The organism is uncultured Paraglaciecola sp. (assembly GCF_913020055.1).
Lineage (GTDB): Bacteria > Pseudomonadota > Gammaproteobacteria > Enterobacterales > Alteromonadaceae > Paraglaciecola.
Window position 1 is genome coordinate 1 of sequence record NZ_CAJWCF010000024.1, and the last position, 46,297, is coordinate 46,297.

At 40.3% G+C, this 46,297-nt stretch carries 49 protein-coding genes; 31 read left to right on the forward strand and 18 right to left on the reverse strand.

Features of this window, described 5'->3' with window-relative positions; genetic code table 11:
* From QZ488_RS07100 to QZ488_RS07150, 11 genes are all read left to right on the forward strand, one after another.
* The coding region (locus QZ488_RS07100) for a TIGR02281 family clan AA aspartic protease (RefSeq protein ID WP_293747139.1) at positions 1–471 on the forward strand (471 nt) is incomplete at its 5' end.
* 44 nt (positions 472–515) lie between these two features.
* The gene (gene nadC / locus QZ488_RS07105; protein ID WP_293747140.1) at positions 516–1,376 is read left to right on the forward strand and encodes a carboxylating nicotinate-nucleotide diphosphorylase; all 861 of its coding nucleotides are present in this window, start codon (positions 516–518) and stop codon (positions 1,374–1,376) included.
* A 224-nt stretch (positions 1,377–1,600) separates the two neighbouring features.
* Positions 1,601–2,029, forward strand: a complete 429-nt coding sequence (locus tag QZ488_RS07110; RefSeq protein ID WP_293747141.1) for a prepilin-type N-terminal cleavage/methylation domain-containing protein — start codon at positions 1,601–1,603, stop codon at positions 2,027–2,029.
* Between the two features lie 76 nt (positions 2,030–2,105).
* On the forward strand, positions 2,106–3,314 hold the full coding sequence (locus QZ488_RS07115) for a type II secretion system F family protein (RefSeq protein WP_293747142.1): 1,209 nt from the start codon (positions 2,106–2,108) through the stop codon (positions 3,312–3,314).
* A 103-nt stretch (positions 3,315–3,417) separates the two neighbouring features.
* Positions 3,418–4,311 (forward strand): A24 family peptidase, encoded by an 894-nt coding sequence (locus QZ488_RS07120; protein ID WP_293747143.1) that lies wholly within the window; start codon positions 3,418–3,420, stop codon positions 4,309–4,311.
* A gap of 28 nt (positions 4,312–4,339) precedes the next feature.
* On the forward strand, positions 4,340–4,960 hold the full coding sequence (coaE, locus tag QZ488_RS07125) for a dephospho-CoA kinase (RefSeq protein ID WP_293747144.1): 621 nt from the start codon (positions 4,340–4,342) through the stop codon (positions 4,958–4,960).
* Positions 4,961–5,065: 105 nt separating this feature from the next.
* A complete protein-coding gene (gene zapD / locus QZ488_RS07130) occupies positions 5,066–5,818 on the forward strand; it encodes a cell division protein ZapD (RefSeq protein WP_293747145.1) in 753 nt (250 codons plus the stop codon).
* Positions 5,819–5,854: 36 nt separating this feature from the next.
* Positions 5,855–6,097, forward strand: a complete 243-nt coding sequence (gene yacG, locus QZ488_RS07135; protein ID WP_293747146.1) for a DNA gyrase inhibitor YacG — start codon at positions 5,855–5,857, stop codon at positions 6,095–6,097.
* Between the two features lie 152 nt (positions 6,098–6,249).
* The gene (locus QZ488_RS07140) at positions 6,250–6,990 is read left to right on the forward strand and encodes a glutathione peroxidase (RefSeq protein ID WP_293747147.1); all 741 of its coding nucleotides are present in this window, start codon (positions 6,250–6,252) and stop codon (positions 6,988–6,990) included.
* Positions 6,991–7,107: 117 nt separating this feature from the next.
* The gene (locus tag QZ488_RS07145) at positions 7,108–8,133 is read left to right on the forward strand and encodes an alpha/beta fold hydrolase (RefSeq protein ID WP_293747148.1); all 1,026 of its coding nucleotides are present in this window, start codon (positions 7,108–7,110) and stop codon (positions 8,131–8,133) included.
* A gap of 11 nt (positions 8,134–8,144) precedes the next feature.
* Positions 8,145–8,684: a DUF1697 domain-containing protein gene (locus QZ488_RS07150; protein ID WP_293747149.1), complete on the forward strand. Its 540-nt coding sequence runs from the start codon at positions 8,145–8,147 to the stop codon at positions 8,682–8,684.
* Positions 8,685–8,730: 46 nt separating this feature from the next.
* Here QZ488_RS07150 and rsgA read toward each other — a convergent pair whose 3' ends face one another.
* Complete coding sequence (rsgA, locus tag QZ488_RS07155) at positions 8,731–9,783, reverse strand: ribosome small subunit-dependent GTPase A (RefSeq protein ID WP_293747150.1); 1,053 nt, start codon at positions 9,781–9,783, stop codon at positions 8,731–8,733.
* A 367-nt stretch (positions 9,784–10,150) separates the two neighbouring features.
* Between rsgA and QZ488_RS07160 the strand changes: the two genes are divergently transcribed.
* Positions 10,151–11,248: a glutathione S-transferase family protein gene (locus QZ488_RS07160; RefSeq protein ID WP_293747151.1), complete on the forward strand. Its 1,098-nt coding sequence runs from the start codon at positions 10,151–10,153 to the stop codon at positions 11,246–11,248.
* Between the two features lie 18 nt (positions 11,249–11,266).
* A complete protein-coding gene (gene trxC, locus QZ488_RS07165) occupies positions 11,267–11,698 on the forward strand; it encodes a thioredoxin TrxC (RefSeq protein ID WP_293747152.1) in 432 nt (143 codons plus the stop codon).
* A 54-nt stretch (positions 11,699–11,752) separates the two neighbouring features.
* On the opposite strand, the gene QZ488_RS07170 is transcribed toward trxC, so the two are convergent.
* From QZ488_RS07170 to QZ488_RS07190, 5 genes are all read right to left on the reverse strand, one after another.
* Positions 11,753–12,919 (reverse strand): acyltransferase family protein, encoded by a 1,167-nt coding sequence (locus QZ488_RS07170; protein ID WP_293747153.1) that lies wholly within the window; start codon positions 12,917–12,919, stop codon positions 11,753–11,755.
* 76 nt (positions 12,920–12,995) lie between these two features.
* Positions 12,996–13,667, reverse strand: coding sequence for a hypothetical protein (locus tag QZ488_RS07175; RefSeq protein ID WP_293747154.1), 672 nt, complete (start codon positions 13,665–13,667; stop codon positions 12,996–12,998).
* Entirely contained in the window at positions 13,667–14,572 is a 906-nt protein-coding gene (locus QZ488_RS07180) for an ABC transporter ATP-binding protein (protein WP_293747155.1), read from the reverse strand. Before QZ488_RS07180 ends, QZ488_RS07175 begins: the two co-directional genes overlap by 1 nt.
* Positions 14,569–14,913 carry a GntR family transcriptional regulator gene (locus QZ488_RS07185; protein WP_293747156.1) on the reverse strand — a complete coding sequence of 115 codons (345 nt, stop codon included), beginning with the start codon at positions 14,911–14,913 and terminating at the stop codon, positions 14,569–14,571. Before QZ488_RS07185 ends, QZ488_RS07180 begins: the two co-directional genes overlap by 4 nt.
* 259 nt (positions 14,914–15,172) lie before the next feature.
* Positions 15,173–15,529, reverse strand: coding sequence for a RidA family protein (locus QZ488_RS07190; RefSeq protein WP_293747157.1), 357 nt, complete (start codon positions 15,527–15,529; stop codon positions 15,173–15,175).
* A gap of 196 nt (positions 15,530–15,725) precedes the next feature.
* Here QZ488_RS07190 and QZ488_RS07195 point away from each other — a divergent pair, with 196 nt between their 5' ends.
* Positions 15,726–16,490 (forward strand): SDR family oxidoreductase, encoded by a 765-nt coding sequence (locus QZ488_RS07195; RefSeq protein ID WP_293747158.1) that lies wholly within the window; start codon positions 15,726–15,728, stop codon positions 16,488–16,490.
* Positions 16,491–16,538: 48 nt separating this feature from the next.
* Here QZ488_RS07195 and QZ488_RS07200 read toward each other — a convergent pair whose 3' ends face one another.
* The 4 genes from QZ488_RS07200 to QZ488_RS07215 form a co-directional block, all read right to left on the reverse strand.
* Positions 16,539–17,249, reverse strand: a complete 711-nt coding sequence (locus QZ488_RS07200; RefSeq protein WP_293747159.1) for a hypothetical protein — start codon at positions 17,247–17,249, stop codon at positions 16,539–16,541.
* Between the two features lie 398 nt (positions 17,250–17,647).
* Positions 17,648–18,337 carry a DUF480 domain-containing protein gene (locus QZ488_RS07205; protein WP_293747160.1) on the reverse strand — a complete coding sequence of 230 codons (690 nt, stop codon included), beginning with the start codon at positions 18,335–18,337 and terminating at the stop codon, positions 17,648–17,650.
* 25 nt (positions 18,338–18,362) lie between these two features.
* Positions 18,363–19,682 (reverse strand): AarF/ABC1/UbiB kinase family protein, encoded by a 1,320-nt coding sequence (locus QZ488_RS07210; protein WP_293747161.1) that lies wholly within the window; start codon positions 19,680–19,682, stop codon positions 18,363–18,365.
* Between the two features lie 97 nt (positions 19,683–19,779).
* Entirely contained in the window at positions 19,780–20,265 is a 486-nt protein-coding gene (locus QZ488_RS07215; RefSeq protein ID WP_293747162.1) for a MarR family winged helix-turn-helix transcriptional regulator, read from the reverse strand.
* A gap of 471 nt (positions 20,266–20,736) precedes the next feature.
* On the opposite strand from QZ488_RS07215, the gene proB reads away from it, so the two are divergent.
* Together proB and QZ488_RS07225 are read left to right on the forward strand one after the other, a co-directional pair.
* Entirely contained in the window at positions 20,737–21,843 is a 1,107-nt protein-coding gene (proB, locus tag QZ488_RS07220) for a glutamate 5-kinase (protein WP_293747163.1), read from the forward strand.
* The gene (locus QZ488_RS07225) at positions 21,840–23,078 is read left to right on the forward strand and encodes a glutamate-5-semialdehyde dehydrogenase (protein ID WP_293747164.1); all 1,239 of its coding nucleotides are present in this window, start codon (positions 21,840–21,842) and stop codon (positions 23,076–23,078) included. The genes proB and QZ488_RS07225 overlap by 4 nt, the downstream gene beginning before the upstream one ends.
* 62 nt (positions 23,079–23,140) lie before the next feature.
* On the opposite strand, the gene QZ488_RS07230 is transcribed toward QZ488_RS07225, so the two are convergent.
* On the reverse strand, positions 23,141–24,499 hold the full coding sequence (locus QZ488_RS07230) for a M28 family metallopeptidase (protein WP_293747187.1): 1,359 nt from the start codon (positions 24,497–24,499) through the stop codon (positions 23,141–23,143).
* 129 nt (positions 24,500–24,628) lie between these two features.
* Between QZ488_RS07230 and QZ488_RS07235 the strand changes: the two genes are divergently transcribed.
* The 4 genes from QZ488_RS07235 to QZ488_RS07250 all read left to right on the forward strand — a co-directional run bounded on the left by QZ488_RS07235 (position 24,629) and on the right by QZ488_RS07250 (position 27,725).
* Positions 24,629–25,525, forward strand: coding sequence for a histone deacetylase (locus tag QZ488_RS07235; RefSeq protein WP_293747165.1), 897 nt, complete (start codon positions 24,629–24,631; stop codon positions 25,523–25,525).
* Positions 25,526–25,641: 116 nt separating this feature from the next.
* A complete protein-coding gene (locus QZ488_RS07240; RefSeq protein ID WP_293747166.1) occupies positions 25,642–26,487 on the forward strand; it encodes a YHYH protein in 846 nt (281 codons plus the stop codon).
* Positions 26,474–27,097: a toxin-antitoxin system YwqK family antitoxin gene (locus QZ488_RS07245; protein WP_293747167.1), complete on the forward strand. Its 624-nt coding sequence runs from the start codon at positions 26,474–26,476 to the stop codon at positions 27,095–27,097. The genes QZ488_RS07240 and QZ488_RS07245 overlap by 14 nt, the downstream gene beginning before the upstream one ends.
* Before the next feature lie 7 nt (positions 27,098–27,104).
* Entirely contained in the window at positions 27,105–27,725 is a 621-nt protein-coding gene (locus QZ488_RS07250) for an SCO family protein (protein ID WP_293747168.1), read from the forward strand.
* 52 nt (positions 27,726–27,777) lie between these two features.
* On the opposite strand, the gene QZ488_RS07255 is transcribed toward QZ488_RS07250, so the two are convergent.
* Entirely contained in the window at positions 27,778–27,999 is a 222-nt protein-coding gene (locus QZ488_RS07255) for a penicillin-binding protein (protein WP_293747169.1), read from the reverse strand.
* 110 nt (positions 28,000–28,109) lie between these two features.
* On the opposite strand from QZ488_RS07255, the gene QZ488_RS07260 reads away from it, so the two are divergent.
* A complete protein-coding gene (locus QZ488_RS07260) occupies positions 28,110–29,015 on the forward strand; it encodes a WYL domain-containing protein (protein WP_293747170.1) in 906 nt (301 codons plus the stop codon).
* A gap of 13 nt (positions 29,016–29,028) precedes the next feature.
* On the opposite strand, the gene QZ488_RS07265 is transcribed toward QZ488_RS07260, so the two are convergent.
* Positions 29,029–29,580: an AAA family ATPase gene (locus QZ488_RS07265; RefSeq protein WP_293747171.1), complete on the reverse strand. Its 552-nt coding sequence runs from the start codon at positions 29,578–29,580 to the stop codon at positions 29,029–29,031.
* Positions 29,581–29,813: 233 nt separating this feature from the next.
* Here QZ488_RS07265 and serA point away from each other — a divergent pair, with 233 nt between their 5' ends.
* Positions 29,814–31,043, forward strand: a complete 1,230-nt coding sequence (gene serA, locus QZ488_RS07270) for a phosphoglycerate dehydrogenase (protein WP_293747172.1) — start codon at positions 29,814–29,816, stop codon at positions 31,041–31,043.
* Positions 31,044–31,143: 100 nt separating this feature from the next.
* Here serA and QZ488_RS07275 read toward each other — a convergent pair whose 3' ends face one another.
* The 3 genes from QZ488_RS07275 to QZ488_RS07285 form a co-directional block, all read right to left on the reverse strand.
* The gene (locus QZ488_RS07275; RefSeq protein WP_293747173.1) at positions 31,144–32,586 is read right to left on the reverse strand and encodes a HAMP domain-containing sensor histidine kinase; all 1,443 of its coding nucleotides are present in this window, start codon (positions 32,584–32,586) and stop codon (positions 31,144–31,146) included.
* Positions 32,587–32,665: 79 nt separating this feature from the next.
* A complete protein-coding gene (locus tag QZ488_RS07280; RefSeq protein ID WP_293747174.1) occupies positions 32,666–33,394 on the reverse strand; it encodes a 16S rRNA (uracil(1498)-N(3))-methyltransferase in 729 nt (242 codons plus the stop codon).
* Between the two features lie 222 nt (positions 33,395–33,616).
* The gene (locus QZ488_RS07285; RefSeq protein WP_293747175.1) at positions 33,617–33,787 is read right to left on the reverse strand and encodes a hypothetical protein; all 171 of its coding nucleotides are present in this window, start codon (positions 33,785–33,787) and stop codon (positions 33,617–33,619) included.
* 295 nt (positions 33,788–34,082) lie between these two features.
* Here QZ488_RS07285 and QZ488_RS07290 point away from each other — a divergent pair, with 295 nt between their 5' ends.
* On the forward strand, positions 34,083–34,907 hold the full coding sequence (locus QZ488_RS07290) for a mechanosensitive ion channel domain-containing protein (protein ID WP_293747176.1): 825 nt from the start codon (positions 34,083–34,085) through the stop codon (positions 34,905–34,907).
* A 71-nt stretch (positions 34,908–34,978) separates the two neighbouring features.
* Here QZ488_RS07290 and QZ488_RS07295 read toward each other — a convergent pair whose 3' ends face one another.
* Complete coding sequence (locus QZ488_RS07295; RefSeq protein ID WP_293747177.1) at positions 34,979–35,779, reverse strand: M48 family metallopeptidase; 801 nt, start codon at positions 35,777–35,779, stop codon at positions 34,979–34,981.
* Between the two features lie 123 nt (positions 35,780–35,902).
* Between QZ488_RS07295 and QZ488_RS07300 the strand changes: the two genes are divergently transcribed.
* The gene (locus QZ488_RS07300; RefSeq protein WP_293747178.1) at positions 35,903–36,379 is read left to right on the forward strand and encodes a hypothetical protein; all 477 of its coding nucleotides are present in this window, start codon (positions 35,903–35,905) and stop codon (positions 36,377–36,379) included.
* A gap of 52 nt (positions 36,380–36,431) precedes the next feature.
* On the opposite strand, the gene metK is transcribed toward QZ488_RS07300, so the two are convergent.
* Positions 36,432–37,577, reverse strand: a complete 1,146-nt coding sequence (metK, locus tag QZ488_RS07305; protein WP_293747179.1) for a methionine adenosyltransferase — start codon at positions 37,575–37,577, stop codon at positions 36,432–36,434.
* 268 nt (positions 37,578–37,845) lie between these two features.
* On the opposite strand from metK, the gene tkt reads away from it, so the two are divergent.
* The 7 genes from tkt to QZ488_RS07340 all read left to right on the forward strand — a co-directional run bounded on the left by tkt (position 37,846) and on the right by QZ488_RS07340 (position 45,998).
* The gene (gene tkt / locus QZ488_RS07310) at positions 37,846–39,843 is read left to right on the forward strand and encodes a transketolase (protein ID WP_293747180.1); all 1,998 of its coding nucleotides are present in this window, start codon (positions 37,846–37,848) and stop codon (positions 39,841–39,843) included.
* 71 nt (positions 39,844–39,914) lie between these two features.
* The gene (epd, locus tag QZ488_RS07315) at positions 39,915–40,943 is read left to right on the forward strand and encodes an erythrose-4-phosphate dehydrogenase (protein WP_293747181.1); all 1,029 of its coding nucleotides are present in this window, start codon (positions 39,915–39,917) and stop codon (positions 40,941–40,943) included.
* Positions 40,944–40,973: 30 nt separating this feature from the next.
* The gene (locus QZ488_RS07320) at positions 40,974–42,137 is read left to right on the forward strand and encodes a phosphoglycerate kinase (RefSeq protein WP_293747182.1); all 1,164 of its coding nucleotides are present in this window, start codon (positions 40,974–40,976) and stop codon (positions 42,135–42,137) included.
* 122 nt (positions 42,138–42,259) lie between these two features.
* Positions 42,260–43,159 carry a fructose bisphosphate aldolase gene (locus QZ488_RS07325; protein ID WP_293747183.1) on the forward strand — a complete coding sequence of 300 codons (900 nt, stop codon included), beginning with the start codon at positions 42,260–42,262 and terminating at the stop codon, positions 43,157–43,159.
* 118 nt (positions 43,160–43,277) lie between these two features.
* Complete coding sequence (locus QZ488_RS07330) at positions 43,278–43,616, forward strand: hypothetical protein (protein WP_293747184.1); 339 nt, start codon at positions 43,278–43,280, stop codon at positions 43,614–43,616.
* A gap of 180 nt (positions 43,617–43,796) precedes the next feature.
* Positions 43,797–45,314, forward strand: a complete 1,518-nt coding sequence (locus tag QZ488_RS07335; protein WP_293747185.1) for an ATP-binding protein — start codon at positions 43,797–43,799, stop codon at positions 45,312–45,314.
* A 6-nt stretch (positions 45,315–45,320) separates the two neighbouring features.
* Entirely contained in the window at positions 45,321–45,998 is a 678-nt protein-coding gene (locus tag QZ488_RS07340; protein WP_293747186.1) for a response regulator, read from the forward strand.
* Positions 45,999–46,297: the final 299 nt, after the last annotated feature.

A 46,297-nucleotide genomic window follows, 5' to 3' on the forward strand; every position in this document is an offset into this window, starting at 1 on the left:
ATTGTCGCTTGGGTCATTGGGTTGGGCTTGTTAACCCTATTGTTTGATGATCAGCTTGCTAAGCAGTTTAATCCTAATGCCGAGCCTATCTCGTCATCTAGTCAAGGTGTACAAGAGGTGCGGCTCAAACAAAATCGCGCTGGACATTATGTCAGTGGTGGGGCTATTAATGGTCAACCCGTAATATTTTTATTAGATACTGGGGCTACTCACGTATCTGTGCCTATGCATTTAGCCGAGCAACTTAACTTGCAAAAGGGCAGTCTGTCTTGGGTGCAAACCGCCAATGGCCGTGTACAAGTAGCGCAGACTAACATTCAACGATTGTCTATTGGTGATATTCAATTAGATAATGTCAGAGCTAACTTAAATCCCGGTTTTAGAGATAATGAAATACTGCTGGGAATGAGTGCATTAAAACAATTAGAATTTAGCCAAAAAGGCGATTGGTTAATTTTACGTAACCTATAAGCCACTAAACCTTCTTATGTTAAGAGAGTCGTATTAGAGAACCTATGCAAGATATAGATATTAAATCAGCCGTTGAAATTGCGTTGTCAGAAGATTTAAACGGACAACATCCAGACATTGGCGACATTACCGCTAATTTGATCCCCGTTACCCAAAGTATTACAGCCGATATTATCACCCGTGAAGATTGTGTGTTAGCTGGCGCGGCTTGGGTCACAGAAACGTTTAGGCAACTTAACAAGGATATTAAGTTGAATTGGTATGTGAAAGATGGCGACCAGTTAAAAGCTAACCAATCAATAGTTAGAGTGAGCGGTAATGCTAGGCATATACTAACGGGTGAACGCACAGCGTTAAATTTTTTACAAACACTTTCAGGCACGGCAACAGTCGTTGCAAAATGTGTAAAAGAGTTAGCGGGTACCAATACACAATTATTAGACACCCGTAAAACGATACCTGGTATGCGCCTCGCGCAAAAGTATGCTGTGACCTGTGGTGGTGGTAAAAATCACCGTATGGGGGTATTCGATGCTTACCTGATAAAAGAAAACCATATTCTAGCTTGTGGTTCGATACAGGCCGCGGTAACTAAAGCAAAGGAACAACACGCAGATTTACTCGTGGAAGTAGAAGTTGAAAATATTCAAGAATTACATCAAGCAATTGAAGCTAAGGCCGACATTGTGATGTTAGACAATTTTAACTTAGACATGCTGAAGCAGGCGGTCATTGTCAACAAAGGTCAGTGCAAGCTAGAAGTTTCGGGCAATATTACTATTGATAGGTTAAAAAAATTATCTGCATTAGGAGTGGACTTTATTTCCTCCGGAGCGCTTACTAAGCATGTTCAAGCGATAGATTTGTCCTTAAGAGTAATTGAAACTCGTTCTTCGAAGCTTTGATTGTTGTGCTTATATAATAGCTTGTAAAAGAATGTTTGGAAAAAGAATGACAGGTCTGTTTTGAAGGTGAATTTTTATGGCTCAGACTTAGGTATGTATCTGCATACTTGTCAGATGCTCAACTCGTTCTATACTGAACAGGAATTCAAAAACAACGCCCTAACTCGGCAACCGGCAAAACTTTTAAAACTTAATTTTACACAAAATGTGTTGGAGATAAAACCATGAACATGACTCAAATGAATAATGCAAAAAAACAAGGCGGCTTCACTTTAATCGAATTGATGATTGTTGTGGCTATTATCGGTATTTTGGCAGCGATTGCTTTACCAGCCTACCAGTCTTATACAGAAAAAGCGCGTTTTACTGAAGTAACTAACGCCACTTCAGCAGCAAAAACCGCGGTTGAAATATGTGTGCAAATGGGCACACCTCTTCTTAGCTGTGTTGGCGGTTCTAATGGCGTTCCAGCAGACATCACTGCAGCTGCAGGGATTGTTGGATTAACTACTGCGGCAAGTGGTGTAATCACAGCGATAAAAGCTACAGATTCAACTATTACAGGTACGGGTAGTTATACATTGACTCCTACAGTGACTGGTAGTGGCAACTTAACTTGGGGCATTGCTTGCGACCCAACTACACTTTGCTAAGTTTATAACTTTTCAGAAATATAGCCCGGACTCTCCGGGCTTTTTTGATTTAGAACTTGAATAAGTAAGGTAAATTATGGCTACTGCACCCACAATATTTGTCTACAACGGCTCCAATAGACGCGGCCAGATGGTTAAGGGCGAGATTTCCGCTACTTCCATTGTTGAGGCTAAGAATCAGCTTCGTAGGCAAGGCATTTCAGCTAAAAAAGTCAAAAAGCTAGCTAAACCCCTGTTGGGCGGAGGCGATAAAATTAAAGCAGTAGATATTGCTCTTATTTCAAGGCAAATAGCTACTATGTTAAGTGCTGGTGTTACATTGATTCAAACCTTAGATATGATCGCTTCGGGACATGCAAATAGGAAAATGCGAGAGTTATTGGGTGAAATTGGCGCTAGTGTTAGCGCAGGTAACCCCCTTTCAGAGACGTTGCGTAAACACCCGGATTATTTTGATGACTTATATTGCGATTTAGTGGAAACCGGCGAGCAGTCAGGAGCGTTAGAAACTATCTACGATCGGATTGCAATCTATAAAGAAAAAGCCGAAGCCCTTAAGTCCAAAATCAAAAAAGCGATGTTTTACCCTATAGCGGTTGTTGTTGTGGCGTTTATTGTTACGACCATTCTGCTGATTTTCGTGGTGCCTCAGTTTGAAGAGATTTTCTCTAGTTTTGGTGCTGAGTTGCCAGCGTTTACTCAGTTTGTTTTAGGTATTTCTCGGTTTATGCAAGATTATGGTTTGGTTGTAGGCGGTGTCGTCTTTGCAGCAGGCGCTCTTTTTGCTAGAGCCCATAAAAAATCATTGAAACTCAGAGATTGGGTGGATGCTAAAACCTTGAAGATCCCAGTTATTGGTGAAATTCTTAAAAAAGCCTCTGTTGCTAGATTTACCCGTACTTTGGCGACTACTTTTGCTGCTGGTGTTCCTCTTATCGGCGCATTAGATTCTGCCGCGGGTGCTGCGGGTAACTCAGTATTTCGTGATGCCATTTTATTTGTCAAAAAAGAAGTATCTGGTGGTATTCCTATGAATGTCGCCATGCGCACTACAGCGGTGTTTCCTGAAATGGTGGTGCAGATGATTGCCATTGGTGAAGAAGCGGGTGCGGTTGATGAGATGTTAAGCAAAGTCGCAACCATATATGAAGCCGAGGTCGACGATATGGTGGATGGTTTAACTAGTCTACTAGAGCCAATGATTATGGCCGTTCTGGGTGTGGTAATTGGTGGATTAATTGTTGCTATGTACTTGCCAATATTTGAAATGGGTAACGTGGTTTAACGTTTTTACTTAATCAACAGTCTTCTACCTCATAGCTTGCCGGATAAAATTCTGGCAAGCTACTCTCAATAATATTTATCTCTAACTTTTTATAAGTCTATTTATGCAAGCATCGTTTCAATTAATGGCTGAATCACCGGCCTTTTTTATGGGTTTTGTGTTTATCGTCAGTTTGATGGTGGGCAGTTTTCTAAATGTGGTGATCTATCGTTTGCCCGTTATGATGGAAAAATCTTGGAAGGCCGAAATAGCCGAGTATACGGCTTCACAAAATGTAGAGTCACCTGCTACAACAAGCCCTGCAGAACCCCCATTCAACTTGGTCAAACCTGACTCAACTTGTCCAAAATGCCAGCACAAAATTAGAGCGTGGGAAAATATACCTTTAATTAGTTGGTTAGTGTTAAGGGGTAAATGTAGTCAATGTAAGAATCCAATTTCTATCCGTTACCCTTTAGTTGAGCTAGCCACTGGTTTATTGTCAACTTTGGTCGCCTGGCATTTTGGTTTTGGTTTAGCGGGTTTTGCCGCAGTCGTAGCCACGTGGTTGTTGATAGCCATGACCTTTATTGATTTAGATACCATGTTATTACCCGATCAATTAACGCTATCGCTATTGTGGTTAGGCTTATTACTAAGTATCGAGAGTCCTTTTGTCACTAGCCAAGACGCCTTAATTGGTGCTGCGTTGGGTTACCTAAGTTTGTGGAGTCTGTACTGGGCGTTTAAATTGCTAACCGGCAAAGAAGGCATGGGATATGGTGATTTTAAATTGCTGGCCGCAATAGGCGCTTGGGTAGGATGGCAACATTTGCCAGTGGTGATTTTGTTGTCTTCATTTGTTGGCGCGGTTGTTGGGGTGACCTTGCTAACAGTGCAAGGTAAAGATAAGAGTCATCCAATTCCATTTGGCCCTTATTTAGCCGCGGCCGGTTGGTTAACCTTACTATATGGTGATTGGATAGTGACTCAATATTGGCGGTGGATGTTGCCATGAGTGGTGCTTGTTATGAGTGGTGCTTGTTATGAGCGATTATGTTGTTGGAATTAGCGGTGGTATCGGCAGCGGTAAAACCACAGTGACTAATTTATTTGCAGAATACGGCATTGAGGTGATTGATGCTGACTTGATTGCCAGAGAAGTAGTTGAGCCTGGTACTCTGGGCCTTAGCGCAATAATTGATAAATTTGGTCAGTCAGTTCTTGATGATACAGGACACTTAAATAGGGCGACCCTGCGAACTCTGGTTTTTAACGATATTGCTGTTAAGGATTGGCTAAATCAACTTTTACATCCCCTCATAAGAGAGCAAATGTTAGTGCAGACTGAAAATGCCAAATCAGTATATTGCCTTTTGAGCGTGCCATTGTTGGTTGAAAATAAGTTATATGAGCAAGTTGATAGGGTGGTGATTGTAGATGTGGATGAACAAGTGCAACTACAAAGAACGGTATTGCGAGACAAAACCAATGAACAACAAATTCGTGCAATTATGGCTGCCCAAGCAACCAGACAGCAACGTTTAGCCGTGACTGATGACGTGATTGATAACAACGGCCAAACTGAAGATTTAGCCAAACAAGTCACGCAATTACACAAACATTATTTGTTGTTAGCACAACAAAAACAAATATCTGTTAAATAGAGATTGATTTTAGCCTATTGATTTGACTAAAAATTCTTTACAATACTTATTCACAACATATGTCCACGGCATGTGTCGCAGGTTAACCATAATAAACAGGTCATCATGTCTCAAGCAATTTACGAATTTCCACTCAATGAAAAGGTACGTACTTACCTTAGGCTTGAGCAGTTATTTAAGCAGCTTGAACAGGGTAAAATTGCAAGTGAAGATTGGCAATATATTAACTTTCTAGACTGTCTTTTCACTTTACTGGATTTGTCAGAACGCATTGATTTGCGCAACGACGTGCTTAAAGACATTGAGTCACACGAAAAAAATCTGGTTATTTGGTCGCAACATCCAAATATAGATGACGAAGCACTACAATTTGCTTTACAAAAAATTCTTCGTTTACGTGAGTCATTAAAAAGTAATAAAAAAGTCGGCGCAGAACTTAAAGAAGATAGATTCTTAGCCTCCATTAGACAGCGTTTTTCTATTCCTGGTGGTACCTGTAGTTTTGATTTACCCAATTTACATTATTGGTTGCAACAACCTAATGACAACAAGCAACACGATATAAACCTTTGGTTACAAGAGCTCACCCCTATTCAACAAGCAATGGAGATCACTCTGTCGTTTCTACGAGAAAGAGGGCGTTTTAGCGAAGTTGAAGCTGAAAAAGGTTTTTTCCAAGGTATTGCAGAAGATAAAAATGAGCTGATCCGTGTGTTAAGTTCAACCGACGCAGGGTATTACCCTATGCTTTCAGGTAATAAATATCGCTATGCCATTCGTTTTACTTTGTTTACCCCTACCATGCAAGGTAGCTCTTCTGTCGACAGTAAGGTGAGTTTTAAGCTGGCGTGTTGTTAAACTTTTCTATATTTCTATTCGAGGTTTTTTATTCCTATGCCAACTACGGTCAATTGTCCTAACTGCAAAAAACAAGTGACATGGATCCAAAGTAATCTTTTTCGTCCGTTTTGTAGTAAAACATGTCAGTTAATCGATTTAGGTGAATGGGCCGACGAGGAAAAAACCATTCCGTGTGGTGCAAACAAAGATCAAGAAACGATTAAATTGCCAGATTTCGATATTGAAGACATAGAAGCTATGTTAATTGAACAGTCTGAAGATTTTTTTAAGGATTGATTAGGCTCTGTTGACCATTCATATCTCGGCGATATATGAAAAGTTAATAGGCTATCTAGATTAACTTAATCGGTATTAATTATTTTAAATGATTAATAAAAATATGTATCTTAGCCTCACTTAATTTTATTAATTTTAGATTGGAGAAAAATATGTCTAACCCAAATTTTGAAGATAAATCAGGACAAGCCGTACCACAATGTAGTTTTGCTGCACGCGTTAATGATGAGTGGGTGAAACTCACTACTGACGACCTGTTTAAAGGCAAAACAGTAGTTGTTTTCTCTTTACCTGGAGCCTTTACTCCTACTTGTTCTTCTACGCATTTACCTCGTTATAATGAATTGGCCAAAACTTTTAAAGCCAATGGCGTAGACGATATTATTTGTTTGTCTGTTAACGATACATTTGTCATGAACGCTTGGGCAGAAGACCAAGAATCGGATAATGTGACGCTAATTCCTGATGGAAATGGTGAATTTACCGATGGTATGGGTTTATTGGTAGATAAATCTGAAATTGGTTTTGGTAAGCGCAGCTGGCGTTATTCCATGCTGGTTAAAGATGGCATAGTAGACAAGATGTTTATTGAACCAGATTTACCAGGTGACCCCTTTGAAGTATCAGATGCAGATACTATGCTGGCTTATGTTGCCCCAGAAGCGAAGTGCTCGGTAGCGACTGCTATTTTGACCAAACCAGGTTGTCCTTTCTGTGCTAAAGCGAAAAACTTGCTTGATGAAAAAGGTTTTGAATACGAAGAGTTGGTTATGGGTAAAGAAGTATCGTTTACTACGCTTAAGGCTCTTTCTGGTAGCGAATCTTGGCCTCAGGTATTTATCGGCGGCAAGTTAATCGGCGGTTCTGACGATTTAGAAGCGTATTTCGCCTAAATTTTCTAATGATTAAAAATGGCGCTTATAAGCGCCATTTTTTGTGTCTGTAAATTAGTAAATCGCTACACAACTGGATATAGTAGTGGGCTACTCAATAATACAAGTTCACTCTTAATGAAGTTATTTTTACCGCTGTTTATTTTGGCTACTAGTACCTACTCTTTTGTCGCCACATCCCAGTCTATTGAGTCAGAATTTGATAAGTTTGATGCTATTTATCAAGTACAACTAGGTACCACTAGCGGCTGCCAATCACCTGAATTGAATGTGTTTAAGGTGTGCTCAGAAAATTTAAAAAATGACGGTAATGCGCCTTATATTTTACATCACGCTAAAGCTACCAAAAAAGTGGTGGTATTGTTTCATGGGCTAAGTGATTCGCCATTTTTCCTTCGTTCAATCGCTCAATCTATACATCAGCAAGGTAATAATGTGGTGGTTGCGTTGGTCCCCGGTCATGGTAAAAAACAAGCCGATGAAGATATGCAAGACGCCGGATTAGCCGATAGATGGCGCGGGCATGTGTCAGAAATAATGGATTTCTCGTCTAGTTTAGGCGAACAAGTTTATGTTGGTGGTTTTTCAACTGGCGGTGTCTTGGCCACTGAATATATTTTACAAAATCCTCAAGCAGTTAAGGGCTTAATGTTATTTTCTGGAGCTTTGGCATTAGACTCAAGTGTTGAATCATTGGCCAAAGTGTGGGGAATACAATGGTTAGCTAAAATCTTAGATGGTGAATATAAGACTCAAGGGCCAAATCAATTTAAGTACCCAAGTGTTGCACGCTTTGCAGCATTTGAATTAACAGAAGTCATTTTTTCAGTACGAGAATTAATTGAACAAGGAGCGACACTAAACCTACCAATTTTTGCCGCTCACTCAATGGCAGACAAAACTACGCCGATCGAAGGTGTTAAGAATCTTATGGCTGTAAACAAAGGCCCCAATACATTGTTTGAAATTTCTGAAGATTTGGATGTGTGTCATGCGGATGTGGTAGTAAACGAAAAACAAATATCTGATATGCAATACGATACCTCAATGCTGGAAGAAATAATGCCTTGTGATGTGCCCAAAGCCAATCCAAAACATGCAGAAATGCTTGTTTCTTTGCGCCAGTTTTTGACGGCCCATTAGAGCGAAATGGCATGAATAGCTGGATAGTTCTGCTTAGAGGGATCAATGTTGGAGGTAAGAACATTGTGCCTATGCAACAACTAGCCGAAATGTTGAATGGTGTTGGTTGTCAAAATGTTCAAACCTATATCCAAAGTGGCAATGTGTTGCTACAACACTCTGAATCAAACGCACAAGTGTTATCTGAAATCCTTGCCGATGCGATGCTGCAAACCTTTGGTTTTCAACCTCAGATGTTACTGTTGACCCTGGCTCAATTTGAGCAAGCAGCTGCCAATAATCCTTTTCCTGATGCGCAATCTGAGCCTAAAACATTACATGTGTTTTTTCTTGCTGAAGCTAGTACTGTGTCAACTTTAGAACCATTATCGATGATTCAAGCAGAGTCTGAATCTTTTTCACTTGTGGAGCAGGTGTTTTATTTACATGCTCCACAAGGCATTGGCCGATCAAAGTTGGCTGCTAAGGTAGAGAAAATATTAAGTGTGCCAACCACTGCCAGAAATTGGAATACTGTGAGTCATTTACTGACATTAGCTAATCGAAATTAATGCGGCTAGCGAGCCGCATTAATTCTATATGTTGATTGCTATTATTCTAACGTTCTTGTCGTGACTTTTTTTCTTTTAAGCTATTTTTAATAAACTTACCAAACACCCTGTCTTGCTGGTGAGATTGAGCAAGGGTTAAACTATTCCTCGCTTGTTCTTTTAGTATTTTTTGATAGTTTGTTAGTCTTCGAGGGTCCAACGTCCCCGCATCTAAAGCTTTTAAAACTTCGCAGCCCGGCTCAGACTGGTGTTGGCAATTGCTAAACTTACACTGCTTTGCAATCAGCTCTATATCAGAAAATACTGCTTTGATTCCCTCCTCACAATCGGTGAGTTGCAACTCGCGCATTCCAGGACAGTCTAATATTAATCCACCTTCACTGGTAAAATATAACGAACGCCCTGTAGTCGTGTGCCGCCCTTTGCTGTCATCATCTCGCACCTCGGCGGTGGCTTCTTGCATGGCACATAGTGAATTGGATAAGGTGGTTTTACCCACCCCTGAAGAACCCAGAAGCACCACTGTTTGCCCAACCTTGCACCAATCGTTGAGTTTTTGCACATCTATGCTGTCTAGGGCATTGAGCATCAACACCACTAGATGAGCTTGCAACTCATGTAATTGCGCTAAATAGCTTTGCCGCTGTTCTTCACTAATCAAATCTGCCTTAGTTAAAACTAAAACGGTATCCACTTGCGCTTCTTTGGCTAATGCTAAATAACGTTCGATGCGAGATAAATTAAAATCATGATTGCATGAGCTAACAATAAACGCTGTATCTACGTTAGCCGCAATCAGTTGACTGGTATTAGAGCCGGGTGATTTTCGTTGAAAAACACTCTGCCTTTCTAATAAAACTGGGGTACCTGATTGTGTATTTGGCATTAGTATCCAGTCACCTACAGTGCCGCCTTGTAAGATAGGGTATTGCGCTAGATCTAGATTAAGTTCGCCGTGTTCGCCTAATACAATCAGGCGATTTCTAAAAACTTGGGTGATTCTATAGGGAGCAGCTTGCTCTAAATTGTCTAAAGTGAGCTGTTGGTTAAAAAATGTTTTCCAACCTAATTGAGTTAAGGTGTAATTTTTTTCAGACATGATAAGTCCTGTTGTCTATTTTTAAAATGGGTCGATTTACAAACAAAAAATAGTCATCGCTCGCCAAGACAACGGGTAGTGGGGTAAGAGTTCAAACAACTCTTAGTTTAGACAGCTACCCGCTCAAGTAGAGCAATGGGGGCAGTTACAACAATCATCAAAAATCTCCTTAGGAATAGCAAATATTTATTGCTTGATAAAAATAACAGTGCGCAGAACACGTGTAAAGGTAAAAACGATATATGTCTATGAAAGTCTATAGATAACCATCAATCAAAGAAATGCTGCTTAGCTGAAAGCGTTTTACTCTAGAGCCGGTATATATATTACAACCATGTATTAGGTTAAATCATCTAAAGGATAAAACATGTCAGAACAATACACACTTTATGGCGCACCCATGTCTTTATATACGGGAAAGGCTCGAGCATATTTGACGTTTAAAGGTCTGCCATACGCAGAAGTGTTTTCCTCGCTAAAGGTCTATAAGAGTGTCATTGTTCCCAAAACAGGTGTCCGTTTTGTGCCTGTAGTCAAAACGCCTGAAGATGAATATTTACAAGATACCGCACAGATTATCGATACTCTCGAACAACGCCATCCTCAACGCTCGGTTATCCCCACAAGCCCTAAACAGAAGTTGGTTTCTTATTTATTTGAAACCTGGGGTGATGAATGGTTAGTGATACCCGCTATGCATTACCGTTGGAATAAAGCCAACTTCCCTTTTATTTACCAAGAGTTTGGTAAGGTTATTGCACCGAATATGCCTAGCTTTATTCGGGCTTTTATTGGTAAAAAAATCGGTGCGAAGTTCAAAGGGTTTGTACCTTTGTTAGGGATTACTGATAAGAGTATTCCTGCGATTGAAGATTGGTATGAAAACCATGTTTTGCCGCTATTGGATAAACATTTTGCTGAGCATGATTATCTACTAGGCAGTAAACCTTGTTTAGGTGATTTTGGTTTAATGGGTCCATTATATGCTCATTTATACCGGGATCCCGAGCCAGGCGCTTTAATGAAAAAAATAGCACCTAACGTGGTCAAATGGGTTGAAAGAATGAATCAACCGCAAGATGTTGAAGGTGAATATTTAGCTGACGACCAAATTCCCGAATCTTTGTATTTTCTGCTTACACGTATGTTTAAAGAGCAGTGGCCAGTGTTAGTCAATACAGTGAAAAGTTTAGAAACATGGGCTGAGCAAAATCCACAAAATGTCGAGATCCCCAGAACCATAGGAGAACATGAGTATACTATTGGTGAAACTACGGAAAAACGTGCCATTGGTACCTTTCACCAATGGAAAGTACAAAGAATATTAGATTGTTATCACCAATTTGATGAGCAGCAAAAATTATCAGTCGATACTTTTTTGCATTCAGTAGGTGGATTAGACAGTATGCAGTTGGATATTAAAAAGAAACTGAATAGAGTGAACAATAAATTAATATTCAATTAACCCAGTTTAGGAAGCCTTATGCACATAGTTTGTTCCCATTGCCTTGCAATAAACCGTATACCAGAAGATAGAAGTCATACTCAGGCCAAATGTGGTAAGTGTCAGCAAGCGGCTTACTCTTCAAGTCCAGTTGAGTTAAATGATTCTTCTTTCTATCGTTACATTGAAAAAAATGATTTGCCTGTGATCGTCGACTACTGGGCAAGCTGGTGTGGCCCTTGTCAGGCTATGGCTCCGGTGTTTGCGAGTGTTGCTAAACAGTCAGAAGAATTGTTATTTGCTAAAGTGAATACTGAGCAAGCGCAAAAAGTTTCGGCTGACGCCAGCATTCGTAGTATTCCTACTTTAATCTTTTTTCATCATGGTAAAGAAATCGATAGGATTGCTGGTGGTTTAAGTGAGTCACAATTGAAAAACTGGATAGTGCAAAGTTTACAAAAATTGGCTTAATTTTTGGTAGTTGAAAAGCCCCAAAAGTGGTTTTAGTCTTTTGGGGCACCAAATTCACACGTTATCGGGTTTCTTCTTGCCATTTAACAACCAGCCAATAGGTGTCCATTTTACGAATAATACGTAACTAATTAAACCAATGAAAAGAGTGCCGAAAGAGCTAAGTAAAAATTCAATCAGCATTGGCCATTCTTTATCGAGTAAGTAAAACTGAAGCCACATCAATACTGGTAAATGAATGAGGTAAACCCAGTACGATGAGTCTGCAATCAATTTCATGCTGTCGTTTTGTTTATTAAACAGTTTACGTCCAACAATTAATAAGGCCAGGCTCATAAAGGCACTGATGTAAGCTTGCAAGGTTGCAAGACCTGCTTGTTTTAAATCGATAGCTGGCGAAGTAGCCATGACTGTCATTATTTCTTGCATGCTGGTATGTCTTGGGTATATTTCAAAAAATAGGATGTAGGCGGCAACACTTGTTCCTAGCATCATCCAAACATAGGGTTGAAGTTTGTCTAAAAAGTCTTGATGACTAAATAACCCATAACCAAACAAAAAGAACAAACCAAAGAAACCAAATGACCATAACTGCGGGATAAACTGTTCAGGAGCAGGAATAGGCGTATGCTGTGTTATTAGTGCAGGCACTAATAAAAGTGGCGCTAACAGCAAGAACAGCTTTGGCGACTTGACGATACGGGACATCCAATCAAATTTAACCCATTTCACCACTACCGCAGTGACGATGAAAAAAAACGTTAGCTGGTACAGAAACCATAAGTGCATAGTGGTTACTGGTGGTGGCGGTGCATCAGGGTACTGCGCCATCATGGCGATTAAACTCAGCATGGGTGATTTTGTTTCAACACTTTCCAGTGCCCAGCCAATCAGAATGGCAAAAGAGGCAAGCACTAAAGGTAGAAATATCGATAGTGGCAAGGTAATGCGCATTAGGCGATTTTTTATCATCGCGCCTAAGCCTCTTTTTTGAATTAACAAAGCCACAAAAAAACCGGCTATCAAAAAGAACAATGGCATACGGAATGTGTGACTGAAAAAAGCGATAAAATCGACTATCTCAGAATTTTGTGGGCTGGCTGGTAACCAAACCTCTTTGAGTGATGGACTGTAAGCTAATACTGCGTGGAAAAATATACCAAGTAACATGGCAAACGCCCGTAAATTATCCATATAATGGACACGACTATGACTACCCATAATGAGCACCTCTTAAAAGTTAAGTTGAAAGTTAATTTGAAGTAAGCGGCTTAATTAAGCCTTAGTGAAGGCCTAGCTAGAGAAAGCAAGCCTTTCGGGATTTGATAAAAATAGTGGTGCCTATGACTATTGCTATTGCCAGTAACTCAGCACCAATGAGTGTGAAAACCGTTGAATTAAATATGGCAGTGGGGGATTCGATATGGCTGCCAATGGCCTCAATTCCGGCAACTTCAAATAAAAATAGGTTAAATCCCATGTTGAGTATAATCATCGTAATTATGGTTACTGGTATTGAACCACTTAACACACCGGCGCAAAGCACAATACTCGTGGCTACCAATATTTCCAATGCACAGAGGATCAACATGGGCAGCATGCCGTTTGGCATATGACTGAAATTAATAATCAGGCTTGCGCTTACAACAATTGTTCCCCAACTCACCAAATATATGCCTAAACCACCAAATATTTTAGATAAGTTGTAATCCATCGGAGTAATAGGTAGCCCCATGATGAAGGATAATTGGGACTCTTTCTTCTCGGTCACCACAATGTTTATTGCTACGTGGGCACTGGAGCCGATTAATACTGTTATCAATCCCACTAAACCTAAATAGTAAACCGTGCCAGAGGGCACCGTCATCAGTCCAGCTGAAAAAATACCTAATAAGGCATAGCCCAACATAAAGACTTTATATAACTGCCAATCTTTGATGATGAGTTTTGTAATCATAAAGGTATTCATTATTTAGCTCCTATATTTTGGGCTTGTCTGCGATGATTAACATTGGCTAAGAAAATTTCTTCTAAGCTCATATTTTCTACTGCTAAAACTTTAATATTTTGTTGCTGATATGCTTCTAATATCGAGGGGCAAAACTGGTTGCTGATCACTGAGGCCAATCGTCCATCTTGCTCAATTTGAACAATATTACCCATTAGTACCATTGGGTGATTAGAAGGTAATTCGACTTGAATGCGGCGCCAGTTTTCTAAAAAGGTTTCTTTGTCATTGGTATCAATAATCGAACCTCGATCAATAAAGGTTATTTGATCTGATATTTTCTCAACGTCAGCAGTATTGTGCGAAGAGAACAACACTGTGCGTTCCTCATCTTTTAAAATAAGGGCTAATTCATTGTTCACTTCTTGGCGCGCCATAGGGTCCAAACCAGTTGTGGGTTCATCCAATACCAATAGTTTTGGTTTGCGGGCTAAGACCAATAATAATTGTGCTTTGATATGCTGACCTTTGGAAAACTGTTTAATTTTCTGCTCAAGGTTGAGATCAAATCGATGTAACAATTCGTTTGCGTAGTTATCGTCCCAACCAGGGTATATCGACTTGATAAACTCCATATGCCAGCCAAGATCTTTACCGCCATATAACTTCATCTCTTCGGAGCTATAACCTACATTATGTTTAACTTGCGCCTGAAGTTTAGGCATTTCTTGGCCTAAAACTGTTGTTTTACCACTATCAGCTTGCATCAAACCCATAATGATCCTGATGGTGGTGGACTTACCAGCGCCGTTGGCACCAACAAAGCCCATGATTTGCCCTTTGGGCAAAGTGAGATTGATATTGTTAAGGTCAAAATAGTTAAAATGTTTGCTCACATTTTCTAGTTGTATCGCTAACTCGTTCATTGTTCGTTCCCACTTGTGTTTAATAACACCTGATTCAATCGTTCTTTGGTTTCATCGTCACTCAATCCCAATTGGCGAGCACTGAAAACAACCTGTTTTAACTTCTCATCTAGTTCAGATAATTGTAAATCTGACCGCACGGTTTCAGATTCAGCAATATAGGATCCGCGACCTTGTTGGGTAACAATTACCACCTCAAGCTCCAGTTCAGAGTAAGCTCGCTTGACCGTAATAACACTCACGCCAGTCACAGAGGCCATCTCTCTAATAGAGGGCAAATGAAAACCAATTTGCCAATCACCTACCATCACTTTCTGTTTTATCTGGCTCATGATCTGCATATACATAGGCCTGCTATCTGTCTGTGAAAGAAATAATTTAATCGTCATTAAATATCGTTACTGTGTATATCTGGTATGCACAGTTGGCAAATAAATTGTGTGAAATTTGTGCTGCCTAAGTTGTTTTTTAGTTTAACTTATTGAAATTTATGGATAATTAATAATGTGTCTACAGGGGGCTGTGTATATATGGAGACTATACACACGGCAGTGCATTAAGAGCACTGCGTATTTGATATTGTAATACCTTAAATGTTGATTATTTTTTCTGTGCTGCTACAACCGATATTTCAACCAATAATTCAGGCCTAGCCATAGACGCTTGAACACAGGCTCTAGCAGGGGCATGACCTTCTGGTACCCAGTTATCCCACACCGTATTCATGGCCGAAAAGTCTTGCATATCTTTAATGTAAAGAGTGGCAGAGAGCATATGTTCTTTATCGCTGCCAGCGTCTAGTAATAACTGCTCAACTTTATCAAGCATGGTTTGAGTTTGTTGTTCGATACCTTGGGTGGCATCGGCACAGACTTGTCCACACAGGTAAATAGTACCTTGATGAATAACTATGTGGCTCATGCGCGGCTTGGTTTCTTTACGTAGAATATTTGTCACTTTGTTTCTTAAATAATAGTGAAAGAAGGTGAAAGATAGTAACAATAAGTGTGAGCTGGATAAATGCATAGTCGGCTGAATGTTGTGTTTTAATGGTTATTAATATGAGTGATAAAGTTGTATCTGGATCGTCAATTTTTTGTTTCACCCAGAGACTGGTAGGCTTCCCAATATAATAATTCAATGGAAAATAACTATGCATGATCAGCAACAATTTTTAGATAAAGTGGTTTTGGTAACAGGGGCTTCTGGGGGCATAGGAGAGGCCGTTGCTAAAGCTTTTGCCAATCAAGGAGCGAAAGTTGTACTAGCTGATATTGACAGTCAAGGTCAACAAGTGGCGAAGGATATAAATGATTTAGGCCATAGCGCAGTATTTCAGCATTGTGATGTGAGTAGTGCCGTTTCGGTTAAGGCATTATTCGACTTTATTGAAGATACTTACGGCAGATTAGATGTTGCTTTTAATAATGCCGGAATTGACATTGAATCAAGCAGGTTAGCCGAAAGTGATGAAGCGACCTATGACAAAATTATGGATATCAATGTGAAAGGGGTGTGGTTATGTATGCGCCAGGCTATAACAATAATGCTCAAAACAGGTGGCGGTTCGATTGTGAATACTGCATCTGTAGCTGGGCTAGGTGCGGCGCCTACTATGAGTATCTATGCCGCCAGTAAACATGCGGTAGTTGGATTAACCAAGTCTGCTGCGGTTGAATATGCAAAAAAAGGGATTCGAGTGAATGCGATTTGTCCCGCGGTGATTAACACGAATATGTATCAACGAGCCATGGCCGGAGACGCTAAAAAAGCCAAAGCCATTGAGGCCATGCATCCGGTAGGGCGAGTAGGTCAAACCAATGAAGTGGTATCTGGGGTTTTGTATTTATGTTCTGATGCTGCAAGTTTTACTACTGGTATTACTTTGCCAATAGATGGCGGTTCTACAGCAATATAATCTAACCTGATGATGAATTCGTATAACGATCCTTTGGCGACAGATATATTATTTGTCGTCGTTGGTAAACCATAATTCTGGCCGGTCGAATGGAATGCTTTTTGGTAAATCCGGATTTGTAATCGTAATTACCCTGCGATTATTGATGTCTGCTTTTTCGAGGTCATCGGTATAAAATTCATAAAATAGAGCTTTAAGTGAACCATCACTCACCATTTTCTCTAATCCAGCTTCAATACGCTCAGCTAAGCGGACTTCATTCGGTGAAACAAAAATATAAGTGGGTGCCGGTAGAAAAATGATTAATTGAGGTTCAACTATCACTTTATTCGGTTGGCGAACTGCAATTTCGTCATATATTTCATTAATGCCGCGAGGTATATAATCAATGACGTTATGATTTAACATATTATACAGGCCATCAAGAGACACTAATTCGTAGTGGCTGAAAGACTGCTTTTTGAATATATCAGTTGTGGCCCATCCTACCCGCAATCCTGCGGCTAATTTTTTAAGTTCGCTCAATTCTGTGACTGTTGAAAACTTATTGAGATTATTTTCATGAATTGCTAATACTCGGTAATTGAGAATCCCTCGGCGAATTGGGATTCGAATGGGAATTGTGGCTTCTTCCCGTTCCTGAGTAGTGACACCTATAAATAAGTTTATAATTTTGCCTGATTGGACTTCAGACGCAGTGCGTGCAGAAGTTGTGAATAGTTCAATATACTCGACTTTGTAGGGACCGTGAGTAGCCACTGTTTTTTCTAAGGCTAGGGACAAGACCCTATTTTTATAATGAACTCTTAAATCGTTAGTTAGATGAGTAGTATTTGTGCGAACTACGGATGTGGTTAGCACATCGGAAGGCGAAACTTCAGAGGCTTGCAAATTATTAGATTGCGAGTTGGTACTAAAAGTAAGCAATAGAGTGACAATAAAAAAAGTATGAAAATTAAAGTAGGCCAATACACAATCCAAAAACGTTAGGACACGCGTTAGGTGTGGTAAATCATAGCAAAGATTGGCGTTTATGCTTGTTTTTTTGCCCATAATATTAGCCTGCTTTAAACGCTAACCACTGTTATGGTGCAGTCTGATTGATTAGTTTTGTATTCGGATTAGTGGTATGCATTAATCCGAATACAGGGCACTTTTTACTCGCTTAGTATATCAACCAGTTCCTTCAATTCGACTAATTGTTTAGTCAATTCAGCCACTTGTTGCTCTAGTTGTGTAATGCGCTCTAGGGCATCTTGGGAGGTTGAATCTGCACCTTGAGTAGGATTAGTGGCATTTGTATATACTGCGACCTGAGGTGCGACTTGTAATCCTTCATCGCCACTAAATAAATGGGCATAACGGGAATCTCGTTTACCAGGTTCTCGGTCTAGTTTGACTACCAACTGTTCATCGTTTAAGTCGTGTAATTTGTTAAGTGTTGCCTCAATCTCTTCTACATTGTCAAAATCGGCCAAACGGTTGGTGCGAGTTCTTAGTTCGCCTTGGGTTTGCGGACCGCGCAGCAACATCACGCAGATGATAGCCAACTGTTGGCGGCTAAATTTCAGGTCACTGAATTCGGTATTACAGAAACGATGTTTGTACTTTACAACGCGACTTCCTGATCCAGTATGTTCGAGGATCAGTTTTTTATCTCTAAGCTCATCCAAAACATTCTGCACCTCTGATTCACTGAGGTTCATCACTGGTTCTCTGTTACTTTTTTGGTTACAACCTAAAGTTAACCCATTTAGAGATAAGGGATACTGGTCAGGTGTAGTGACTTCTTTTTCGAGTAATACACCGATAAGTCGAGCTTGAATTGGTGTGAGTTGAATAAGCATTTAGGTGTCCTTTAGTAACGCTATTTTATGCCCTATTATAAGGCGTGAACAGACTTTGCATATCCACTTTAGCCTTTAATTTTATGGCCAACAAAAATAATCCGCCTAGTTTACGATGTAAAAATATCGCGTTGGCCGAGGGAGTGTGTGCGTACTCTTTCTCAAGTCCTAATTGTATGCCCTGAGTTTGTAACCTTGAGGACAAGTCAGAACTAGCAAAGTCATAGGGGGACTCGGCATACAGAGGTTCACAGGCCATATAAGCCAAATCGGTGATGTTTTGCTGAACCTTTTCAGGTAAATCCTGCCTGATTAAACCTATATCTAAGATTGCCTGACGGATCTGGTTTTTGTCGTGATGACTCGCACCTTGCATAAGTTGACGATAACCTTCGGCCATCTGAGATGTGTAAGTGCGTGTCGCTCCAAAATCTAAAAGCACGATTTTTTGGGTTTCTTGGTCATATTGATAGTTGGCAAAATTAGGGTCGGTTTGCACTAGTTGAAAATCAAATAACTCTTTAAAAAACAATCGCATTAATTGACTCATTACCCGATCACGTGTTTCTTGTGACTGATTAACTAATTGCTCTATTGGTAAACCATCAATAAAACTCATTGCAAGCACAGTGCCTGAACTAAACTCTTTATCCAAAATAGGCATGATAAAAGCATCGTCATTTTCAATAACTGCGGCATATTGATCCAAGTACTGACCTTCAAGTGTATAATCTGCCTCATCGTGAAGCTGTTTTTTAGCTTCCGCCAACAATGGCTTAATATCCAGACTCTTAGGTAATAGCCCCGTCATTTTAATGAGAGTAGCGACATTATCCACATCACTATTAATACTTTGTTTAATTCCTGGATATTGAATTTTAATGGCCAGACGTTTTAAGTCTTGAGTGATGACTTTATGTACTTGACCTATTGAGGCTGCTGCTATGGGTTGTAGCGGGAATTGAATGAATTGTTTCTTCCAGTCTTGTCCCCACTGAGACTCGAGTAAACTAATCAATTCATTTTCAGGCATGGATTTGGCGTCAGAGCGTAATCGAGCTAATAAATCGGTTAATTCGGCAGGCAACATATCACCTGCATCCATAGATATCATTTGACCTACTTTCATCGCAGCACCGCGCATTTGCGCGAGTTGGTCGGCAACACGCATGGCATTGCCGGGTGTCAGGAGTAAATCCTTAATTTTAGGCCGATTACCTTTGGCTAATTCGCTAACGCCTTCTGCTAAAATGTTTCCCGCCACTCGCCCTGCTAAAGAACTGAGTTTCCCCAATCGACTTAATCGTCCCTTTGGGATAGAGGCTGTATCTGTCTTTTTTTGCATAAAATAAGTGGCCTATTAAACAGACTAATACGTTGTTTGATGGATTTTAGACCTATACCACCTCTAAACACGGGTGTTGAGGTGGTATGGGGATAGACTATTCTGTTGGTGCAACTTCCTGTAGCACACCCACTTCTAACATGGGGGCCGCATCTAAGTTTTCTGCATCCATCATATAGGCGATACGTTGCATTGTTGAAACTAGTTGGGTTTGCTCCCATTCTTCCAGTTTTTCAAAACGGTCGATGAAATGTGTCTGTAGTGGTCTTGGTGCATCTTTGACCACAGTCTTTCCTTGTTCTGTAAGGTACAAGCCAACTCTACGTTTATCCGTAACTGAGCGTTCTCGAATGACATAGTTACGTGCTTCAAGTCTGTCTAAAATACTGGTTACAGTGGCGGAGCTAAGATTAATACTGTGAGCTATATCTTTAACCATACAGCCGTCATGTTGATCAATTTCTTTTAGCACTATTAGCTGGGGACTGGTAAGCCCACTTTCTTTGGATAATTTTTTCGAATAAATTCCGATGGCTCGGGTGACCTTTCTTAATGACACCAATAACTCTTCATATTTTTGCATAACACCTACCTCTAAACACCTCTGAAAGCCGGCTGATAAACCTGATTAAAAGGCGCCAGTTTAATGACGCTTAATGTATGAGTAATTAACCTAGAGTTCAATTTTTATATTCAATTTTGTTACTTTGTTTAACTGTTGATAATGATTCAGTTCTATCTAATTTTCCCTGTTTCAAACTATGTTATATCAATAGTGTAATGGATTTTTTGTGAAAAAATAGTTAGTGTACGAACTATTAGTTTGCTGGAAGTTGTTTAGCAAATATTTTTATAGGTTAAAAATACAGTTTTTAGGCCCGTCAGAGGCCTCTCAGTCAAAAGGCTGTATTCGCATCTAAGCAAAAACCTATCCTCAGTGAGAGTCCATTCTCTAGCTTTAGAGGTTCTTCATTAAATTAGAACAGTAAAACTGGCATTCATGCCTAAATCAATTAAGCAAGCGTTGAACGACGCAGGGTAAGTAGTTAATTACATGAAAAAAGTAAATTGGAAACGTATCGTAATCAAAGTAGGTAGTGCTTTGATTGCCCCACATGGAAAGGGGTGTAGTAGTCATTATTTATTAGGGATAGCGCAGTTTATCGTTAACTGTCGTACTCAAGGTATTGAGGTGGTCTTAGTCTCCTCTGGTTCAGTTGCTGCCGGAGCGCATATTTTCCCTGCCGAGTTACAACAAACGGTTTCAGTTAAAAAAGCCATGGCTGCAGCTGGCCAAAGCGAAATGATGGCCACTTGGGACAAGTTGTTTGATTTTCCAACTGCGCAGATGTTGCTAACGCGATGTGATTTGCGCGATCGAGAGCGTTATGTAAGTGTAAAAAACACAATATTCACGCTTTTGGAGCACGGTGTACTGCCAATTGTGAATGAGAACGACACAATAGTGACCGATAAGCTGAAAGTGGGAGATAACGATAACTTATCTGCCATAGTGGCAGCAGCTGCGGATGCAGATGCATTGATTATTTGTTCTGATATTGATGGTTTGTACAATAAAAATCCACATAAACATGAGGACGCGGTTTTATTGCCAAAAGTGACAGCAATAGATGCCGAAATTTATGCGATGGCCGACGGTGCCACTAGTGCGGTAGGTACTGGGGGAATGTTAACCAAAGTTCAGGCCGCTGAAAAGGCGACATTACACGGTATCGATACCTACATAGTGAATGGTTTTACTGAGTTAACCTTCAACATGTTACTCAAAGGTGAAAACCCAGGTACACACTTTTCCTCAGACCCTTCACCTATGCAAGAACATTTGCATTGGATGACACATACCTCAACTGCACGAGGAGAAATGATTGTAGAAGACAACTTTGCAGCCAAACTGGATGCACATAGCGAACAGCTTACCAGTGATGATTTAGTTGATATCAAGGGCGAATTTGCAGTTGGTGACACGATTTTAGTACGTAAACACGATGGCACAAAGCTGGCAAAAGCCCAGTCGAATTACAGTAGCTGTTTACTTAACTTTATTACCAATCAAGAAGATCAAGAATTCGCAAATGAATTTCAGCAACAAACAGGCCCCATCATTTCAGATCAAAATGTCGCGTTATTGGAGAAAGAATGAGTATTATTAAGGCGCTAACTCAAGGCGCAGTAAAAGCATCTAAGATCTTAGATGAGTCAATCAAAAATCAAGTGTTACGTGCGATGGCTAAAGCATTGCGTGAGCAAAAACAAACTATCCTTGTAGCTAACGAGAAAGACTTAACGTTAGCGAAACAAAACGCGCTGAGTGGTTCGATGATAGACCGCCTAACGCTTAACGATGAAAGAATTGAGTCAATGGCGGCAGGGCTCGAGGTGATAGCCGAATTGGCCGATCCAGTTGGCGCTGAACGAGTGGTCAGTGAACGTCCTAATGGATTACAGATTCGTAAGATGCGTGTGCCTCTTGGTGTGGTCTGTATGATTTTTGAAGCTCGCCCTAATGTGACAGCAGATGCTGGGGCTCTATGCTTTAAATCTGGCAACGCAGTTATTTTGCGTGGTGGAAAAGAGGCATTAATCTCTAGTTTGGCTATCGCAAAAGTTTTACAAGGTGTGTTAATTAAATTTGATTTGCCACCCGAGCTTATTACTGTAGTGCCCGATCCTAGTCGTGATTTGATGTTTGAGTTAATGCAACAACGGGACAGTATCGATGTCATCATCCCAAGAGGTGGTGAAGGCCTAATTAACTTTGTAACTGATAACAGCAAAGTACCTGTTATTCAGCATTACAAAGGTGTTTGTCATCTTTATATTGATAAAGAAGCCGATCTTAATGTTGCAATGAATTTATTAATCAACGGTAAAACCCAGAGAACGGGTGTATGTAATGCAATTGAAGCTCTGTTAGTCGACAAGTCAATTGCCGCTGAATTTTTGCCTAACGTTGCTGAAAAACTCAAAGAAAAGCAAGTCAAAATAAACGCTTGTAATGCAGCCAGCCAATATTTTAGCAATGCGACAGTTTTAACGGTTGATGATTTTGGCCAGGAGTACCTAGACTTAGAGATCGCCATTCGAATTGTTGATGGTGTTGATGAAGCGATGGCGCATATTGACCGATTTGGTAGTCACCATACGGAAGTGATTTGTAGCAAAAACGAACTAACCTCTAGACGTTTTCAACGTTCTGTTGATGCATCGGTAGTAATGGTCAATGCTTCTTCGCGATTTTCTGATGGCAGTGAGCTCGGATTAGGTGCTGAAATTGGTATCGCCACAACCAAGCTCCATGCTTACGGGCCAATGGGGTTAGAATCGCTAACCACCGAGAAATATTTGGTGATGGGTGACGGCCAAATACGCGCTTAATTAGCTATCAATAACAGGACGAAATTTTCGTCCTGTTATTTTTGTCTTAGATTATATTATTGTTATTCGCCAAATGCTCCTGCAGCGCCGGGAAACACCACTGGACTCTCAAAACCCTCTTTGCTCACACTTGCGACACCAAAGAAGTAATTGTCTATTACCACATTTTCTAAGGTGTATTCGGTAACGTCTCCTACAAACTTACTGTATTGCCATTGAGGTGCGTCGGTGTAACGCCAATAAATTTTGTACCCAGCCAGTTGTTTGTTTTGCTTTTTGTCTAAGGCTGCCCAACTTAATGTGGTACTAGGTTGCACGGCTCCTTTGATACTGACTTCGGCTGGTGGGGAAGGGGCCCATGCCATACCAGCAAGAGAAACCGCATTTAAAGCTGTTAGTTTGGCGGCATATTCGAAATTAACACCTTCAATGGTATCGCCATATGCCACGCCATTTTCAATGCGTAAATCTTGATGCTGACGGTCGTAATGTTCGTTGGTTTCCATGATACGAACGCCCGGATAACCTAAATCGTTAAAGGGACGATGGTGGCCTCCACGGCCAAACCTGTCCAAGCGATAAACGACCATAGTATCTAAGTTAGGAATATAGCGGTCTGCCATCAAATCGATATAACGGGCCAAGTTGCGACTAGGAGAGTCTACTTCACCGCCTGTATACCGGCGATTTCGCGCTTGTGCGTCAGTTTCGGTGTAGCGAGTGCCTTCAGCAAAAATTCGAGCCGTGGTATTGTTAATTACTCCGTTGATGCCGGAAATATTACCAATCATGTCGTTGTTCAATACGGCTTTTAAGCGCCAGCCTTGTTTTTGTGCTGCTTCGGCTAATATTTTGCCGCCAAATAGGCCTTGTTCTTCACCGGCTAGCGCAGCGTAAACAACACTACCGCTAAATTTGTATTTACTCAGTATGCGAGCTGCTTCTAGTGTACCAGCCACGCCCGAAGCATTGTCGTTTGCGCCAGGTGAATCATCGGTAAAATTCATCACATCTGAAATACGCGAGTCTATATCGCCAGACATCATAACGTAACGGTTAGGATCGGTGCTTCCAGTTTGCACTGCAATTACACTGACGACTTCAGTCGAATCAGGAATTCGCTTTTCGCCTTGGATGGTTTGTGACTGAAAATACACCTTTAGACAACCGCCACAGTCTTTAGAAATACTATCAAATTCTGCCTTTATCCAGCGTCTAGCTGCACCTATACCTCGAGTATCCGATTTAGTTTCGGAAAGGGTGTGACGGGTGCCAAAGCCAACTAACTTACGAATGTCATGTTCAATGCGTTTTGCAGAAATCTGTTGTTGAATATCACGTAATGGTTGTTGATCTTTATATTCTAATTCTTTTGCTTGTGTTGTCAGTGCAAAGGTAAAAAGCAAAAAGACAGATAAAATTGGTTGCGTGGTTCTCACAATCTCTTCCTCAATGGTTTATTTGTTAATTCAGCATACTTTAACGTGTTTTGAACTGATATTGTGCATAACTAGAATTCATTATCTCTGAACTGGCAATTAACTATCACTATGACTGCACTGGTATTTCATCCAATTTATAGCCAACTCGATTTAGCGGTGCGCCATCGTTTTCCGATTGAAAAGTATCAAGGGATCCGAGATAGATTAGCTGCGCAAGGGGTTGCAGATAAATGCTTTCAGCAGCCAATCCCAGTCTCATCACAAGACTTATGCCAAGTATTTAATCCGCAATATGTACAACAACTTGTTAGTGGCACCTTAGATGCTAAAGCGATGCGCCGGATTGGTTTTCCTTGGTCAGCACAACTTATTCAGCGTTCATTAACCGCAGTGGGAGGCACCATTTTAACTGCTGAATTAGCCTTGCAACATGGTAAAGCATTGAATTTAACCGGTGGTTATCATCATGCCTTTGCCAATTATGGTTCGGGCTTTTGCCTGTTTAATGACTTGTATTTAGCGGCTCTAACCATGTTACAAAAACCAAACATTGATAAGGTGTTGATTTTTGATTGTGATGTACATCAAGGTGATGGAACCGCAAAGTTAGCTGAGGGCAACCCACAGGTATATACCGTTTCTATCCACGGTGAGAAAAACTTTCCTCATCGAAAACAAGTATCAGACCTCGATTTTAATTTGCCTAAAGGCACAACCGATCCAGAGTATCTGGAAACGGTCGACTGTGCTTTACAGTTAGCGATTAATACCTATCAACCTGATGCAGTTATTTATGATGCAGGTGTAGATATTCATATTAATGATGATTTAGGGCATTTACACATTAGTACGCAAGGAGTGTATCAACGTGACTGTTTGGTTTTTGACACCTGCCAGCAACAAGGTCTACCTATCGCTGCAGTTATAGGTGGTGGTTATCAACGAGACATAGCAGCCTTGGTGGAGGTGCATATTCAGCTATTTAAAGCAGCTGGTGTGATCTAATCATTTGTTCCACATTGTTTGCACATTTACTACATAGATTGTTTGTTACCTTCCTCCCCAGATTATCGATTGTGAGATCGAATTGGCGTTAACAATTAATGTAATAAGGTAAACAAATGCAAAACGTTACTTATAAATACAATCAGGGAGTATTAGCTACACTAATATCGACATTGATGTTATCAGCTTGTAGTGGCTCATCAGAGTCGACAGATACAGGTACAGTCACTGAAGTAGGCAGTGGAACTACTACGTGCGACTCACCGGTGACAGAACTTTCAAGCGCATTACTCGAATTCGTTGCAGCGCCTAATGTGACAGTTGTTTTATCTGAAGACGGTTGTACTGTCGCCCTTGAGTCTGCTGGTAAGCCTGATCATACTTCATCCTATTGGGATTCAGGAAACGACAGTGGTTTGTATGTTGAACCTGAAGACGCAGCTTTGTTTAATACACAAAGATCGCCTGGCGATATCGAAGATTATATTAATGATTTTAATTTGACTGTCTCGGTGTCTCCACAATTAGCGAGTAGTTCGTCGGCAACGCCACTTGGCGCAATTGGCATTGCAATTAGTGGTGCCCCAATCTTTAATGATTCTGAAGGTAACGGTGATGTTTCACTGGGGGTTATCCAAGGTTTTGACCGCAATGGTGCTCATACGGGTCCACAGACCTATCACTACCACTTAGAACCCAAAGCCATTTCATATGATGATGACTCTCTTGTAGAAATTATGGCTGATGGATTTTTAATTTTCGGCAGAAGATGTTATTCAACGGCAGACTACCCCACTGAGCTTGATGAATCCAATGGCCATAGTTCAGTAACCTTATATACAGGCTCTGGAGCAGAGGATGCTGAGTACCATTATCACGTCTCAACTGAACAATATCTAAACGGTGATTATTATTTAATATTCCCAGGAAACTTCCAAGGGACTCCGGGTGATATTAATTAAGCGACGTATTGGTATAGGGCTACTTTTTTGTATGTTGGTGGTTGTAGCGGCCATCACTACAACTATTGAATTTAGCTCTGGGACCCAATTAATTATCGGAAAATCAGAAATATCAATTAACCAGCAAGGTCAGCGCGTATACCAAAACAAACCTTTTACTGGCGAAATGGTGAGTTATCACGATTCCGGAAAAGTCGCTACCGCCGACCAATTTATAAATGGTAGGCGTCAGGGCTATTCTAAAAAATGGTTTGCCAATGGCTTATTGGGTTATGAATCATTTTATGCTGCGGGTATTCGAGACGGTATAACCAAAACTTGGTGGTCCAATAGCAACCTTCGTTCTGACTTCTTTTATATTAAAGGCAAAACTGAAGGATTAGGTAAACGTTGGTATCGAAGTGGTGCAAAGTTTAAACAATTTAATTATCACGCTGGTAACCCTGTTGGGTTGCAACAAGCTTGGCGTGAAAATGGTAAATTATTTTCCAATTTTGAATATAAAAACGGGCGGATTTATGGACTTAGAAAAGCAAATAATTGTGTTGGGCTTAAAGGCGAGGTTATCACTCCTGAGTACTACCAATTTCAAGCAAATAATACTCTCTAGCGTTTTATTGTTTTTGGTAAGTTCAGCAGCAAAGGCATCTGACAGTTTGCCTTACTACAATAGTGCAGAATTTACACCTCATTGGTTAGAGGGTAATAGTACTAAGCTTGAAAATTTTCACCGTATTCCATCCTTTAGTTTTATGGATCAGGATGGGCAAGAAGTCAGTGAAAAAAGTTTCGAAAATAAAATTTATGTGGCAGGGTTTTTCTTTAGTACTTGCCCTGGAATTTGCCCTGCGATAAGGACTAAACTTAACAAGGTGCAGGAAAAGTTTCTTGAAGATGCAGATGTTAAAATTCTTCAACACTCAATTAGGCCCAATACAGATACAGTTGATACACTAAAAAAATACGCTAATGATAATGGCATAGTCAGTGGAAAATGGCATTTAGCTACGGGTGATAGAGAAACTATTTATTCGTTGGCTAAAAGCGCTTACTTTGCCAGTGAAGATTTAGGTAATATTCAAAAAACAGATGATTTTTTACATACAGAAAGCCTTCTGCTTATCGACCAAAATCGACATGTACGTGGCATATACAATGGTCTAAATAGTGCGTCTGTAGGTTATTTGATCTCAGATATAGAGGCCCTTAAAGCAGAAATTAATATCCAAAGAGAATGAATAAATGGTTTAGGGGAGAATGGAACCTAAATAATCTCTACACTGGATAGACTTAATAACTTGAGTTCGGCGTGTTATCCGGATCTATTTCCCCACATACTTCATCTGGATCGACATCGTTGATTAACAACACTTCTCGCACTGCTTCTATGTGAGCCAATACAACCTTATAACGATCACCATATTCATACTTAGTCACTTCAATGGCTTTTGGCATATAGCTAAAGGCTATTTTTAGTGCCATTAGCGCGTCATTATTTAATTTGTCATTCATAACTGGACTCGATTTTATAATTGATTAAATTAGTGATGCAATCATAATGATTGCATTGTAGGTGGAACTCATTTAGTCTTTTATGATCTAGTCATTATGAGTCTATCCAAATGAAAAACCAAAATAATTTTGATGAATTGCAAATAGATAAAAAACTAGCAGAGTTAACTCATGCTCAAAAAGACCGTTTAGCATTTATTGATTTTAGTCTGCAGTTTTTTGGTCATATTGCTCGCACAGATCTGATCCAACGTTTTAAAACCGGGCTAGCGGCAAGTACCAGAGACTTCAGTACTTATAAGGAACTTGCCCCACAGAACCTTATTTTGCGACATCAAACCAAAAGTTACCATCGAATGGATGATTTCCAACCTGTATTTAAACATGATCCACAGGTGATCTTGGCTTCTCTTAGTCGTGGATTTGGTAATGGCATATCTACAGGTGTGCAACCATCAGAGCAGTGTTTTGATGCGGTTAGGCTAATACATCCTAACGTCGCTATTATTGCTAGCATCATGCGTGCTATCCATAATAAACAGGCCTTCAAGTGTGGCTATGTGTCAGTATCTTCTGGTGAAACTGAAAGAGCGTTAGTGCCTCATTCAATTGTTAATAATGGTCATCGCTGGCATGTGCGTGCCTATGACCGTAAGAACAATGGTTTTCGGGATTTTGTGTCTACTCGTTTTACCTTTGTTGACCTTATTGAAGGGCCTTTACATGTGCATGAAGCCAGTCCTTATGATCAGCAATGGCAGCAAATGGTGAATATTGTGCTTGTTCCCCATCCGAAGCTTAAACAGTCGAAGGCGATTGAGATGGATTATGGTATGTCTGATGGGGTGTTATCGTTGCAATTAAGGGCCGCCGTTGCGGCTTATGTACTAAGACAATGGCAGGTGGATTGTTCAGCGCAGCATACTGAGGAACAGCAAGGTTGTCAGTTGGCACTTGCTAACCCTGAGGTGCTTGAATTAATAGAAAATATCTCTTTGGCACCAGGGATTGGTTAGGTTACACCTGGTATTAGCGAAAAGTGATAACACCATCAATTAAATATCGAACATTTTCTAGCTTAGATTTTTCACTAAGGGAAAGTATAGATAAGCCTGGATATTGAGATAGTCGTTTGAACAAATAACTGACTTCTTGATTAGCGTATTGATCATGTGTTTCATTTACTTTTGAGCGTCGACCAAATAAAGCATCAGCTTCATCGAAGAATAATATCCAGTTTTCTGATTCTGCTTGGGCAATGAGTTTTGATAGGTGTTTCTCGGTTTCGCCAATATACTTGTCGAGTAAGCGTTGACAGTCAACGAAACAGACCGATTGTTTAGTATGGTAAGCAATATGATTCAGTTGCATGGCCTTATCTAAGTGATGGCTACCGTAAAAAGCCAGTTTTGTGCTGGTATTTTTTTCTGATTTGGCAATCGCCTCTTTTAATTGGTCAATGTCCTCTTGAAGTAAGGCCGTATCTCGGGCTGCTGCAATAGGGTTAGATAACATATGTATGAATGAAACAGGACCACGGTTGTAGTCACTAAATAGCGTTTTGAAGTCTCTGATAGTCATTATCATTCTCCTCGATTTTTGGCTTGATAAAACAATTACAATTATTGAAAATCTACTACCTAGCAGAACAATGTCAATTTTCACCCTTGTGCATGGGTAATGAAGCGAGCCGTTAAACAATTAATGCATAAACAATAGCCATAATAGCCTTTCTTAACCAGTTGATTTCTGCTATTTTCTCCATCAAATAGACGTCCGGATGTCTCAATTTAAACTGCCACGTGGAAAATCTCATGAGCAAAGTGTCGTTGCCAAAAGAAAAAATCAAAATATTATTACTTGAAGGTTTGCATCAAAGTACCTTGGATACGCTTCAAGCTAGCGGTTATGAAAATATTGAATACTTAAAAACCTCACTTCCAGAAGAAGAGTTGATTGCCAAAATTAAAGACGTTCATTTTGTTGGGATCCGTTCCAGAACACAGCTAAATGAAAACGTTATAGCTGCTGCGAATAAGTTGGTTGCTGTAGGTTGTTTTTGTATCGGCACAAACCAAGTTGATTTAGTGGCTACGCAAAAACGTGGTATCCCCGTGTTTAATGCACCGTTTTCAAATACTCGTTCTGTAGCAGAATTAGCATTGGCGCAAATCATTCTGTTATTGCGTGGTGTTCCAGCGAAAAATGCCAAAGCCCACAAAGGTATTTGGGATAAAAGCGCAGTGGGATCTTTCGAAGCGCGTGGTAAAACACTAGGTATTATTGGTTACGGCCATATAGGTACTCAATTAAGTATCTTAGCCGAACATCTTGGCATGCGAGTGCAGTTTTTTGATATTGAGAATAAGTTGGTTTTGGGGAATTCAACTCAAGCTAAAACATTAAAACAATTATTAAACACTTCTGATGTAATAAGTCTACATGTGCCAGAGACTAAGCAAACTCAAAACATGATTGGTGCCAAAGAGCTCGGAATGATGAAGGATGGCGCAATACTCATGAATGCAGCCAGAGGCACAGTGATTGATATTGATGCTTTGGTAGAGGCGTTAAAAAGTGGCAAATTATCCGGTGCGGCAATCGATGTATTTCCTGTGGAACCGAAGTCAAATGATGACATTTTTGAATCACCATTGACCCAGTTCGACAATGTTATTTTAACGCCACATGTTGGTGGAAGTACTCAAGAAGCCCAGCAAAATATTGGTATTGAAGTGGCTGGGAAATTGGCCAAGTACAGCGATAATGGTTCGACTTTGTCAGCAGTTAATTTTCCAGAAGTGTCTTTGCCTGAACATACAGACCGTTCACGATTACTGCATATTCATAAAAATGCACCTGGTGTATTAACACAAATTAACCAAGCCTTTGCTCAGAAAGGTTTAAATATTGCTGCTCAGTATTTGCAAACGAATGAAAATATCGGTTACGTAGTAATTGATGTTGAGACTGACCATGCGGAAGAGGCATTTGAGCAATTACAAAAAATTGATGGCACGATCAAAACTAGAATATTGCATTAACTTAGTGATTGTTTTTCACTGTTAAAAATAAAAAATGCCTGCTTATTTAGCGGGCATTTTTTATGACCAGTGATAACGTTTGAGTTCTAGAAAAGGGCGGTTATACAGGCAATACAATAGTGAACTTAACACCTTTCCCCAATTCTGAATGACAATCAATGGTGCCTCGAAGTACTTTCATCACTATGTTGTTACAGATATGCATACCTAATCCGCAACCTTCGGTTTCTCTGGCTAACGTGAAGAAAGGTTTATACATATTTTCAATTGTTTGCGTGTTCATACCTTTACCATTGTCTCGGTAAATCAAAACAAGCTTTTTGTTTCCTATTGAGTCAAATTCAACATTGGCTTTAATCGTTATTTGCCCTTCTATATCTGGGGCAAAAGCATGATGAGCAGAATTCATAATTAAGTTAATGAGCAGTTGACTCAAAGCACCTGGGTTGCTGTTCACAGATAAGTCGGCTGGAATATCGACACAAAATTTATGTGGCGTTTGTTTTAACCTAGGTTTAAGCGAGAGTAGAACTTCGTATACATATTCGCAAAGCGAAAATGTGCGAACGTCTTGACTGTGTTGGTCAATCGATAAACGTTTAAATGTTTTGATTAATCCATCTGCTCTGAGCATATTACGTTCAATTATTTGCGATGCTTCAGCCGATTCTTTTAAGTAGTTGATGAGTTCAGAACGTTTCAATTGGTCATCTTGGACCTTTTCTAAACAGGTTTTTTGCATGTCCTCTAGAAAACTTGCAGCGGTTACGGAAACCCCAATAGGTGTACTGATTTCATGAGTTAAGCTCGACATCATTGTGCCTAACGCCGCCATACTTTCCAATTCTAGCAACTGACTTTGCACTTCCGCTCGTTGCTCAATAGCTTTTTTTAGTAAGCTACTCACTTCTTCTGCGATATCTTTTTGCACCACATATTTTTTATGAAGGGCTACTTTTTGTTGCAAGTCTTTAGTTTTGTTTTTGGAATGAGCTAACAATGCGCAGACACTATTAGCTGCACGTCTTAGTAGTAATAACTCACCCGCGTCGGCATTTCTTGTGGTATTAAACAAAGCATTAAATACACCTCTAATGGTCCCGTCTTCAGACACTATTGGCACGAACCAATTGGCAACAATGCCTAATTCCTTCGCTTCGATATGCATAGCCTTCCAAGATTTGGACGCACAGACATCAGGTTCTATGACCTGTACTCCGTGTTTTAGATCTTTTTTAAAATCAGACTTAGAATTGTTTAATAGATATTTGATGACATTGTTAACAAATCTTGGATGTTGGCCATTACTTTTATGCAGAACACGGAAAATAGGCCTATTGCTATCAAATAACAGTACCTGACAATGGCAACTGCCTAATATAGTTTCCAAACACTCGGTAATTATTTTCATGGCGCTATCTAATGGCTTGCCATTTAACAAGTTTTCCATTGAATAGGCTCGTGCATCATCCAATATGCGTTGTGAGGCTAACGCAATATTTCTTTCATTGTCATCATTTGAAACAAGTTGTAGGGGTTGCATAGAATTTATTATTTTTATTAGAACTATACTTTATCAACAATCTATCATATTTTGCTCAGTTGTAAAGTTACTGAGCCTTTTAAAGATCTCCGTGAATTGCTTGTAGAGCAGATATGGCGCTGACAGCGGCAGTTTCTGTGCGTAACACTCTAGGCCCAAGTTGAATGGTTTGAAAACCACTTTGCTCTGTTTGATAAATTTCTTGTTCTGAAAACCCACCTTCTGGACCAATCAATAATCTCGCTCCAGCAGGAGGCATTGATATATGTCTAAACGCTTTCTCGGCTCTTGGGTGTAATGTGAGACGAACCTGATTGGTGGATAAGTTTACCCAGTCAGCAAATAAACTAGGTGTATGTAATATAGGTAATACGTTTCTGCCACACTGCTCGCAGGCAGCTATGGCTAATTTTTGCCATTGTTCATGTTTTTTAGACCACCTTTCTTTACTCAGTTTCACACCACAACGTTCGGTAATTAGAGGAGTGATTTCGGTTACACCTAATTCGACCGACTTCTGGATCACCCATTCCATTCTGTCACCCCGAGATATTCCTTGGCCTAGATGAATACTAAGTGGTGATTCAATGCTTATTGAAATCTTAGATTCAATGCGAACGACTACCTTACGTTTTGCCACTTCAAACAGTTCGCCACTATATTCGTTTCCGTCACCATTAAATAAAACCACGGCTTGCCCCGCTTTAGCACGTAAAACGTTAGCTACATGATTAGTGGCATCATCAGTCAAAGTAACATAACTGTCAGTGGATAATTCAAATGGGTAATAGATTCTGCTGATGCGCATTGCTTTGCTCGCTAAGGTTTTTATAAATGGTATCAACAGAGTCAAATTTAAAGAAGAGAAAATATGTCGGTGCCACCTCAAAAACACGTGGGTAACTTAAAGTGATTTAGGTAAAGTGGCTATGAAATGACGAAGTAGTATGAGTATAAAAGTGAAAAATAGACTTGATAAAATATTAAGCGTTGGCGGATGGTTCAATTCCGCCTAGCTTCTCATTATTGCTCAGTTAATCTCAATCACTTCAGACGTATTAATAGATTGAGTTGTCTCTCGTTCTTGCGCTATGGCGTTAGCACCTTTTCGAGCAAACTTAGTGTTTTTGCCCTTTTCTCTAGACATCGAAAAGCCGAAAAGTAAAACCAAAGAAATAACTAATAAACTGACTAGTAACATTTTCAATTCCTTTATAAAAATATTAGGCCACCAAAAATAGGTGAACTACATTATAGCATTAAATTTTTTTTTATTTAAATCAATTTAACCAAATGAATTATGTTAAAACATTGACTTGGGTCAAGTATCTACTGAGTAAATGACAAAATTATGAAACGCCCTAATTCTAGGCATAAAATAATAACAGTAGACTATTGTCTAATTGATTAAAATGACGTTTCGACTATCGTGGGCTCGGCATGGAGAATGGCATCTTAATTAGTGGCAACTTTTAATAAAAAGGTAGGAAATAAAAATGTTTGGATTTGACGCAGATAAAATGTCCCAGATGATGGACACATATGTTATCCCTTGGGGAATAAATATTGTTATAGCAATAGTCATTTACGTTGTTGGTAAAATGATTGTTGGTGTATTGATGAATGTGGTTGGCAAACTCATGGCTCGTTCTAAGTATGACGACATGTTGATTGATTTTGTTAAAGCGATTGCAAGAGCAGTGTTAATGCTGTTCGTCATAATTGCAGCTTTAGATCAACTAGGTGTTGATACAACGTCGTTAGCAGCCATTTTAGCGGCAGCAGGCCTAGCAATAGGTTTATCATTACAAGGTTCATTGCAGAATTTTGCTGCAGGCGTGATGTTACTTGTATTCAAACCTTTTAAAGCCGGTGATTTCATCGAGGCCGGTGGTGCAACTGGTGTGGTTAAAAGTATCAGCATTTTCACCACAGTAATGACCTCAGGTGATAACAAAGAAATCATAGTACCAAATGGTAGTATCTATGGTGGCAACATCACTAACTATTCAGCCAAAGAAACTCGTAGAGTTGATATGGTGGTAGGAATTGGTTACGACAGTGATTTGAAAAAAGCTAAAGAAATATTAAATGAAATGGTTGCAGCCGATGACCGTATCTTAAAAGATCCTGCACCTACTGTAGCAGTGGCAGAATTAGCAGACAGTAGTGTTAATTTTGTAGTCCGTCCTTGGGTTGCCTCTGGTGATTATTGGGCAGTGAAATTTGACTTTAACGAAGCCGTTAAGTTGCGTTTTGATGCCGAGGGTATTTCTATTCCATTCCCTCAAATGGACGTACATGTTCATAAAAACGACTAATCTTAAATCGTTATATAAAATGCCGCCCTAGTGTTAATAACTAGCGCGGCATTTTTTTGTCTTTGAAAAAGTTAAATTTTACAGTTAGGTTTGTTCGTTGCTAAGCGATAACTTTTTATTGCGTTAGGCATATTCTTGGATAAATTTTTGATACGCGTTGATGGCAGTGGGTGAGTGGATAAAAACTCAGGTTGCCTGTCACCGCCGCTAGCTTTATCCATGTTCTGCCATAAATTAATGGACTGTTGTGGATCAAAACCTGCTTTGGCCATTAGGTCTAATCCAATCAGGTCAGCTTCTGATTCATGAGTTCGACCGAAAGGTAATTGAACGCCAACTTCTACGCCTAACCCCAAACCAGCCATGATCATATTACTGCTGGCAATTTCGTTTGCTTTTAGTAGCTGATTGGTGACTTCCATTCCCACACCTATAAGGGCACTACTCGACATTCTTTCGTTACCATGTTCGGCAATAACATGACCCACTTCGTGACCAATTACCGCCGCAAGTTGATGTTGATTTTCAGAAAGCTCAATTAAACCTGTGTATACGCCAATCTTGCCTCCTGGCAACGCAAATGCATTGATTTGCGGGGAGTCAAATACTACTAGCTCCCATTCACCGGCAAACACTGATTTTGGTACATGTTGTGTAATTGCATCGGCAATACACTTTACATATCTATTGGATATTGGCTGAGTAGACACTTTTTGTTCTGTTTTCATACCAGCAAACGCTTGTTCGCCCATTCCTGCCAACTGGGAGCTAGAATAGAGTTTGAGTTGGTTACGTCCTAGTGGTGATTTAGCACATGATGAAACAAAGGTTGTGATGATAACGATTAAGCATAAATATTGAGTACAACGCATGGTATTTATTCATAAAGTCTAATAGTTAGCTAAATTATAACCTGAATTGTCATATCGATTAAGCTTCCGTTCAGTTAAAAACAGCTAATTTAGGTTATTACTAATTTAAAAATTTAATCTATCATGCATAAACTCTCTGTTGTTCCTTCAACAATATTAGTGATGTTTTTCTTATCGGCATGCGCCAACTCCAACCATGTAGACCATCAAGCAAAGAATCAATTTGTCACAGAGTTTTATGCATGGGTTGAAAACGTAGAGAAAATTAAATTTAAATCATATGTGGGAGAAGGGGCTGCAATAGGTGCGGTAGATGGTTTACTAAGTAATTCAAGGGGCAATAGTCAGGATATGTTAGCTGGGGCCATTATTGGCGGATTATTTGGTGGGTTACTCACCGCTTTGTTTGAAGGGGATACTAATGGTTATGAATATCAGCTAGCGGCGGTGGATGGCGATCTTGTTAGTGTGATTTCAGACGATAAAGCAGCGGAGCAGGGACAATGTGTGAGTGTACGAGTTGCAGGTGATGTACGTATTCGATTAGCACCCATGTCAGCTTGTGATGAAGCTGCACAAGATTACCCACAATCCTTTTAGTTAAAAACCAATGTAGCCCCAGATATGGGGCTATATTTTTCTATATAACTATTTAAACACTGGCTTTTAAGCGTTCAGCAATATCGGTTTTTTCCCAAGGAAACTCTTCTCTGCCAAAGTGCCCATAGGCAGCTGTTGCTTGGTAGATAGGTCGCTCTAAGTCGAGCATTTTAAGCAATCCAAAAGGTCTAAGTTCGAAATGTTCACGTACTAAAGCAACCAACACACTTTCTGATACTTTACCTGTACCAAAGGTCTCAATGCTGATTGAAGTAGGTTCTGCTACGCCAATAGCATATGACAATTGGATTTCACATCTGTCAGCCAGTCCTGCCGCTACGATATTTTTTGCTACATAACGTCCAGCATATGCGGCTGATCTATCGACTTTTGATGGATCTTTACCAGAAAAAGCACCACCGCCATGTCTTGCCATTCCACCGTAAGTATCGACTATTATTTTACGACCAGTTAATCCACAATCGCCCATCGGGCCACCAATTACAAACCGACCTGTTGGGTTAATAAAAAATTTGGTTTCTTTGCTTAGCCACTTTTCAGGTAATACAGGTTTAATGATTTCTTCCATCACGGCTTCACGTAAATCAGCTGTGCTAATACTTTCATCATGTTGAGTCGATAATACAACTGCATCAATTGCAACTGGTTGATTATTTTCATAGACAAAGGTCACTTGACTCTTTGCGTCAGGACGTAACCAGTCGAGCTTGCCACTTTTACGCACTTCTGATTGGCGTTTTACCAAGCGGTGAGAATAAGTAATAGGTGCCGGCATTAACACTTCTGTCTCATTGCTTGCATAACCGAACATTAAACCCTGGTCGCCAGCGCCTTGTTCTTCTGGTGAGGTACGATCAACGCCTTGGTTAATATCTGGGGATTGTTTACCTATGGCATTTAATATGGCACATGAATCGGCGTCAAAGCCCATATCTGAATGCACATAGCCAATTTCTCTAACCGTTTTGCGGGTGATTTCTTCAATATCTACCCAAGCTGACGTTGTGACTTCGCCACCAACTAACACCATGCCAGTCTTAACAAAGGTCTCGCACGCCACTCTAGCCTTCGGATCTTGGGTCAATATAGCGTCTAAAACTGCGTCAGAAATTTGATCTGCAATTTTATCAGGGTGTCCTTCAGAAACAGATTCAGAAGTAAATAAGTGTGAGGTCATAAAACCACCTTGGTTCAAAGTCGATATACGGATTTATGGGGGTATTTTAACGAATCAAATATAAAATACCAGTCTTTACTTCTAGACGTCCAAACGTCTATAAATTTTATTCTGCTAAGGTGTAAAAAAAAGTCATATACAAATAATGATTCATAAAGGATTTAGCATTGCAGTTACTGGCTAGCTAATACAAAATGCACAGCTAACTTAGGTGTCTGTAGCACAGAGTTACGGTACAGCATAATTATTGGATCAGTCAGGAGACTACATGTCGTCATCACGTCGAGAACTCGCCAACGCCATTCGCGCCCTTAGTATGGATGCCGTTCAACAAGCTAACTCAGGACACCCAGGTGCTCCGATGGGGATGGCTGACATAGCGCAAGTGTTGTGGGCAGATCATATGCAGCATAATCCAAGCAACCCCGATTGGGCTAACAGAGATAGGTTTGTGTTATCTAACGGGCACGGCTCGATGTTGATATACTCTCTGCTACATTTGACAGGTTATGCACTACCTATTGAAGAATTAAGAAATTTCCGTCAATTGCATTCCAAAACTCCAGGACACCCTGAGTATGGTTATGCGCCTGGTGTTGAAACAACTACAGGTCCTCTAGGACAAGGTATCAGTAACGCAGTTGGTATGGCGATAGCCGAAAAAACCTTAGCTGCACAGTTTAACCAGCCTGATTTTGATGTGGTTGATCATTTCACTTATTGCTTCTTAGGTGATGGTTGTTTGATGGAAGGTATTTCTCATGAAGTATGTTCTTTAGCCGGCACATTGGGCTTAGGCAAATTGGTCGCGTTTTGGGATGACAACGGTATTTCAATCGATGGTCATGTAGAAGGCTGGTTCACTGATAATACCCCAGCTCGTTTTGAAGCTTATGGATGGCATGTTATTGCTGACGTAGATGGGCACGATCCTCAAGCTATTGCTGATGCGATTGTCGCTGCTAAAGCTGAAACGTCTAAGCCGACCTTAATTTGTTGTAAAACCATCATTGGTTTTGGTTCACCAAACAAGTCAGGTAGCCACGATTGTCACGGAGCACCTTTAGGTGTCGATGAAATTAAAGCCGCTCGCGAATTCCTTAACTGGCCTTATGCACCTTTTGAAATTCCTGCTGACGTATACGCTGGTTGGGATGCTAAAGCTTCAGGTGCTGAAAAAGAACAAACTTGGAATACACAATTTGCTGCATACCAACAAGCACATCCTGAACTAGCTGCAGAGTTAACCCGTCGTTTAGCTGGTGATTTACCTGCCGATTTTGCGGAAAAAGCCGATGCTTTCATTCAGCAATCACAAGATAAAGCTGAAAATGTGGCTAGCCGTAAAGCCTCGCAAAATTCAATTGAAACATTCGCAACTTTGTTACCTGAAGTATTAGGTGGCTCAGCTGATTTAGCTGGCTCTAACCTTACAATTTGGTCAGGTACGAAAGGTATTTCAGCGGATGATGCCAGTGGTAACTATATATACTACGGCGTACGTGAGTTTGGTATGAGTGGCATCATGAACGGAATTGGACTGCACGGTGGATTCCGTCCATTCGGTGCGACTTTCTTAATGTTTATGGAATATGCACGAAACGCAGTACGTATGGCATCATTGATGGGCATTCCAAATATTTTTGTGTATACCCATGACTCTATCGGTCAAGGTGAAGATGGTCCTACTCATCAACCTATCGAACAAGTTGCTAACTTACGTCTTACTCCCAACCTTGCGACATGGCGTCCTTGTGATGGTGCAGAAACAGCTGTTGCATGGAAGTCTGCGCTAGAACGCAAAGATGGCCCATCTGCATTAATCTTTAGTCGTCAAGGACTACCTGCCCAGCAACGTGATGCTCAGCAGTTAGCCAATGTAGCTAAAGGTGGTTATGTATTAAAAGATTGTGCGGGTACCCCTGATGTCATCTTAATCGCTACAGGCTCTGAGGTAGGCATTACTGTTGATGCTGCTGAGCAATTGACTGCTTCAGGTACAGCTGTGCGTGTTGTGTCTATGCCTAGTACTTCAGTGTTTGATAAGCAAGATGCGGATTATCGCGAGTCAGTATTACCCAAATCTGTGACTAAACGTGTGGCTGTTGAAGCCGCTCATGTAGACTTTTGGCATAAGTATGTTGGATTTGGCGGCGCCGTTGTGGGCATGTCCACATTTGGTGAATCTGCGCCGGGTGCGGCTTTACTGAAACACTTCGGTATTACCACAGAGGCAGTAGTTGCAGCGGCAAAAGGCTTAAACTAAAAGCTATTTTTATTTCCAAAGGCGCTTTTTAGCGCCTTTTTTCTATACTCAGGTAAAAATTAAAGAGTGTTATGTTACGTATCGCAATTAATGGTTTTGGTCGAGTTGGACGCAATGTTCTCAGAGCCCTATATGAAACGGGTCGCAATTCTCAAATAAAAGTTGTAGCGATCAATGAAGTAGCTGAGCCAAAAGGCATTGCACATTTGCTCAAATACGATACATCCCATGGACGTTTTGGTTTTTCTGTTGAATTACAAGCAAAACGCCTAGTTGTTGCAGGAGATGAGATCCTGCTATTGCAGCACGAAAATATTGATGATCTTCCATGGAAACAACTTGATATTGACTTAGTACTTGAATGTTCTGGTGTACATAATGACAGGGCGGCTGGACAATCGCATTTAGATCAAGGTGCTACAAAAGTGCTATTTTCTCAACCATGTGGTTCAGATATGGATGCTACGGTAATTTATGGAATTAATGATCATCAATTAACCGCTGACGATTTAATTGTTTCCAACGGCTCCTGCACAACCAACTGTATTGTCCCGATTATACAAGTATTAGATGATGCATTTAATGTACTGAGTGGCACGATTACGACCATTCATTCATCAATGCACGATCAACAAGTGATAGATGCATACCATACAGATTTACGACTTACTCGTGCGGCCAGCCAATCAATTATTCCAGTCGACACAAAGTTAGCCATAGGCATCGAACGAATTTTACCTAAATTTGCAGGTAAATTTGAGGCCATAGCGGTAAGAGTGCCTACTATCAATGTCACTGCTATGGATTTAAGTGTCACCCTTGAAAAACGTGTTTGTATTGATGAAGTGAACCAAGCACTGAAACAAGCCAGAGAAGGGCGCTTGGAAGGAATTTTGGACTACACTGAAGAACCTTTAGTGTCAGTTGATTTTAATCACGATCCGCATTCTTGTATAGTAGATGGCAGTCAAACACGGGTGAGCCACAAACAATTAGTCAAAACCTTAGTGTGGTGTGATAACGAATGGGGTTTTGCTAATAGAATGATTGATACAGCAATAGCTATGGCAAAGACCGAGTCCAATACAAATCGAAGCTAAATTTAGAAGTTATTATTTACAAGGTAATTTATGTCCATATTGAAAATGTCCGAGCTTGATTTAGCCGGTAAAAAAGTATTAATACGTCAAGATTTAAATGTGCCAATAAAAGATGGCAAGGTGACATCCGATGCACGTATTCGCGCGTCATTGCCTACTATTAAAGTTGCAGTAGAAGCTGGCGCTAAAGTGATGCTGATGTCGCATTTAGGACGTCCAACTGAAGGCCAATATGCTGAAGAGTTTTCATTGCAACCTGTGGTTGATTATATGCAAGAAAACACATCGCTTAATGTGCGCCTAGTGAAGGATTACTTAACCGGTGTTGAAGCTAAAGCAGGCGAAGTTGTAGTGCTAGAAAATGTACGTTTTAATCTTGGCGAAAAGAACGATGATGAAACCTTAGCAAAACAATATGCAGCATTATGCGACATCTATGTCATGGACGCATTTGGTACTGCCCATCGTGCTCAAGCTTCAACTCATGGTGTGGGAGTGTTTGCGCCAGTAGCATGTGCCGGTCCTTTACTTGCTGGAGAGCTTGATGCTGTGGGTAAAGCGTTACATAACCCGCAACGACCTTTGGTGGCGATTGTTGGTGGCTCAAAAGTATCTACAAAACTAACAGTATTAGATGCCTTATCTAAAATCGCTGATCAATTAGTGGTCGGTGGCGGCATTTCGAATACGTTTATAGCTGCACGTGGTTATAACGTAGGCCGCTCATTACATGAAGCAGACCTCATTCCAGAAGCTAAACGTTTAATGGATTCACTAGATATCCCAGAAGCAGTCGATGTGCGTGTAGGCAAAAACTTTTCGGAGTCAGAACCCGCAGTCATAAAAGATGTTTCTGAAGTGCAAGACGACGAAGAGATCATGGATTACGGCCCACAAACCGCTGAAAATGTGGCGTTAGTATTAAAAGGTGCCAAAACTATCTTATGGAATGGCCCTTGTGGTGTGTTTGAATTTGATAATTTTGCTAAAGGTACCGAAGTTGTTGCGCGAGCGATTGCTGATAGTGATGCATTTTCAATTGCCGGTGGTGGTGATACGCTAGCCGCTATTGATAAATGGAATTTAAGTGACAAGATTTCTTATATCTCTACTGGTGGTGGTGCTTTTCTTGAGTTTGTAGAAGGTAAAGTATTACCTGCAGTAGCTATGTTAGAAGCTAGAGCGGCTAAATAGCTTCTTGATGAAGTCCCATAGAATATAATAATGAGAAGAGTTGTAGCTCTCAATTTACTACCTTAAACCCTACAAGCCGTTATGCTCATCGGCTTACAACACATAAAATAGGAGTGTTGCACATGGCATCACAAGCCCAACTAGATATGCTGGCAAAAATTAATAGTCAAAATGGATTTATCGCTGCATTAGACCAAAGCGGTGGCAGTACACCTAAAGCTTTAGGATTGTATGGTGTAGAAGAGTCCGAGTATCAAGGCGACGAAGAAATGTTTGCCAAAGTACATGAAATGCGCACGCGTATTATCACCTCAAGTGTGTTTAACGGAGAGCGAGTATTAGGCGCGATTTTGTTTGAAAATACTCTCGATAGAGACATCTTAGGGCAAAGCAGTTCTAGCTACTTATGGAACGTAAAACAAGTAGTACCTTTCTTAAAAGTCGATAAAGGTTTAGAAGCCGAAGTGAATGGTACGCAGCTGTTAAAAGCGATGCCTGAGTTAGATGGTTTGTTGGCCAAAGCTAATGCTAAAAATGTATTTGGCACAAAAATGCGTTCTGTGGTTAAGCTGGCTAATGCACAAGGAATAGAAGCCTTAGTAGAGCAGCAATTTGCCGTAGCTAAACAAATTTTGGATGCTGGTTTAATGCCAATTATTGAGCCTGAAGTGGACATTCACAGCCCTGAAAAAGCTGAAGCTGAAGCATTGCTTAAAGCGTCAATCTTAAAACATTTGGGCCTTTTAGCTGCCGACCAGCAAGTAATGTTGAAACTGACTCTACCTGAAACCGCTAATTTTTATCAAGACTTGGTTAATCATCCTAAAGTGTTAAAAGTTGTGGCATTGTCAGGTGGTTATTCAAGGGAAGAAGCGAATAACAGGCTAACTGAGAATAACGGTATGATCGCTAGTTTTTCTCGCGCATTATCCGAAGGTCTGAGTGCTAAGCAGAGTGATGCTGAATTTGATGCAACTATGGATTCGTCAATTGAAAGCATTTATCAGGCTTCAAAAAGCTAGGATTATTATGTTTAAAAAGCTGGGTGTTTATATGCCCGGCTTTTTTTGCTCGGAAGATTGATATGATTACGCTATTATTTATTTTGGATTATCTTCATTGGATGAGAACGAATAAATTATGACCTTTGATCTACCCTTACCTTTGTATAAAAAACTCACGGTGACATTTAGAGTCGAACCCGGATGTTTAGGCCCCGATGGTATAGATCATATTGACGGTTTTTGTAAGTTTGCCAAAAAAGAAGTGGCTGGATTAGACTCTGACTTTGTTCGCTGGGTCATCACTCCTCGTTACGATAAATCGCTACTCGAAACAGAATATAAAACCAACAACAAACGCCTTGACCATGATAAAGCTGAGAAATATCTGCAAGTCTTCGGTAAAGAGCTCGATGATTTTGAAGAACACCTGCAAGACAAATTATCAGTTTTAATTGATCAATACCTTGGCCGTTGATTTCAGGCTAATACTGACTTAAGTGCTTACAAGTTAAAAATTCCAACTCAATTGTGTAAAGAATAAGGAACCTTTACCTTAGAAGCTGACATTCAATCACACTCCTATTATCTTATACACCAAGAATCAATTATGTAGGGCTAAATTTGTCCGATCAAACATTGGAGTTGTCGCAGCAATATGCGAATAAAAAATAAACTCACCGCTATTTTCTTTGTAACCAGTGTTGCCTTGGTGATTGTCCAAGTGCTTGTTATGCAATGGAGTATTGGTAAAGGAATGATTGATTATGTCAATGAGCGAGAGCTTAAGGCGTTGAGTGTCGTGGCGTCTTCATTAGCTGAGCTTTATCAACAAGATGGTGATTGGCAGAAAATCAGTGGTAAACATAGGCGCTTCAAAAATATCGTCGATCAGGGATTACTTGATTCTGAATTTAATCCTAAGCCTAACAGTAGACCGCCTAATCGTCCTAAAGGTCCGCGCCCAATGCCGGGGCAAAACAGGCTAAATAGGGATGGCGTGCCAGAAGAAAATTTAAATAGGAATGCTACTCATCAAGGTAAATCAGGTGCTCCCTTTGGCCCACCACCTGGTCAGAAAGGGCCTCCTATCTTCAAAGTCAGTTATGCGCTGTTAGATCCCGATAAAACCCTATTGGCCGGTTTGTATTCAAAGCATCAGAGTTTTAGTTACGTCGATATCTTAGTTGAAGGTAAGGTCGTAGGTTTTTTGGCAGTATCAAAGCGTGACCAGCTCACAGCTGGATATGAGTTAAGTTTTGTGGAACAGCAGCAGCGTTATATTGTCTTTGTTGCTTTAGGCCTAATTTTGATTGCTATGTTGATCGCTATTCCATTGGCGGCACATTTTGTCAGGCCCATTAAGCGTCTTACTGCGGCAATGAGCATGTTAACCTCAGGTGATTATCAACAACGAATCGACCTAAAAAGAAAAGATGAGTTTGCGCAATTAAGTAGAGATTTTAATGAACTCGCTGCAACCTTGCAGCAAAATGAGCAGGCGCGAAAACGCTGGTTGGCCGATATTTCACATGAATTGCGTACACCAGTTGCTGTGCTTAAAGGTGAACTTGAAGCCATGCTTGATGGTGTAAGGCCTCTTTCAATGGAGCGTATTCAATCTTCAAATGAAGAAGTAAAACAACTAGAAAAATTGTTAGATGATTTACATGAATTGACCAGAAATGACCTAGGATCCCTAGATTACCGTAAACAATCATTAGATTTAGTCCACTTGCTTCGTGAGGAAGTTAACCACTACTGCACGTTGTTGGGCGAGAAGGGGATAGCAGTCACATTTGGCGAGATGCCAAAACAAGCTAATATTTTTGGCGATACAAAACGATTGAAACAATTATTCGCTAACGTGTTTATTAATACCGCAAAATATGCCGGTGAGGGCGATACACTTAGGCTATCTGCTGAAGTGCAGCAACAAACCAATCAAATCAAATTAAGGTTTGAAGACAATGGATCTGGAGTCGATGAAACAGATTTACCTAAGCTTTTTGATCACCTGTTTCGAGTAGAAAATTCAAGAAATAGAACAACCGGAGGCAGTGGCCTAGGTTTGTCTATTTGTAAAAAGATTGTAGAGGCCCATCATGGTGAAATCAGTGCGTTTGTTTCTGAACTAGGTGGTTTGGGGATTTTAATCGTTTTACCATTGGAGTAACGACATATGGCTAAAAAACCACATGTTTTAATTGTTGAAGATGAAAAAAAACTCGCATCGTTATTAGCTGATTATTTGGCTGTTGCAGAATATGCTTCTAGCTCTCTACATGATGGTTTGGCGGTTGAACCTTGGCTTACTCAGCACCACACAGATGTCATTTTGCTTGATCTCATGTTATCCGGTAAAAATGGACTTGAAATTTGTACGTCGATTCGTCAAACAAGCCAAGTACCCATTATTATGGTCACTGCTAAGGTAGAAGAGATTGATCGATTACTTGGCTTAGAAATCGGTGCAGATGATTATATTTGTAAACCTTTTAGTCCCAAAGAAGTGGTTGCCAGAGTCAAGGCGGTGTTACGTCGAACTCACACTGTTAACTCACCAGATAAGGTGTCTTTACCTTTTACTATCGATGCTGACAGAATGGTTATGGCCATTGAACAGCAAGTGATAACGTTAACCTCAGTAGAAATCAAAATGTTGTCTTTGCTCAGTTCTGAGCCCGGCAGGATTTTTTCTCGTGACCAATTGATGAACTCCTGTTATTCGGATCACCGTATTGTCAGCGATCGTACTATTGACAGTCACATTAAAAAACTCAGAAAAAAAATCACGGTTATAGGCAATGAAAACTGGATCCAGTCAGTTTATGGTGTCGGTTATAAGTTGGTGGTGTGAATGTTATTAGTTGTAGTAGTTCACATTCGCTCTTACCGTTTAGGACGATAAGCTTTGAGTTAATCTGAGAAGCTGCTTTGAGCGATATGCAGCAGTTGGATCTGACTTAACCGAACGTCTGCTTTGCCCAAGATAACGGACGTAGCGATTTATTGCGGTTTCGTCCGGTTTGAGCGAAAAGCGGACAAACAAGTTAATAATCTTAAGGACTGGTTTTCCGACAGGCTAATGGAATGGTCGCCTCCCTTCCCAAACTAAAAACGTAATGGCAAAGTAGTGAGGCAGTTTCTCATCAACTC

What these genes read in the sequence shown, in the direction of transcription:
- QZ488_RS07185 (WP_293747156.1), bottom strand. Translation starts at nt 14,913, where the DNA reads ATGCAGATCATGAGCCAGATAAAACAGAAAGTGATGGTAGGTGATTGG.
- nadC (WP_293747140.1), top strand. Translation starts at nt 516, where the DNA reads ATGCAAGATATAGATATTAAATCAGCCGTTGAAATTGCGTTGTCAGAA.
- QZ488_RS07215 (WP_293747162.1), bottom strand. Translation starts at nt 20,265, where the DNA reads ATGCAAAAATATGAAGAGTTATTGGTGTCATTAAGAAAGGTCACCCGA.
- QZ488_RS07115 (WP_293747142.1), top strand. Translation starts at nt 2,106, where the DNA reads ATGGCTACTGCACCCACAATATTTGTCTACAACGGCTCCAATAGACGC.
- proB (WP_293747163.1), top strand. Translation starts at nt 20,737, where the DNA reads ATGAAAAAAGTAAATTGGAAACGTATCGTAATCAAAGTAGGTAGTGCT.
- QZ488_RS07260 (WP_293747170.1), top strand. Translation starts at nt 28,110, where the DNA reads ATGAAAAACCAAAATAATTTTGATGAATTGCAAATAGATAAAAAACTA.
- QZ488_RS07285 (WP_293747175.1), bottom strand. Translation starts at nt 33,787, where the DNA reads ATGTTACTAGTCAGTTTATTAGTTATTTCTTTGGTTTTACTTTTCGGC.
- rsgA (WP_293747150.1), bottom strand. Translation starts at nt 9,783, where the DNA reads ATGTCTGAAAAAAATTACACCTTAACTCAATTAGGTTGGAAAACATTT.
- QZ488_RS07265 (WP_293747171.1), bottom strand. Translation starts at nt 29,580, where the DNA reads ATGACTATCAGAGACTTCAAAACGCTATTTAGTGACTACAACCGTGGT.
- QZ488_RS07275 (WP_293747173.1), bottom strand. Translation starts at nt 32,586, where the DNA reads ATGCAACCCCTACAACTTGTTTCAAATGATGACAATGAAAGAAATATT.
- QZ488_RS07240 (WP_293747166.1), top strand. Translation starts at nt 25,642, where the DNA reads ATGCAAAACGTTACTTATAAATACAATCAGGGAGTATTAGCTACACTA.
- QZ488_RS07295 (WP_293747177.1), bottom strand. Translation starts at nt 35,779, where the DNA reads ATGCGTTGTACTCAATATTTATGCTTAATCGTTATCATCACAACCTTT.
- QZ488_RS07160 (WP_293747151.1), top strand. Translation starts at nt 10,151, where the DNA reads ATGTCAGAACAATACACACTTTATGGCGCACCCATGTCTTTATATACG.
- QZ488_RS07340 (WP_293747186.1), top strand. Translation starts at nt 45,321, where the DNA reads ATGGCTAAAAAACCACATGTTTTAATTGTTGAAGATGAAAAAAAACTC.
- QZ488_RS07210 (WP_293747161.1), bottom strand. Translation starts at nt 19,682, where the DNA reads ATGCAAAAAAAGACAGATACAGCCTCTATCCCAAAGGGACGATTAAGT.
- QZ488_RS07180 (WP_293747155.1), bottom strand. Translation starts at nt 14,572, where the DNA reads ATGAACGAGTTAGCGATACAACTAGAAAATGTGAGCAAACATTTTAAC.
- QZ488_RS07330 (WP_293747184.1), top strand. Translation starts at nt 43,278, where the DNA reads ATGACCTTTGATCTACCCTTACCTTTGTATAAAAAACTCACGGTGACA.
- yacG (WP_293747146.1), top strand. Translation starts at nt 5,855, where the DNA reads ATGCCAACTACGGTCAATTGTCCTAACTGCAAAAAACAAGTGACATGG.
- serA (WP_293747172.1), top strand. Translation starts at nt 29,814, where the DNA reads ATGAGCAAAGTGTCGTTGCCAAAAGAAAAAATCAAAATATTATTACTT.
- QZ488_RS07255 (WP_293747169.1), bottom strand. Translation starts at nt 27,999, where the DNA reads ATGAATGACAAATTAAATAATGACGCGCTAATGGCACTAAAAATAGCC.
- QZ488_RS07150 (WP_293747149.1), top strand. Translation starts at nt 8,145, where the DNA reads ATGAATAGCTGGATAGTTCTGCTTAGAGGGATCAATGTTGGAGGTAAG.
- QZ488_RS07225 (WP_293747164.1), top strand. Translation starts at nt 21,840, where the DNA reads ATGAGTATTATTAAGGCGCTAACTCAAGGCGCAGTAAAAGCATCTAAG.
- QZ488_RS07110 (WP_293747141.1), top strand. Translation starts at nt 1,601, where the DNA reads ATGAACATGACTCAAATGAATAATGCAAAAAAACAAGGCGGCTTCACT.
- QZ488_RS07205 (WP_293747160.1), bottom strand. Translation starts at nt 18,337, where the DNA reads ATGCTTATTCAACTCACACCAATTCAAGCTCGACTTATCGGTGTATTA.
- QZ488_RS07195 (WP_293747158.1), top strand. Translation starts at nt 15,726, where the DNA reads ATGCATGATCAGCAACAATTTTTAGATAAAGTGGTTTTGGTAACAGGG.
- QZ488_RS07300 (WP_293747178.1), top strand. Translation starts at nt 35,903, where the DNA reads ATGCATAAACTCTCTGTTGTTCCTTCAACAATATTAGTGATGTTTTTC.
- epd (WP_293747181.1), top strand. Translation starts at nt 39,915, where the DNA reads ATGTTACGTATCGCAATTAATGGTTTTGGTCGAGTTGGACGCAATGTT.
- QZ488_RS07335 (WP_293747185.1), top strand. Translation starts at nt 43,797, where the DNA reads ATGCGAATAAAAAATAAACTCACCGCTATTTTCTTTGTAACCAGTGTT.
- zapD (WP_293747145.1), top strand. Translation starts at nt 5,066, where the DNA reads ATGTCTCAAGCAATTTACGAATTTCCACTCAATGAAAAGGTACGTACT.
- QZ488_RS07290 (WP_293747176.1), top strand. Translation starts at nt 34,083, where the DNA reads ATGTTTGGATTTGACGCAGATAAAATGTCCCAGATGATGGACACATAT.
- QZ488_RS07325 (WP_293747183.1), top strand. Translation starts at nt 42,260, where the DNA reads ATGGCATCACAAGCCCAACTAGATATGCTGGCAAAAATTAATAGTCAA.
- metK (WP_293747179.1), bottom strand. Translation starts at nt 37,577, where the DNA reads ATGACCTCACACTTATTTACTTCTGAATCTGTTTCTGAAGGACACCCT.
- QZ488_RS07280 (WP_293747174.1), bottom strand. Translation starts at nt 33,394, where the DNA reads ATGCGCATCAGCAGAATCTATTACCCATTTGAATTATCCACTGACAGT.
- coaE (WP_293747144.1), top strand. Translation starts at nt 4,340, where the DNA reads ATGAGCGATTATGTTGTTGGAATTAGCGGTGGTATCGGCAGCGGTAAA.
- QZ488_RS07175 (WP_293747154.1), bottom strand. Translation starts at nt 13,667, where the DNA reads ATGAATACCTTTATGATTACAAAACTCATCATCAAAGATTGGCAGTTA.
- QZ488_RS07120 (WP_293747143.1), top strand. Translation starts at nt 3,418, where the DNA reads ATGCAAGCATCGTTTCAATTAATGGCTGAATCACCGGCCTTTTTTATG.
- tkt (WP_293747180.1), top strand. Translation starts at nt 37,846, where the DNA reads ATGTCGTCATCACGTCGAGAACTCGCCAACGCCATTCGCGCCCTTAGT.
- trxC (WP_293747152.1), top strand. Translation starts at nt 11,267, where the DNA reads ATGCACATAGTTTGTTCCCATTGCCTTGCAATAAACCGTATACCAGAA.
- QZ488_RS07140 (WP_293747147.1), top strand. Translation starts at nt 6,250, where the DNA reads ATGTCTAACCCAAATTTTGAAGATAAATCAGGACAAGCCGTACCACAA.
- QZ488_RS07145 (WP_293747148.1), top strand. Translation starts at nt 7,108, where the DNA reads ATGAAGTTATTTTTACCGCTGTTTATTTTGGCTACTAGTACCTACTCT.
- QZ488_RS07320 (WP_293747182.1), top strand. Translation starts at nt 40,974, where the DNA reads ATGTCCATATTGAAAATGTCCGAGCTTGATTTAGCCGGTAAAAAAGTA.
- QZ488_RS07170 (WP_293747153.1), bottom strand. Translation starts at nt 12,919, where the DNA reads ATGGGTAGTCATAGTCGTGTCCATTATATGGATAATTTACGGGCGTTT.
- QZ488_RS07235 (WP_293747165.1), top strand. Translation starts at nt 24,629, where the DNA reads ATGACTGCACTGGTATTTCATCCAATTTATAGCCAACTCGATTTAGCG.